Genomic DNA, 56059 nt, shown 5'->3' with positions numbered 1-56059 from the left:
GATCGGGCGAATCCGTGGTCATTTCGCTGAGCATGGTTTCGGTCTGTGGGCGCTGGAGCGCAAGGACACCGGGCAGTTCATCGGATTTACCGGGCTCGGGGTGGTGGGTTTCGATGCGCCGTTCACCCCCGCCATCGAGATCGGCTGGCGCCTGGCGCGGGAGCATTGGGGGCTGGGCTATGCCAGCGAGGCGGCGTGGACCGCTCTGCGCTGCGGGTTTGACCGTTTGGCGCTGAACGAAGTCGTGTCCTTTACCGCTGACAGCAACCTGCCGTCGCAGAAGGTCATGCAGGCGATCGGCATGCAGCATGACCCTGCCGATGACTTTGAACACCCCAGGCTTGCCGTCGATCATCCCTTGCGCCACCACGTGCTGTATCGCATCAGCCGTGAACAATGGCTGCAAACCTTGCATGGATAAGCCGGCGCGGATGTTTACAATGACCCCATCGGCTTTGGCCAGAAACTGAATCGACCGCCGCAGCCCAGACTGCGCGGCATTGCGTTGTGTGAGGAGAGTCTGAATGAGCCAAGTGTTGGATGATCTGGTCGACCTGCTGACCCTGGAGCCGATTGAAGAAAACCTGTTCCGTGGCCGTAGCCAGGACTTGGGTTTTCGGCAGTTGTTCGGCGGCCAGGTACTCGGCCAGTCGCTGTCGGCGGCCAGTCAGACCGTCGAAGAGGCGCGCCACGTGCATTCGATGCATGGCTATTTCCTGCGTCCGGGCGACGCCGGGTTGCCGGTGGTGTATCAGGTTGACCGGGTGCGCGACGGCGGCAGTTTCAGCACGCGTCGGGTGACGGCGATCCAGAAGGGCCACCCGATTTTCACCTGCAGCGCCTCGTTCCAGTACGACGAAGAAGGTTTCCAGCACCAAAGCGAAATGCCGCAAGTGGTGGGGCCGGAAAACCTGCCATCGGAGCTGGAGCTGACCCAGCAGCGCGCGCACCTGATCCCCGAGAAAATGCGCGAAAAGCTACTGTGCCCCAAGCCGATCGAGTTTCGACCCATCACCGAAAAAGACCCCTACAACCCGCTGCCTTCCGACCCGATCAAGTACGTCTGGTTTCGTGCCGATGGTGCCTTGGCGGACTCCCCTGCGTTGCACAAGTACTTGCTGGCCTATGCCTCGGATTTCGGTCTGCTGACCACCTCGATGCAGCCCCACGGCAAATCGGTCTGGCACAAGGACATGCAGGTCGCCAGCCTCGATCACGCACTGTGGTTCCACGCCGATCTGCGCGCCGATGACTGGTTGCTATACGCGATGGACAGTCCCTGGGCCGGCAACTCCCGTGGTTTTTCCCGTGGCAGCGTGTTCAACCGCGCCGGGCAACTGGTGGCCTCGGTCACGCAGGAAGGTCTGATTCGCCACCGCAAGGACTGGGCATGAGCCTGGCCGAAGTGCGTCACTGGGTGTTCGACATGGACGGCACCCTGACGGTGGCGGTGCATGATTTCGCGGCGATTCGCGTGGCACTGGCGATTCCGGCTGAAGACGACATTCTGACCCACCTCGCTGCGCTGCCGGCCGATGAAGCCGCCGCCAAACATGCGTGGCTGCTGGAGCACGAGCGTGACCTGGCGCTCGGGTCGAAACCGGCACCGGGCGCCGTAGAGCTGGTGCGTGACCTGGCCGGGCGCGGTTATCGCCTGGGCATTCTCACGCGCAATGCCCGGGAGCTGGCGCACGTTACGCTGGAGGCGATTGGCCTGGCTGACTGCTTCGCGGTGGAGGACGTGCTCGGTCGGGATGAAGCGCCGCCAAAACCGCATCCAGGTGGTTTGCTGAAACTGGCCGAGGCCTGGAAGGTGCCGGCGAGCGAGATGGTAATGGTCGGTGATTACCGCTTTGATCTCGATTGCGGACGGGCGGCGGGGGCGCGGACGGTGTTGGTGAACCTGCCGGAAAATCCATGGCCGGAATTGACCGATTGGCATGCGGCCGATTGCATTGAGTTGCGGCAGATGTTGTCGGCTTGAGCGCATGGTTGCCTGATCTGACGCCATCGTCGGAATGCCGCCCGGAGCAGGCTCGCACACAGTGGTATGCGATTAATTGTGGGAGCAAGCCTGCTCGCGATGGCGCCGGCCCGGCCAGCGTAAACCTACAGCCCGAACAACGCCTTCTGCCCCTCGGGCGAAGTAAACATCCCATCCCCGTTATGCCCGACGCCGGGCACTTCGATCAGTTGCTGATTGAGCCCTTGCGGTTGCAGCCGCTTCAGATACTCAAAGTAATTGCGTCCGCGGGCCAATCGATAGGGGCCTTGGGCCTGGGCTTCACAACCCTTGTCCAGCGCCGGGTGATTCGGGTCGATGTCCTGCTGCCCCAGCAGATAAACGATGTTGCGCTTGACGTAGGTTTCCTGCAGTTGCGCAGGCGTTTTTCCTTCGGCGTAGGCGGGTAGATCCGTCAGCCCGTACTTCCAGCGATTGAAGTCCGGGCAGCGGGCATGACTGAACGCCACGGGCCGGCGTTCGTCGAAGTAGGCGTAGGAAGATGGATTGGCGATCACATAGCGCACCTGCACGCCAGCGGCGTCGAGGGCCGGCTGATCGTGCCCGAGCATGGCGTATCGCTGAACCACTTGAGCACCACCGGAGTGGCCGGCAATGACGATTTGCTTCACATCCGGAAACTGCTCGCGATCACCCAGGCGGGCGATGATTTCGTCCAGTGCCTCATACGAGCTGAGACGGAACGGCGCTGTGGATTCGCCCCCCGCCATCCACTCATTGCCTTGCCAGCGCAGAACCGTTTCGGCGACGGGATGCATCGCAACGTCGGTTTCATTGAGAAATTGCGGGGCGATGACCAGCGTCGTCGCGCTTTGCCCGGCCAGTTCCGCCGCGTGTTCTGCGCTGTGCAGGTAGGTCTGTGCATTGCGCAGGCGACCATGGACGATGATCAGCACACGTTCGATCTTTGTCGGGGCCGGGCTGATGCCTACCGCCATCTCGCCTGATTTCAACAGCAGGCGTCCGGGGCTGATCTCCTCGACGCCATGCTCGGCAGCCCAAGTACTTGCGCAGTGACTCGCGCAAGTGATCAACAACGCCAACAGCCACTTCTTCATTTACAGATTTTTCGCCGCAAAGGTATCGCACTGGCCAACCTGGCCCTGGGCGAATCCGGTTTTGAACCAGCGCACTCGTTGCGCCGACGTACCATGGGTAAACGAGTCGGGCACCACACGCCCCTGACCCTGTTGCTGCAAACGATCATCGCCAATGGCATTGGCCGCGTTGAGCGCTTCTTCGACATCGCCCGGCTCCAGCCAGTTCAGTCGTCGTTGTGCATGGTTGGCCCAGACGCCGGCCAGGCAATCGGCTTGCAGTTCCTGACGCACCAGCAAGCCGCCATCGCCTTCCATCTGCCGGCCTTGCTGGCGCGCTGCCTGAATTTTCGCGGAAACGCCGAGCAAGGTCTGCACGTGGTGTCCGACTTCGTGAGCGATCACGTAGGCCTGGGCGAAGTCCCCCGCCGCAGAAAAGCGTTGGGACATTTCCTGGAAGAACGCCATGTCCAGATAGACCTTCTGGTCTGCCGGGCAATAGAACGGACCGGTCGCCGACGTCGCCAGGCCGCACGCCGAGTTCACGCGATTGCTGAACAACACCAGCGTCGGGTCTTTGTATTGCTTGCCGGCCTGCTGGAAAATCTGCTGCCAGGTGTCCTCGGTATCACCCAGAATCGATCGGACGAATTCGGCCCCTTCGTCATTGGCCGGTGGTGCCTTGCGCGTCTGATTAGTGGTCGGTGCCGATTGCTGGCTCATCTGCCCGGTCAGTTGGCCGAGGATCTGCAGCGGGTCCTGGCCGGTGACCCAGCCGATCCCGACGATCAGAATGATGGCCGTCAGGCTCAGCCCCTTGCCACCGCCAAAACGCATTCCGCCGCCGCCACCGCCGACATCATCGCCACGGGCATCGACCACGTTGTCACTGCGTCGGCCTTTTTTCCATAGCATGTGGGATTCCTCTTTTGTTCCGGGTAAAGAACCGTGGGATGAGTGTTGCTGCTGTGTGGGGGAGGCGCCAGTCCGGTCGTCCGGCTTTTGTCGCGCGCGCCCGTAAGCCCGGCAACCCCTGATGGATTGCCGGGCACGTTTCAGGTTTGTATTGAACGCGGGCACCCCGACGAATTCCGTCGGGCGCCGTTTTTTTATCGGGGGGAACATCAAGCGTGCAGGAGCCGGTCTACGCGGTTACTCGTCGAACGCATCCCACACCGGGGCAAAGGGCGGGCTGACCTGACGCTCGCGCTTGGAAAGGCTGGCGATCAAGGCGCGGTCCTGATCGTCCAGTTGAACGTCCAGCGCCGCCAGGTTGGCCCGTTGATTGGCCTCGCTACTGGCCTTGGGAATGGCGGCGACGTTCGCCTGATCCAGCAGCCATTTGAGCGCGACCTGGGTGGGCAACACACCCTGTTTGGCGGCGATCTGCCGGATCTGGGGGATGTCCGACACCTTGTTGCGAGCCAGGGGCGTGTAGGCCGTCAGTGCAAGGTCATGCTGACGGGCGTAGTTTAGCAGGGCGTTTTGGCCGAGCAGCACGTGGTACTCGACCTGAATGGCTGACAGCGGAGCGCCCAGTTCCTCGACGACGTTGCGCAACAGCGGCAGCGGAAAATTCGCCACGCCGATGTTGCGTGCCAGACCTTGTTCCTTGAATGACACCAGGGTTTCGATCGTGCTCGGCAGGTCCCAGTCAGTGGTGGGCCAGTGGATCATGAACAGGTCGACGTAATCGCTGCGCAAGGCCTTGAGGCTGCGGTCCATGGAGTGACGCATGGCGTCGGGTTGCAGTTGGTCCCACCAGACCTTGGTGGTGACATGGACTTGCTCGCGGGGTGTAGGGCTGTTCGCCAGCGCCTGACCGACAGCGTCTTCGTTGTTGTAGCCCGCCGCCGTATCGATGTGCCGATAACCCAGCGCCAGGGCCTGTTCCACGGCACGGGTGCATTCCTCGCCCAGCATCGGCCAGGTGCCGAGGCCCAGTTTTGGCATGTTCAACCCTTGGGCGTTAACGATGTGCTGCATGGTCGATCTCCTTTTCAAAAGCGGTGATACCTGCGATATGGCGCGCGGCGATGTAGCCGAAGGTCAGCGCCGGACCCAGATTGATGCCACCGGCGGGGTAGTGTCCGCCCATGATGCTGGCCATGTCGCCGCCCGCGGCATATAGCCCGGCGATGGCCTGACCCGCGTCGTCGAGGACCTGGGCGTGTGCGTTGACCTTGAGCCCGGCAAAGGTGCCGAAGCAGCCGGGCTGGACCTTCACCGCGTAGAACGGACCTTGTTCGATCGGTGCGACGCACGGGTTGGGTTGCTGCAGCGCATCGCCCTGCTTGCGGTTATAGGGGGTAGAACCGCGTCCAAACTGCGGGTCTTCGCCGTTGCGCGCATGGCGGTTGTAGTCCGCCACGGTGTTGCGTAGACCGTTCGGATCGATACCGCAGGCCGATGCCAATTCTTCAAGGGTAGTGCCGGTTTTCAGATAGCCGCTGCGAATAAAGGATGACAGTGGCACCGGAAACGGCCGAGAGATGCCCAGCCCGTAGCGACGCTGGAAGCCATGGCTGCAAATCAGCCACGAAGCGACCTCTTCGCCCGGCGGGGCGGCGCTGACCATGGCTTTGACGTAGTCGTAGTAACCGTTGGCTTCGTTGACGAAACGCTGGCCGTTGCTCAGGACGCCGATGATCCCCGGCTTGCCGCGTTCAATGATGTGCGGGAAATGACCGACGCTGCCGTCGCTGTGTCGCACCTGCGAGACCGGTGCCCAGGCGACTGGCGATGCCACATCGGTATTCACTCGAGCGCCGACGCTTTCGCCCAGGCGCAGCCCGTCGCCGGACACCGCCAGCGGCGGCAAGGCCAGGTGTTCACGCCCGGTTGGTGTGCGTGGAAACAATGCCTTGCGCCGTTCGATGTCATTGGCAAAACCGCCCGCCGCGAGCACAACGGCCTTGCGCGTGCGGATGCGCACCGAGCCCTTGGCGGTGCTGATCACCGCGCCACGGACCTGATGGTGCTCGTACAGTAACTCGGTCACGGGCGCCGACTCCCACAGCAATACGCCGAGGTCCTCGGCGGATTTTGCCAGGCGCGCGACCAGCGCCACACCGTTGACCAGTTGCATCGCGCGGCCATGCACGGCGAGGTCGAGCAGGTGGCGGGTGAAGCGTCGGGTGACGTGCCAGGCGGCGGGCAGCGAGCGGGTCAGGTTGAGGAACGCCGTGAGGTCAGCGCCCGCCATGATCGGCATGCCCATGAACGATGTTTCGCGCATGGTCTTGCGCAGACGCTTGAGCAGCTTGCCGACGTTTCGTGCGTCATAAGGGGCGGCGATCACCGAGCGCCCACCGGTGCCTGCGCCTGGCGTGTCGCCATGAATGTCGGCAATGGCATTGCCGTCGGCGAATTGCAGCGAGGTGTGCTGTTCGAAAAACGCGACCATCTGCGGGCCGGCTTCGAGGAAGGCATCAATCATTGCCGGGTCGAAGTGCTCGCCCAATTCGTGTTTCAAGTAGGTGCGCGGCAACGCCACGTCTTCGACGATACCGGCGCGCCGGGCCAGGGGATTGCAAGGCACCCACGCCCAGCCGCCGGACCAGGCCGTGGCCCCACCGAAGACCGCATCCTTTTCCACCACAATGACTTTCAGGCCATGCCATGCCGCTGTGACTGCGGCCGATAGCCCGGCCGCACCGGAGCCGACGATCAGCACATCGCAGTCGATGTCGGGAAGAACGTGCGGTTCGGCAGGCATTGTGAACACTCCAGCGATTTATTGTTTTGGAATTTGATTCCAGAAAATAAAAGAGGCAGACCGTGCCGGGCAAGTTACAGGCGCACAAAACGGGCGGTTATCGGACATTGAGTTCCAGATTTCGCATTCGGTCGGTTGTCTTCTAGAATCGAGCAAATTTTGCGTGGAAGCTCCCATGGCCGGCAGTCAGATCGAACGTGTTTTCAGTGTGCTTGAAAGCCTCACCAGCGACCCCCGTGGCCTGCCGATGCAGACACTGGCGGAGCAACTGGACATTCCCAAGAGCGCAACCCATCGCCTGCTCGCCGAGCTGATCCGCCTCGGGTATGTGCGACAGAATCCAGAGAACCTGCGCTACCACCTGTCGACCAAACTGGTGGCGATGGGTTTCCGTTATCTGTCGAGCAGTGGCGCCGATATTGTGCAGCCGGTGCTCGATCGTCTGGCCCAGGAAACCGGTGAACTGGTGCGCCTTGGCGTTATAGATGGCGAGCGGCAGACCTGGATCGCCAAGTCCCAGGGGGCGCGATCCGGCTTGCGCTACGACCCCGACATGGGCCGCGATGCACCGCTGTTTTATACGGCTTCGGGGCATGCCTGGCTGGCGTGCATGAGTGATGCCGAAGCCTTGTCGCTGGTCGAGCGCCAGGCGGTGGATCGGCCATTGGAACTGGGGCCGAATGCGCCGCGTTCGAACATTGAATTGCTCGAGCGCCTGCGCCTGGCGCGGGAGCAGGGCTACGCCTGTGTCGAGGAAAGTTCGGCGGTCGGCACCTCGGCGATTGCCGCGGTGGTGCGGCATCCCGGCGATGGTCGGGTGATCGGCGTACTTAGCATTGCCGGGCCGAGTGCGCGGATGCCGGGCGCACGGCTGCACGAACTGGCGCCGTTGCTGTTGAGGTTTACTGAGGAATTGTCGGCGGCGAGTCTGGCGTCGGAGTTGTTTAACTGAGGCCTGGATAAGCCCTGTGGGAGCGAGCCTGCTCGCGATTACGGTTTGTCAGTCAGCACGATGATTGGATGAACTGCCCTCATCGCGAGCACGCTCGCTCCCACAGTTTGATCGCCGTCAATCTTGAAACCGTGCGCTGTTCGAACACTTTCATTGCACGCTTGTGTAAGAATCTGGAACCAGGTTCTAAATTGTTGGAAATCTTCCTTCCAACAATAAGCACAAAAGGACCGCGCCTTGAATTCGCCCCTTCGAATTGCCCTGATCGGCGCTGGCATCATGGGTCAGCAACATTACCGGCATCTGAAAACCCTGACTGAAGCGACGCTGTGCGCGGTGGCCGATCCCGGCCCGCAAGCGGCAACGCTCGCCGCTGAATGGGGAGTGGCGTATTTCGCCGATCACCGCCAGATGCTGGAGCAGGCGAAGCCGGACGCCGTCATCGTCGCCAATCCGAATAATCTGCACGTCAGCACCGCACTCGATTGCCTTGCCGCTGGGGTCGCGGTGTTACTGGAGAAGCCGGTCGGCGTGCACCTGGATGAGGTTCGCGAGCTGGTGAAAGCTTCAAAGGCCACTGGCGTACCGGTGCTGGTGGGCCATCATCGGCGGCATAATCCCTTGATCGTGCGTGCCCATGAACTGGTCAAGGGCGGCGCCCTGGGGCGGTTGACCACGGTCACGGCGCTCTGGCAGTTGCGCAAGCCCGACAGTTATTTCGAGACGCCCTGGCGCCGCGAGGCGGGTGCGGGGATGTTGTTGACCAACCTGATCCATGACCTTGATCTGCTGCGCCACTTGTGCGGTGAAGTGCGTCAGGTGCAGGCCATCACCAGCAACGCCATTCGCGGTTTCGCCAACGAAGATTGCGCGGCTGTGTTGCTGCAGTTCGACAGCGGTGCCCTGGGCAGCCTGACCGGGTCCGACGCGGTGGCGGCGCCCTGGAGTTGGGAGCTGGATTCCGGGGAGAACCCGGTGTATCCGCGTCAGGCTGACCAGCCCTGCTACTTGCTGGCCGGGACCGGTGGGGCGCTGAGTATTCCACAACTCAAACGCTGGCATTACACCGAAGCCGATGGCGGATGGCATCAATCCCTGGTGCAGACGCAGGAAAGCTTCAGCGCCGATGAGGCGTTGCGCTTGCAGTTGCAGCATTTCGTGTGCGTCGTGCGCCGGGAAGTCGAGCCGCTGGTGAGCGCCGCCGATGCCGCCCGCACCCTGGCGCTGATCGAGGCCATCCGCGAAGCGGCCGAAACCAGTCGCTCTTGCACACCTTCTGTGATCGAGGCCTGACCATGAGTGAACGAATTTTTTCCCTGGCCAGTCTGACCGTGCTGGAGCTTTCGCCACCCGACATGGTCGAAGTCGCGGCACGGGCTGGGTACAGCCATGTCGGCTTGCGCCTGGTGCCGGCGACGCCGGAGGAACACCACTTTGCCCTGGTGGCGGATGAAGGTTTGCGTCGTCAGACCCTGACGCGTCTGCGCGATACCGGCGTGCGGGTACTGGATGTTGAAATCCTGCGGTTGAAGCCGGATACCGTCGTCGCCGAGTTCGAGAAGGTGCTGGCGGTCGGTGCCGAATTCCGTGCGACTGAATTGCTGGTGGCCGGTAATGATTTCGATGAGCAGCGCATGACCGAAAACTTTGCCCGGCTGTGTGATCTGGCCGCGCCTTATGGACTGCATCCGCACCTGGAGTTCATGCCCTGGACCGATGCGCGCAACCTTGAGCAAGCCGTGCGCATCGTCGAGGCGGCCGGGCGCGAAAATGGTGCGGTGCTGGTGGATGCGTTCCATTTCGATCGTTCCGGGTCACGGCTGGAAGATCTGGCCAGGGTGGCGCCCTCGCGGTTACGGTATGCGCAGTTGTGCGATGTGGCTGGGCCGCGTCCGGCCGACATGGCCGAGATCTTGCGTCAGGCCCGTAACGAGCGACGGTTTCCCGGCGAAGGCGATTGTGACCTGCCGGGTCTGTTGCGCGGTTTGCCGGCTAACATTCCATTGAGCCTGGAGATTCCTACCGTGCAGCTGCTGGAGCAGGGCGTGAGCGGGTTGGACCGGGCGCAGATGGCGTTGGATAAAACCCGGGAATTGTTGGCGCGGGTTTGACCTGCCGTTGTGGCGAGGTAGCTTGCTCCCGTTCGACCGCGAAGCGGTCGCGGATGTTGATTTGTGACTGCTGCGCAGTCCAGCGGGAGCAAGCTCCCTCGCCACATACCGATTTCACTCAGAGGCTTTCATGACAGTCAGCACCCCGCTTTCCGGCGTCAATCAGCCCTTCAAGGGCATCTTGCTGATCGTCGTTGCCACCTTCCTGTTTTCCAGTCATGACGCGATATCCAAATACCTCTCGGGGTTCTATCCGATTGTCATGGTGGTGTGGGCGCGTTATGTGGTGCACACCTTGTTGATGGCCGGGATTTTCCTGCCGCAATCCGGGTTGCGGGTGCTGCGCACCAAGCGCCCGTTGTTGCAGGTGGTCCGGGCGTTATGCCTGCTGGGCACCAGCCTGTTTTTCACCACGGGGTTGATGTACATCCCGCTGGCGGAGGCGACCTCGGTCAACTTCCTCGCGCCCGTGCTGGTCACGGCGTTGTCAGTGCCGTTGCTCAAGGAACGTGTGACGCGCGGGCAATGGTTGGCGGTGATTTTCGGGTTCAGCGGCGTGCTGATCATCGTTCACCCTGGCGGCGAGTTGTTCACTCCGGCGGTGTTGCTGCCGTTCTGCTCGGCACTGTTTTTCTGCTTCTATCAACTGCTGACCCGCAAGCTCAGCGAGATCGACAGCCCGACCACCAGCAACTTCTTCGCCGGGCTGTGCAACACCTTGGTGATGAGTGCGTTGGTGCCGTTCTTCTGGCAGGTGCCGAGCCTGCCGCATGGCGCGCTGATGCTGGCGCTCGGCGCCTGCGGCATGACGGCGCATCTGTTTCTGACCCAGGCCTTCCGCCATGCCGCGCCAGCCTTGCTGGCGCCCTTTAGCTACTGCCAGATTGTGTTTGCCGGCCTGCTGGGCTGGTTGCTGTTTTCCCACACGCCAACCCTGACCACGGTGCTCGGGATCGCGGTGATTTGCTGCAGTGGCCTGGCGGCAGCCTGGCAGCAAAGCCGCCGTTGAAGCCCGCTCAGAACCTGAAACGCACCACCAGGTTTTGCAGGCCCGCCGCCAGTTGCGACAGCTCCTGGCTGGTGGCGCTGGTGCGGGTCGAGGCGTCGGCGCTTTGCAGTGACAGGTCGCGGATGTTCAGCAGATTCCTGTCCACCTCGCGCGCCACCGCCGCTTGCTCTTCCGACGCGCTGGCAATCACCAGGTTGCGCTCATGGATCTGTTCCATGGCCCGGGTAATTTCTGCCAGCGCGATGCCAGCCTGTTCCGCGAGTGACAGGGTCTGCGCAACGCGCTGGCTGTTGCTGTGCATCGACTGCACCACACCTTCGGTGTCGCCCTGAACCCGGCCGATCATCTGTTCGATTTCCCGGGTCGACTGTTGGGTGCGATGGGCCAGTGCGCGGACTTCATCGGCCACTACCGCAAAGCCGCGCCCGGCTTCCCCGGCCCGGGCGGCTTCGATGGCCGCGTTGAGCGCCAGCAGGTTGGTCTGTTCGGCGATGGCGCGAATCACGTCCAGCACCTTGCCGATTTCCCGGGATTGCTCGGCCAGGGTCTGCACCTGTTGCAGGGCGGTGCCGGCGTCGGCGCTCATGGCCTGGATCGAGTCGAGTGTTTCAATCACCCGTGCCTGACCCTGGCTTGCCTGTTGTGTCGACTGGCGCGTGCTGTCTGACGTCGATACGGCATTGCGTGCGACTTCTTCCACGGCCACCGTCATCTCATTCACCGCCGTGGCGGCTTGTTCGATTTCGTTGTGCTGCTGTTGCAGGCGGCCGGAATCCTGATGGGTGCTCTGTTTCATCTGGTTGGCGGCAGCGGCCAGTTGTGTGGACGCCGCGCTGATCCGTTGCAGGGTCTCGCGCAGGCTGGTTTGCATGATCGACAACGCGGTCAGCAAACGCCCGGTTTCATCCGCGCCATGGCTGCGGATCGGCGTACTCAGATCGCCAGCGGCTACTTGCTCGGCCACGTCCACGGCCTGACGGATGGGCGCCACGATGCTGCGAATCAACAACCAGGCGAGCAGCATCGTCAGCATCGAGACTGCAATCAAGGCCCCGATCACCGTGACTTTTACCTGGTTGTAGAGGGCGTCGGCCTGTTGCGCCGATTGACTGACCTCGTTGGTGGTGAGGGCCACCAGCTCGGCGAACTGGTCACCGCTGAGGGTCGAGTAATCCTGGATCTTGCCGTTGAGCAGCGCGGTCATTTCTTCCAGGCGGTTTTCCTGCGACAGGGTTTCGTATTGCGCCAGCGCCTGACGGTAAGAGGTGACAGTCGCGACGAATTTTTCGTACGGCTCCCTGTTGTAGTCGCCTACGAGCGGGGTGAATTTGTTCAGGGCTTGTTCCAGCCAGCCCTGCACCAGATGCAGGCGGCTCACCGTGGCCTCGAGCACCTTGGGATCGCGGTTGAGCGCCATGCGCAGGCTGAGTACGCGAATGCTCAGGGCGTAGTCGCGGATTTCCCCCAGGTAACGGGTGCTGGGCAGGGAAATGTTTTCGGTGTGCTGACCGGTGGCACGCACTTGGGCGACTTGCTTGAGGGCGAACAAGCCCTGCAACAGCACCAGCAGGGCGATGAGACCGAAGCTGATCACAGCGCGTTGGGCGATGCTCAGGCGACCTGGCGACATGGATTGACCTCCTTGGCGATGAACGAAAAATCGTGGATTCATAAAACGCAGGCACAAAAAAAGCGCAGGCCCGAAATCGGGCCTGCGCCGAGGCAACATCAGTCTTCTACTTTCGGGATCTTGCGCGGTGCCATGAAGTACATCCAGATCAGTGCGATGAAGTACATCGCCGGAATCAGGGTGAACAGCACGGTGTAGTTGTTGTTGGTGGCGGTCAGGATGTGGCCGACCAACTGGGTCATGAACATCCCGCCAATGGCCGCGCACATGCCACCGAAACCGAACACCGTACTCATCATGTGCTTGGGCGTGTAGTCCATCACCAGGCTCCAGATGTTCGCGGTCCAGGCCTGGTGCGCACCGATGGCTAGGGAGATGGCGAATACAGCGACCCACAGGCTGCTGGAGCCGGCGGCCATGATCACGCCGATGATGCAGCAGGCGAACAGGAACATGGACATCAGTCGCGCCTTGATCGGGTTGATGCCGCGGCCGATCAGGAACGAGGACAGAATCCCGCCACCGACGCTACCGAAGTCGGCAGTGAGGTAGATGATGATCAGCGGGATGCCCATCTGGGTGACGTTGATGCCCAGGTTGTATTGCTGATTGAGGAACGGTGGCAGCCAGTACAGGTAAAACCAGAACACCGGCGCGGTGATCGAGTAGGCGAGGGCGAAGGCCCAGGTGCCTCGCATGCGCAGGATTTTCGAGAACGGTACGCGCGCTTGTTCGGGTTCGACTTCCTGCTGGATGTAGTCCAGTTCCGACTGTTTGACGCGCGGGTGATCTTCCGGGTTGAAGTATTTCAGGCCCCAGCACACCAGCCAGATGCCGCCCAGTGACGACATGCACAGGAACGCACCTTGCCAGCCCCAGGCGTGCAAAATCAGCGGCAGCAGCATCGGGGTGAACATCGCGCCGACGTTGGTCCCGGCGTTGAAAATGCCGGTCGCCACGGCCCGTTCACCCGCCGGGAACCAAAGGCGCGTGGTTTTCACGCAAGCCGGGTAGTTGGCGGCTTCGGTCAGCCCGAGGATGAAGCGGCAGACCATGAAGCCGGCCGCCGAAGTGGCCAGGCCGTGGGCGCCGGTCGCCAGGCTCCAGAGCAGTACGGCGCAGAAGAACACGCGCTTGACGCCGACCCGGTCGATCAAGCGGCCTTGCAGCACGAAGCCGATGGCATAACCGACCTGGAACCAGAAGTTGATGTTGGCGTAGTCCATCGCCGTCCAGCTCATTTCCTTGGCCAGGATGGGCTGCATGACGCCAAGGGCGGCACGGTCGATGTAGTTCAGGGTGGTGGCGAAAAACACCAGCGCCAGCATGCCCCAACGGGTTTTGCCAACGGCCATGGCGCCGCGGATCTTGTCGCCGATGCCAGCAGTGGCAGCGCTCATGGCCGGGGCCATGCGTGAGCTTTGTGTAGGATTCATGTGTGCCATCCGTTCAATGACTGACAAGCTAAGCTCGTCGGGACTTCAAGGGCGCGTGATCAATCGCTGGCGGCGTGCGCGTGAGGACTGATCGGCTGTTTCGTCGGCTGACGGTTATTCAGCGAGCGGCACGTGTGTGCCAGCGGTGCGCAGTGTTCGGATGGACGCCGGGCAAGGCGTAATGAAGGTGGTTCGAGGGAGCAGGGCGATGAATGAGCGCATGAGCGTATACCCGTTTTTTGAAATTTTTATGTGGTGTTCTGGGTCGTTGTTAACTGGCCCCGATGATTTGTGATCGGGACCAATGTGGTGTTGATGTTGCGCAGTGGACGAAAAATCGTCAATTCGCCAATCGCCATTGTGTTCGATAATCGCACGCAAAACTAACTGGGTAGTACACTTTAAATTGCTGTGCGGGATCGCGCAGCCAATAATTCACTCAAAGCTAAACGTGATCCTTGCAGGAGCCAGCAAGCCGGCGCCTGCAAACAGCGTGCGATGTCCCTAACAAGATTGCCTCCACCACCGGGAGTCGAAGATATGCAGCGTTCCATTGCCACCGTTTCCTTGAGCGGTACCCTGCCAGAAAAGCTCGAAGCCATTGCCGCCGCCGGTTTTGACGGCGTCGAGATTTTCGAGAACGACCTTCTCTACTACGACGGCAGTCCCCGGGAAATCAGACAGATGTGCGCCGATCTCGGGATCGCCATCACCCTGTTTCAACCGTTTCGGGATTTCGAAGGCTGCCGCCGTGACCGTCTGTCGCGCAATCTGGAGCGCGCCGAGCGCAAGTTCGATCTGATGCAGGAACTGGGCACCGACCTGGTGCTGGTGTGCAGCAACGCCTCGGCCGATTCCGTCGGTGATGAACAGATTCTGGTCGACGACTTGCGCCTGCTGGCCGAACGCGCCGGCGCGCGAGGCTTGCGGATCGGTTATGAAGCGCTGGCCTGGGGTCGTCACGTAAACACTTATCAACAGGTGTGGAATATCGTGCGTCAGGCCGATCATCCAAGCCTCGGCGTGTTGCTCGACAGCTTTCATACGCTGTCGCTCAAGGGCGACCCCAGCGCTATCGCTGATATCCCGGGCGACAAGATCTTCTTCGTGCAAATGGCCGACGCGCCCATCCTGGCCATGGATGTGCTGGAGTGGAGCCGACATTTCCGCTGCTTCCCGGGCCAGGGCGAGTTTGACTTGCCGGGCTTCCTCGCGCCGATCATCAAGAGCGGTTACACCGGGCCGCTGTCGCTGGAGATCTTCAACGACGGCTTTCGCGCCGCGCCGCCACGGGCCAATGCCGCCGACGGTTTGCGCTCGTTGCTGTACCTCGAAGAGAAAACCCGTCAGCGCCTGGAGCAGGAATCCCGACCTGCGGCCAACCTCGACATTCTGTTCGAGACGCCCAAGGCCAGCGAATACAACGGCATCGAGTTTCTTGAGTTCGCCGTGGATGAAAGCCTCGGTGCCAAACTCTCGAATTGGCTGGAGCGGCTGGGCTTCGTCAAGGCCGGCCAGCATCGTTCCAAGAGCGTCAGCCTGTTGCGCCAGGGCGATATCAACCTGATCCTCAACTCCGAGCCGTACTCGTTCGGCCACAGTTTTTTCGAGGCGCACGGTCCATCGCTGTGTGCCACCGCCGTACGGGTCAAGGACAGTGCCAGTGCACTGGCCCGCGCCGTGGCTTACAAGGGCCAGCCTTATCGCGGGCTGGTCGGCCCCAATGAACTGGAACTGGCTGCGGTGCGAGCGCCGGACGGCAGCCTGATTTACCTGGTGGATCAGGACGCCGACGTCTACGGAACCGACTTCAACTTGCAGCCCAATGTGGTGGCCAGCGGTGGCCTCAAGCGTATCGATCACATGGCGATGGCCCTGCCGGCCGACAGCCTCGACAGTTGGGTGCTGTTCTACAAGAGCCTGCTCGATTTCGAGGCCGACGACGAAGTGGTGCTGCCTGACCCTTACGGCCTGGTGAAGAGCCGCGCACTGCGCAGTCGGGACAGCTCGATTCGTCTGCCGCTGAACATTTCCGAGAACCGCAACACCGCGATCTCACACGCGCTGTCGAGTTATCGCGGCTCTGGCGTGCATCACATCGCGTTCGATTGCGACGATATCTTTGCCGAAGTCAGTCGGGCGAAAGCGGCGGGCGTTCCGCTGCTGGATATCCCGCTCAACTACTACGATGACCTGGCCGCGCGTTTCGACTTTGATGACGAGTTCCTCAGCGAACTGGCCTACTACAATGTGTTGTACGACCGCGATGCCCAGGGCGGCGAGCTGTTCCATGTGTACACCGAGCCGTTCGAAGGGCGGTTTTTCTTCGAAATCATCCAGCGCAAGAACGGCTATGCCGGTTATGGCGCGGCCAACGTGGCGGTGCGACTGGCGGCCATGGCCAAGTCTCGCAGTGGTGCCGTCCGTCAGGCGAAGTTGTAGGAAATTCGTAACCGCGGGAGTAATCCGTTGCCGCACGGCTTCCTTCAGTGTGCGGCTCAGCCCATAATCGCCCGCCTGTGCAGTGATGGCCGTGAGCCCGCAATGACAATGACTTCAGAACTCTCCTTAGCGTCCGACGAACCGGCTGCCGAGCCGCGCAAGAGTCGCAAAAACAATCCGGAAAAAACCCGCGAGAACATTCTTCAAGAAGCCATTGTCGAGTTCGTTCAGCAGGGGCTTTCCGGGGCTCGCGTCGATGCGATCGCCGAGCGCATCCACACTTCAAAGCGCATGATCTATTACTACTTCGGCAGTAAGGAGCAGCTCTACGTCGAAGTGCTGGAAAAGCTTTACGGCGATATTCGCAGCACCGAAAACCGACTGCACCTGACCGAACTGGCCCCGGTGGAGGCGATTCGGCGGCTGGTGGAATTCACCTTCGATCACCATGACCGCAACGTCGACTTCGTGCGCATCGTCAGCATTGAAAACATTCACAACGCCGAATACGTGAAGTGTTCCGATGCGATCAAGGCGATGAACAACACCATCCTCGACTCATTGGGCGAGATTCTGCGTCGTGGTGCCGAGGAAGGGCTGTTTCGCAAGGGGCTGGATCCGCTGGATGTGCATTTGCTGATCAGCTCGTTCTGCTTCTATCGCGTGTCGAACCGTCACACCTTTGGTGAGATTTTCCAGATTGATTTGCCGGATGAACGCATCAAGCAGCGTCATCGGGAGATGATTTGCGAGTCGGTTCTGCGCTATTTGCAGGCCTGAATCGTGGCGAGCGAGCTTGCTCGCGCTGGGCTGCGTAGCGGCCCCAAACAGCTGGAGTAAATCAGCTAATTTGTGAGTGCTACGCACTCAAGCGCGAGCAAGTTCGCTCGCCACAAAAGGCCTTCAGCCATTCATGCTTTGAAAGTGCGCCAGCATTCGCTGGGCATCGGGCACCACGCCGCTGAACAATTCGAACGCCTTCACCGCCTGAAACACCGCCATGTTGCCGCCATCCAGGGTCCAGCAGCCCAGGGCGCGGGCGTTGCGCAGCAGTTCGGTTTCCAGCGGGAAGTAAACAATCTCCGCGACCCACAGTTGCGCGCGCAGCAACTCGACCGGCACGGGCATGCCCGGCAGTTTTTTCATGCCCATGGGCGTGGTGTTCACCAGGCCGTCGGCCTCGGCCAGGCTCCGCGCCAGATCGAGACCCGCCACGGCGCGGCCGCTGCCGAACGTTTGATTGAGGTTGTCCGCCAGGCTTTGGGCGCGGCTGATTTCCACATCGAAAATGCTCAGTTGCTGTACGCCTTCGCTCAACAGCGCGTGGGCAACGGCGGCACCTGCGCCTCCGGCACCCATTTGTACGACGCGATCAACGGCAACGCCCGGCAAGCCACGGCGGAAGCCTTCGGCAAATCCCAGGCAATCGGTGTTGTGACCGATGCGTTTGCCATCCTTGAGCACCACGGTGTTCACCGCGCCAATGCCGCGAGCTTCCGGCGACAATTCGTCGAGCAGCGGGATGATCGCCTGTTTGCACGGGAAGGTGATGTTCAGCCCGGTGAAGTTCATGCGCTCGGCGGCACTGAGCAGGTCGGGCAGGGCATTGCTGTCGAGTTGCAGCTGATCGAGGTCGATCAGGCGATAGAGGTAACGCAGCCCCTGGGCATCGCCTTCATGCTCGTGCAGTGCCGGGGTGCGGGACGCCTGGATGCCGGCGCCGATCAGGCCGGCCAATACTGTGTGGTTCTGACTCATGATGTTCACCCCTTCAAACGTAGGCTGAAATGCTCCAGCGCCAGGCGATAGCCGTGGCTGCCGAACCCGGCCATCACCGCAGTGGCAATGGCCGAGACGAAGGAGTGATGGCGGAAAGGCTCACGGGCGTGGACATTGGACAAGTGCACTTCAATCACGGGCAATTCGCTGGCAACCAGCGCATCGCGGATTGCCACTGAAGTGTGGGTCCACGCGGCCGGGTTGATCACGATGCCGGCACAACGGTTGCGGGCGTTGTGAATCCAGTCGAGCAATTCGCCTTCGTGGTTGGTCTGGCGAAACTCCACCGCCAGGCCGAATTCTTCGGCGGTACGACCGCACAACGCAGAAATGTCAGCGAGGGTTTCGTGGCCGTAGGTCTCCGGTTCACGGGTGCCGAGCAGGTTCAGATTCGGGCCGTTGAGCACCAGAATAATGGGGGGCATCGAAGTTTCTCCACTTATTATTTTTGGCATTGGCCGAGGTTTCAGCCTGTGGAGATAAATTGTACTAACTGGTTAATTCGGTCAATTGAAGAGCGAGTCACCGGACTTTTTGTGTGCGGTGATCGGACGGTTTCGTGTTCAACGTGGCAGATGCTCAAGCAGAAAATCGATAAACGCCCGCAATCTAAGGGGGACGTGGCGACTTTGCGGATAGAGCAAGGTGAACGGTCGCGAGCGCCCGCCGTATGGCTTGAGCACTTCTAGCAGCGAGCCATCGGCCAGTTCCTTTTCGACAATGAAGCGATAGGTCTGAAACAGGCCGGCACCGTGTTTGGCCAGGGTCACGCCACCCAATACGTCGTCGGAACAGCTGAAGTTGCCCTCGGCCAGAATTTCCCGCTGCACGCCGTGGTCGTTGAACAGCCAGGCGATACGACGGCCGCTGCTGGGCAGTTCGTACTGGATGCATTCGTGGTGTTGGAGGTCGTCGAGGGTTTGCGGCGTGCCGGCATGCTGGAGGTAATCGGGGCTCGCAACCATCACCAGCTCGGCGTCCTCGAGCGGCCTGGCGATCAGGCCGGAGTCCGGAATGGCGCGCACACGAATGGCCATGTCATAGCCTTCGCCGACGAAATCGATATTGCGATTGCTGATGTGCGACTCGACCTTCACCGCCGGGAAACGCGCGCGAAAGGCCGGCAGCAACGGCAGGATTCGATGGTGGGCGTAGGTGGTCGGGATACTGATGCGCAAGGTCCCGGAGGGTACTTGCTGCTGGCCCATGACTTCGCGCTGGGCTTCAACCAGTTGCGCCAGCGCCTGGCGGCATTCCTCGTAGTAGCGCCGACCACTGTCGGTCAGTTTGACGCTGCGGGTGGTGCGGGCGAACAGCCGTACACCCAGGCGCTCTTCCATGCGTGACACCGAGCGACTCACGGCGGCCGGGGTGACGCCCGCCACCAGTGCGGCCGATGTGAAGCTGCCGGCCTCGGCGGCCAGGCAAAACAGCTCGATACTGCCTAGCTGAAGATCGTCGAATTGTCGCTGCATGATTGATTACACCGGGGATCAAATGAAGTGTGTGAATCAGTATTTATCAGATGCTTGCACACGGATACAGTGAGTTCCTTGTGCCGAGCCTTTCTTGATCAGCGAGCAGGAGATACAGCATGCCTTTTGTCAGCGTTCGTATTACCCGTGATGGCGTGACCCGGGAGCAGAAAGCCCAGGTCATCGCGGAGATCACCGAAACCTTGCAACGCGTCCTCGGCAAACCGCCTGAACTGACGCACATCGTGATCGAGGAAGTTGACACCGATAACTGGGGGTATAAGGGCATCACCACCACGGAATATCGAAAGAATTTGCCGGGGTGAATCGGGTGAAAAAAGCCGTCGTCTAGACGGCTTTTTTGTGGGTGTCGGGAAAGGTTTGTTTACGTTTTTCCAAGGCTGTGGGTCGGCCACGGATGGGACTGAACGCTAGTCTCAGAAGCGCTTTGACGATTCTGTGAGTCGTGCCGGTTGTCAGATTTCCAGGGAATGTCGAGTCTTCTGACTCATTAACCTAACAGATGGGTTAGCATGAAAGTATGCAGCTACAAAGGGCTCTCAGTGGTGATCATGCTGCGCGATGAACACTGTCCACCGCATGCGCATGTGGATGGCGGAACGTGGAGTGCGAGGTTCAAGTTTTGCTTCTGGCACAACGGCGTTGAACTCTGGGATGTCATTCCGCTGTCGAGACGACCGCCATTGGCGGTGCTTGAGGGATTGCGTCAATCGCTCATGCAGCCTGCCCATCTGCAGCGCGCTCGTGGCATTTGGTGGCGAAAAATACATACGGTCTGTCTCGACGACCAGTTGTGGGACGGGCAAATCAATGAGGTCGTATGGGTGAAAGGTATTGCCGGTGCGACTTACAAGATGGTTCTGCGTGTTATGAGCCCGAAGCGAACAAGACGCTGCTGTTTCTCAAAGGCGCACAAGAAGGTGTGGAGATCGAGTTATGAAAACCATAAAAGCCAGGACGCGGGTTGATCGACCGGTCACCGAAAGTCGCCTGGACGAAGCCATTGAAAGAGGTGAGTTACGCCGTCGCAGCGGTTTACAGGCCACGGCGGTAGCTTTTCTGGACCCGTGTCTGGCCGTCAGCTTCGAAGATGGCAGTGGTGTGTTGCTGCCGGTCAAAAATTATTCGCAATTCGACGGTTTCGAGGCCGAGGACTTCAACCGGCTGAAGGTCGGTTACGCCGGTGCTGCGCTTTGCCACGAAGGTAAGGATCTGCATGTATCCATAGCAGAGATGATATCGGCGTGCCCGCCTTTGATGGCCATGGCGACTTCGGTAGTCGCTTCACGCAATGGCCGTCAAAGCAGCTCGGCCAAGGCTGAGGCTGCACGCGCCAATGGCAAAAAAGGAGGGCGTCCGCGCAAGGTTGATGTCACCCCTTGAGGGCACAAAAAAAGCCGTCGCGGAGACGGCTTTTTCATGTCTGGCACCTGCACTCAGCGCCGGGTCAGTAACACGCCGGATTCCATGTGGTGGGTCCAGGGGAACTGGTCGAACAGCGCGCATTGGGTGATGCGGTGGGTGTCGTGCAGTTGGGCGATGTTGGCCGCCAGGGTTTCCGGGTTGCAGGAAATGTAGAGGATGTTGTCGAAGCGTCGGGTCAGTTCGCAGGTGTCCGGGTCCATGCCGGCGCGCGGCGGGTCGACGAATACGCTGCCGAACTCGTAGCTCTTGAGGTCGATACCGTGCAGGCGACGGAACGGCCGCACTTCATTCAAGGCTTCGGTCAGCTCTTCGGCGGACAGACGCACCAGCGTGACGTTATCCACAGCGTTTTCGCTGAGGTTGCTCAGCGCGGCATTGACCGAGGTCTTGCTGATTTCGGTGGCCAGAACTTTACGCACGCGAGTGGCCAGCGGCAGGGTGAAGTTGCCGTTGCCGCAATACAGTTCCAGCAAGTCGTCCGGGCGATCGCCCAGTGCCTCGTACGCCCAGTTGAGCATCTTCTGGTTCACGGTGCCGTTGGGCTGCGTGAAGGCGCCTTCTGGCTGGCGATAGCTGAAGGTACGGCCGCCGACTTCCAGCTTCTCCACCACATAATCGTGACCGATGACTTCGCGTTTGCCCTTGGAGCGGCCAATCATGCTGACGTTCAGTTGCTCCGCCAGCTTCGAGGCCGCCGCGTGCCAGTGTTCGTCCAGCGGGCGGTGGTAGCACAGGGTGATCATGGCGTCGCCAGCCAGGGTGGTCAGGAATTCCACCTGAAACAGCTTGTGGCTCAGGGCGGAACTGGCTTGCCAGGCGGCCTTGAGCTGCGGCATCAGTTGGTTGATGCGCTGGCTGGCGATCGGGAATTCTTCGATCAGGATCGGCGTGCGCTTGTCTTCCTGGGAAAACATCGCGTAGTGGCGCTCGCCGGCTTCGCGCCACAGGCGGAATTCGGCGCGCAGGCGGAAGTTCTGCAGCGGCGAGTCGAACACGGTCGGCTGCGGCGCATCGAAAGGCGCCAGCAGGTCACGCAGACGCGTGACCTTTTCTTCGAGCTGAGCGGCGTAGGCCTGGGAATCAAAAGTCATGCGTTGAACCAACCCAGCTTGATCACGAACAGAATCGACAGAATCACCAGCGCAGGGTTCAGCTCACGGCCACGACCGGACATCAGCTTGATGGCGGTCCACGAGATGAAGCCGAAAGCGATACCGTTGGCGATGGAGTAAGTGAACGGCATCGCCAGGGCGGTGATCACCACCGGTGCGGCAACAGTGATGTCGTCCCAGTCTATTTCGGCCAGGCCGGATGTCATCAGTACGGCGACGAACAGCAGCGCCGGAGCAGTGGCGAACGCCGGAACGCTGGAGGCCAGTGGCGAGAAGAACAGCGCCAGCAGGAACAGGATCGCCACCACGACGGCGGTCAGGCCTGTGCGGCCACCGGCACTCACGCCGGCGGCGGATTCGATGTAGCTGGTGGTGGTCGAGGTGCCCAGCAGTGAACCGGCCATGGCGGCGGTGCTGTCGGCGATCAGGGCGCGGCCCATTTTCGGCATGTGGCCGTCCTTGCCCATCAGGCCGGCGCGCTTGGCGACGCCGATCAGGGTGCCGGAGTTGTCGAACAGGTCAACGAACAGGAAGGCGAAGATCACGCTGACCAGACCGATGTCCAATGCACCCTTGATGTCCAGTTGCAGGAAGGTCGGAGCCAGCGAAGGCGGCATCGACATTACGCCGCCGAACGGGCTGAAACCCATCGCGATCGAAACAATGGTCACCACCAGAATGCCGATCAGCACGGCGCCACGCACAGCCAGCGCTTCGAGGGCGACGATCAGGGCAAAACCGAGGGTGGCGAGGATCGGTGCCGGTTGCTTCAGGTCACCGAGGCCGACCATGGTCGCCGGGTTGCTGACCACGATGCCGGCGTTGTGCAGGGCGATCAGCGCCAGGAACAGGCCGATACCGGCGGCAATCGCCGAGCGCAATGGCAACGGGATGCTGTTGATGATCCATTCACGGATGCGGAAGATCGACAGCAGGAAGAAGCACACCGCCGATATGAACACCGCGCCCAGCGCCACTTGCCAGGTGTGACCCATGTGCAGGACCACGGTGTAGGTGAAGAACGCGTTCAGGCCCATGCCCGGTGCGAGGGCGATCGGGTAGTTGGCGATCAGCCCCATTATCGTGGAGCCGATGGCGGCGGCCAGACAGGTCGCGACAAACACCGCACCCTTGTCCATGCCGGTCTCGCCGAGGATGCTCGGGTTGACGAACAGGATGTAGGCCATGGCCAAAAAGGTGGTGACGCCCGCCAGTATCTCGGTCCGTACGTTGGTGTTGTGTGCCTTGAGTTGAAACAGCCTTTCCAGCATGTCTGCTCCCCGTGGCGCGCCCGGCGCCGTGAATGTATCGACCTCAACAGCAAAGCACAGGCCGTTGCAGGCGCCCGAGAATTTTCGCTGGGTCGGAAAAAGCCGCGCATCATACCAGTAGCGTGGGGTTATGGCTGCTTATGGCGGTGATCGTCGTCGATGTTTTGCCTTTGGCCCAAGTCAGCCATACTGCGCGCTGTTTTTTGGGAAGGGTATTGCATGAAAAAGCGTCTGTTTATCGGCATTGGCATGTTGCTGGCCCTGGGGGCACAAAGTGCCTCGGCGGCCTCGGCGCCACCCTTGACTCAATTGAAAGTGCTCAAAGTCGAGTCACCGGCCTGCGGTTTTGAAAGCATTGCCGAAGGGCAAGTGGAGACGCGTTGCAATCACGCCGGGCCGAACATTCGGGTTTTCGTGCTGGAAGTCGGTTATGGGCGTGAGGCGCATGTCGCCCTGGACGGTTTTGAGGTGAACGGTACCCGCACCCCGGTCTGCGCTTTTGATAACGGCAACCTGACGGAATGCACCGTCGGCAGGAAAACCGTTGGCTATCTATACATCTTCGATCTGGCGGGCAAGCAGCAAGGCACGTTCACCTTCAGCGACACCTCGATCAATCCCCCGGGCAACACCCTGTCGACGCAGCTCTACATCAAGTAAGACGGGGTTCGAACATGAGGCAGGAAAGCTGACTACGCTTTAAGGATCACTCCGTGGATTGCCCTTATGACCTTTAGAGCCTTGATTACCCTCGCCGAGGGCATCGATGACCTGCAAGCCGTGACCCTGGTCGACGTGCTGCGCCGCGCCAAAGTGGAAGTGGTGGTGGCCAGCATCGAGGGGCGACGCATGCTCACCTGCGCCCGCGGCACCCGCCTGACTTGCGATGCCATGCTGGTGGACCTGCTGGCGCAGCCATTCGACCTGATCGTCCTGCCCGGCGGCGCGGTGGGGGCGCAGCACCTGGCGAACCATCAACCCTTGCAACAGTTGATCAAGGACCAGGCCGCAGCCGGTCGCTGGTTCGCGGGCATTGCCGAGGCCCCCGCGCTGGCGCTGCAGGCTTTCGGCGTGTTGCGTCAGCGGCGCATGACCTGCCTGCCTTCGGCCAGCCATCAACTGTCAGGCTGCACCTTCGTCGATCAACCGGTGGTGGTCGATGGCAACTGCATCACGGCCCAGGGTTCGGGCGCCGCGCTGCCGTTCGCCCTGGCGCTGGTGGAACAACTCTGCGGCAAGGCCACGCGAACGGTGGTGGCCGGGGAGTTGCTGGTTTAGCGTCAGACCTTCGCTTCTTCCTTCGGCACATGCATGCGATCGCGGCCGGCCAGGCTCGGGAACAGCTTGATCCAGACACCGGTCACCACCAGCGTGCCGATACCGCCCATGACCACCGCCGGCACCGTGCCAAACCAGTGGGCGGTCAGACCGGATTCGAATTCTCCCAATTGGTTCGAAGCGCCAATGAACAACCCGTTCACGGCGCTGACCCGGCCGCGCATTTCGTCCGGGGTTTCCAGTTGCACGAACGAGGCGCGGATCACCATGCTGATCATGTCGGCCGCGCCCAGGATCACCAGCACGCCCAGCGAGAACCAGAACGAGGTGGACAGGCCGAAGGCGATGGTCGCCACCCCGAATACGCCCACGGCGGTGAACATCACTCGCCCGACGTTGCGTTCCACGGCAAATCGCGCCAGGAACAATGACATCAACAGCGCACCCACCGCAGGCGCCGAACGCAGTAGACCCAGGCCCCACGGGCCGGTCAGCAGAATGTCCTTGGCAAAAACCGGCAGCAACGCCGTCGCGCCACCCAGCAGGACGGCAAACAGGTCCAGGGAGATGGCCCCGAGAATGTCCGGGCGACTGCGAATGAAGCGAATTCCGGCCAGTAACGAATCAAGGGTGGCTTTGCCCTTGTTCAGCGGCGTCTGACGGGCGGGCAGGTTGAGCATCAGCGAGCAGGCAATGAGGTAAAGGATCACCGTCGGGCCATAGACCCAGACACTGCCAAAGGCATAGAGCAAACCACCGAGGGCCGGGGCGACGATGGTTGCCGACTGCTGGGCCGATTGGGCGGCGGCGACGGCCCGGGGAAACAAGGCCCCGGGCACGATGCTCGGCAGCAAGGCCTGGGTGGTCGGCATCTCGAAGGAGCGCGCGGCACCGAGCAGGAACGCGAGGATGAAGATCATTTCCCGGGTGACATGGTCGGTCGCGCTGCCGATCGCCAGCGACAGGGCAATCAGCGCTTGCACGGACTGGCAAATCGCCGCGACCTTGCGCCGGTCGTAGCGGTCCGCCACATGCCCGGTGTGCAGCATGAACAGCACGCGCGGCGCGAACTCCACCAGCCCGACCAGACCCAGGTCAAGCACGTTGCCGGTCAGTTGGTACAGGTTCCAGCCGATGGCCACCGTGAGCATTTGAAAGCCGCTGGCGGTAAAGATCCGGGCCAGCCAGAACGCGATGAATGGGCGGTGATGACGTAACAGCAAGGGCTCTTGGCTGGGCATCTGGAGGCAGATCTGGGTGTGGGAAAGGGAGAGATTATCATCAAGCTGTAACAGGAAGTTGCCATCTCGGGAAATTTAGTTAGCTAGACACCGATTCGTCGGGCTCGCCCCGGTGAGGCAACTTGTCACGCGGCAAAAGACCACGCGGTTCATCCCCGCAAATGGGACTACTCTTTCAACGTTGCTTGATCCAGATCAACACCCTCGAAAGGAATTGATCCTGTGACCAGAACGCCAGACTCCCTGCGTTGCGATGCTGGTAAAAAAAAGAACGAATTCGAATTCGCCGCACTCCATACCCGTGGGAACCGTGGATGCAGGCTTCGCGCCGGCAGCCGTACTACCTGACAGAGGAAGACTTATGTTCGGTTTAGAGGCTCTTGATCTCGCCCGAATTCAGTTCGCGTTCACCATCTCGTTCCACATCCTGTTTCCTGCCATCACCATTGGTCTGGCGAGTTACCTGGCGGTACTCGAAGGCTTGTGGCTGAAAACCCACAACGACACCTACCGCGACCTCTACCACTTCTGGTCTAAGATCTTTGCGGTCAACTTCGGCATGGGCGTGGTTTCGGGTCTGGTCATGGCGTATCAGTTCGGCACCAACTGGAGCCGTTTCTCGGACTTCGCCGGGTCAGTGACCGGACCGTTGCTGACCTATGAAGTGCTGACGGCCTTCTTCCTTGAAGCCGGTTTCCTCGGCGTCATGCTGTTTGGCTGGAACAAGGTGGGTCGGGGTCTGCACTTCTTCGCCACGGTCATGGTTGCCATTGGCACCTTGATTTCGACCTTCTGGATTCTCGCGTCCAACAGCTGGATGCAGACCCCGCAGGGCTTCGAGATCATCAACGGCCAGGTCATTCCGACCGACTGGCTGGCGGTGATCTTCAACCCGTCATTCCCGTATCGCCTGATGCACATGGCCACGGCGGCGTTCGTGGCGACGGCCTTCTTCGTCGGCTCCTCGGCGGCCTGGCATTTGCTGCGCGGCAAAGACAACCCGGCGATCCGCACCATGCTTTCGATGGCCATGTGGATGGCGCTGATCGTGGCGCCGATTCAGGCGGTCATCGGTGACTTCCACGGCCTCAACACGCTCGAGCATCAGCCGGCCAAAATCGCCGCGATCGAGGGCCACTGGGAAAACAAAGGCAACGAGGCGACACCGCTGATCCTGTTCGGCTGGCCGGACATGAAAGAAGAGAAGACCAAATTCGCCGTCGAGATTCCCTACCTCGGCAGCTTGATCCTGACCCACTCCCTGGACAAACAGGTACCCGCGCTCAAGGAGTTCCCGCCTGAAGACCGGCCGAATTCGACCATCGTCTTCTGGTCGTTCCGGGTCATGGTTGGCCTGGGCTTCCTGATGATCTTCACCGGGTTGTGGAGCCTGTGGCTGCGCAAGCGCGACACGCTCTATACCTCGCGGCCGTTCCTGTACCTGGCGTTGTGGATGGGGCCGTCCGGCCTGATCGCGATTCTCGCCGGCTGGTTCACCACTGAAATCGGTCGTCAGCCTTGGGTGGTCTACGGCCTGATGCGTACGGCGGATGCGTCGTCCAACCATAGCTTCATGCAGATGAGCATCACCCTGATCCTGTTTGTCGTGGTGTATTTCGCCCTGTTCGGTGCCGGTCTGGGCTACATGATGCGCCTGGTGCGCAAAGGGCCGAAGATCGACGAAGGCAAGGAGACCAACGAAGGGGGGCCTGGCCAGAAACGCACACCGGCACGTCCGCTGTCCGCAGCCGACGATGAACACGCCGATGCCGACCGCACCGCGACCAAGGAGGTTTGAATCATGGGTATTGATCTTCCGCTGATCTGGGCCGTGATCATCATCTTCGGCATCATGATGTACGTGATCATGGACGGCTTCGACCTGGGGATCGGGATTCTCTTCCCGTTCATCCCCGGCAAAAGTGACCGCGACGTGATGATGAACACCGTCGCTCCGGTCTGGGATGGCAATGAAACCTGGCTGGTATTGGGGGGCGCTGCGTTGTTCGGAGCATTCCCCCTGGCTTACTCGGTAGTGCTCTCGGCGTTGTACCTGCCGCTGATGTTCATGCTGATCGGTTTGATTTTCCGCGGTGTGGCCTTCGAGTTCCGCTTCAAGGCCAGGGACGACAAGCGCCACCTGTGGGACAAGGCGTTCATCGGTGGTTCGGTGGCGGCAACCTTCTTCCAGGGCGTGGCGCTGGGGGCGTTCATCGATGGCTTGCCGGTGGTCAATCGTCAGTTCGCCGGAGGGTCACTGGACTGGCTGACGCCGTTCACCCTGTTCTGCGGGGCTGCACTGGTAGTGGCCTATGCATTGCTCGGCTGCACCTGGTTGATCATGAAGACCGAGGGCAAGTTGCAGGAACAAATGCATGACCTGGCGCGACCTCTGGCGTTCGTATTACTGGCGGTGATTGGTATCGTCAGCATCTGGACGCCACTGGCCCATGCCGAGATTGCGGCGCGCTGGTTCACGTTGCCTAACCTGTTCTGGTTCCTGCCGGTGCCGATCCTGGTATTGGTGACCTTGTACGGCCTGATCCGTGCGGTGGCCCGTAATGCGCACTACACGCCGTTCCTGCTGACGCTGGTGTTGATCTTCCTCGGTTACAGCGGCCTGGGTATCAGCCTGTGGCCGAATATCGTGCCACCGTCGATCTCGATCTGGGACGCCGCGGCACCGCCGCAGAGCCAGGGCTTCATGCTGGTGGGCACGCTGTTCATCATCCCGTTCATCCTCGGGTACACCTTCTGGAGCTATTACGTGTTCCGCGGCAAGGTCACCCATGAAGACGGTTACCACTAGGCCCTTGTTGCGCGGATTTGTGGGAGCGAGCTTGTTCGCGATGGCGCCATGACTGGCGCCACCCACCTTGATTGGAGGTTTAGGCCATGAGCAACAAACATTCCCTGCACGACATCGAGCTAGCCGAAAAAAAGCCGCTGTGGCAGCGGCTCGGCTGGTTGGCCCTGATCTGGGCGGGAAGTGTCGGCGCATTGTTTATCGTCGCCAGCCTGATGCGGATGTTCATGAACGCCGCCGGCCTGACCACACACTGAATACCTGACATCCCATCCCGCAGCCTTAAGGCGCGGATTTACAACCCTCCGATGGAGGGTTTTTTTTGCGCCTGGTTATTTGCGGGCCTTGAGAATCACGAATTTCGGCGTGGCAGCCACTTGCTCGACCCCACGGAACAACCGCGCGAGCTTGCTGTGATAGCCCAGGTGACGGTTGCCGACGATGTACAACGCACCGCCTGTCATCAGGGCTTCCCGGGCCTGCTGGAACATCCGCCAGGCCAGGAAATCGCCGACAACTTGCTGCTGGTGAAACGGTGGATTGCACAACACCACGTCCAGCGATTGAGGTTCCTGCCCGGCCAGACCATCGCCAGCGCGTACAACCACATCGCGCTCGCCCAGTGCGGCGCGCCAGTTTTCGGCGGCCGATTGCACAGCCATGAACGACTCATCGACCAGGGTGTAATGGGCCTCGGGGTTTTGCAGGGCGCTGGCGATCGCCAGAACGCCGTTACCGCAACCGAGGTCGGCGACCCGTGCGCTGCCGAGGTTCTTCGGCAGGTGTGGCAGAAACGCCCGCGTGCCGATGTCCAGGCCTTCACGGCAGAACACGTTGGCGTGGTTGAGCAGTTCGATGGCCGGTGCATCGAGTCGATAGCGAGTCGGGTAGGGCGATACCACAGAGACTTTTGCTTCAGTCGTGGCGATCAGCAGCCGTGCTTTCTTCACCGCCAGGGACGCCTGCACCGGGCCGATGTAGCGCTCCAGCAGATCGCCCGCAGCACGCGGCAGGTGTTTGATCATCGCGCCCGCGATCACCTGGGTGCCCGGAGCCAATTGGTCTTGCAGGCGGATCAGTTGTTCTTCCAGCAGGGCCAGGGTCTTAGGTACCCGGACCAGTACCCGGTCAAAGGGCCCCTTGAGCGCTTCACTGGCGGGTATGTGCGGTACGCCGTCAAATGGCAGGCCATTGCGTGCAAGGTTCTTTTCAAGACCCTGAAAAGCCAGGAATGAGTCGCCGCTGCTGGTGACGTTGACTTTGCCCGCCAGGCTGGCTGCCAATGCACCGAAACTGTCGTTGAGCACCAGAACACGCGTCTCGGCCGAGGGTTGCTGTTCGGCCAGATGATTGAGCAGGTACTCATCGGCCGCATCAAAGGCTTGCAGCGGTTCGTTCTGCTGTTCGGGTTGGCGGATCAGGTCGAGGCTGGCGAAGGGTGTTTCGAGCAAGGGCATGGGGCGGGGCTCTGGGTAATCAACGGGTATCCCGCAGCCCAGAAGCGTCTTGGCGGGCGGGGCCAACCGAGTGGACTGCGTCGTGGAATTTCACACGTCATCACTCAGGAAGGACCGCGAATGGTACGTTTTTTTGTGTCGGAATACTCGCAGGTTTTCGGATCAGGGCGCTGCATCTTTATTGAGGTAACCGGCCTTGGCCGCAGCGATGACGGCTGAAACCTTGTTATTGACCTCGAATTTGCGGATGGCTTCCTGGACATGAAAATTGATCGTCCGCGGGCTGAGATTGAGAATCCGGGCGCTCTCATAGGCCGTCTTGCCATCTGCCGCCAGTTTCAAGACGTCGATTTCCCGTAGCGACAATTGCGGCATGTACTGTGTAGCCGACGTCTTGGGCAGGGTTTGTGCAACCAGCCTATGCAGGTGATGGCAGATGAACGCGGAAGCGCCAAGATTTTCGTACAGCTCCAACGCTGTGATCGGACTGTGGCTTCGCACCAGGCTCAAAATGCTGAACAGACCGCTTTCGTCGTCGTGAATGGCTTGTGACCAGCCGTGTTGAAGTCCTTCTTGTTCAAGGGTGTCCCAGAGATGGGGGGCGTTGGCAAACAGCTCTTCGCTCCAGAGGATTGGTAATTCAGATTGATTGCAATGCGCCACTACTGGATCAATGCCTGCCAGTTTTCTTTGTTCGTAATCAGCGTTCCAGTCTGATGGATAATTGTTCAACCGCAGAGCACTCAGTCGTTCGGTGTTAGAGGTATAACTGGTTGAAAAGCCGAAGAATTTGAAACCGATATTTTTCGCGAAGTTCAGTGATATCCGGTAGGCCGTATCAAGATCGGCAGTGGTCGACAGGTAGTTGAGTTGAGACGTCTTCCATCTCTCCATAATGCGGCTCCTGTGTTCGATGGGGCTGGTGTATGGCGAATGATTGGATCCAAAGTGGCGAGCCCACGAAATTGTAGGGTAATTCCTACAGTGGTGGTGATAATATTTTGTTTTGTTTAATTCATGAGAGTTTTTGGTTTGGTTCTAACGCTGTTGGTGTAAGACGCGCATTACACTGTTTGGTTATCATATGTTTGCTGTAATTTTAAGGCGCTTTAGATCGCGCGTTATTTAAACAAGTTGTGTAAATTGTATGTTGAGAGTAGTTGCTCTAAAAAGGCACTACAAAACATGGGTGTATAGGGCGTGCACTTTGCGAGACACTGGGCCATCTGTTGAATGGAGCCCCCCCATGACCGTCAGTGACGAGAAATTCACTCGCCAGACCCTCCTCGACGTTCAGCCGTTGACGCCGAACCTGTTCACCCTGCGCGCTACGCGGGATCCGGGGTTTCGCTTCCGCGCGGGGCAATTTGCCCGGCTCGGCGTGACCAAGGCTGACGGCAGCACGGTCTGGCGCGCCTATTCGATGGTGTCCTCACCCTTTGATGAGTTCCTGGAGTTTTTCTCCATTGTTGTGCCGGGAGGCGAGTTCACCAGCGAGCTCAGCCGATTGGGTGTCGGCGATACACTGCTGGTCGATCGCCAGGCCTTTGGTTACCTGACGCTTGATCGCTTCGTTGATGGGCGTGATCTGTGGCTGTTATCCACAGGCACGGGGCTGGCGCCGTTTCTGTCGATCCTGCAGGACTTCGAGGTCTGGGAAAAATTCGAGCGGATCATCCTGGTCTACAGCGTCCGCGAGTCACGGGAGCTGGCTTATCAAGACCTTATCGCGGGGCTGGCGCAGCGCGAGTACCTGGCGGAATTCGCGCACAAGCTGCAGCTCATTAACACGGTGACTCGCGAACAGCATCCGGGTGCCTTGAACGGGCGTATTACAACCCTGATCGAAAATGGAGAGTTGGAGCGGGCGGCCGGCGTGGCCCTTTCGCCCGAACACTCGCGGGTGATGCTTTGCGGCAATCCGCAGATGATCGATGACACGCGCAAATTGCTCAAACAGCGCGATATGCACTTGAGCCTCAGCCGGCGACCTGGCCAGGTGGCAGTGGAAAATTTCTGGTAAAAAAAACGGCGCCTCAAGGGCGCCGATTTCATTCAGTGGAAGCGTTCAAGGCCGGTTGTTCTGGGCCTTGAGCAGATCGCGGATCTCGCCCAGCAACACTTCTTCCTTGGTCGGAACCGGCGGCACGGTTGGCGCGACCGCCTCTTCGCGTTTCAAGTGGTTAATGGCTTTGACACCCATGAAGATCGCGAAAGCGACAATGAGGAAGTCGATCAGGCTCTGGATGAATTTACCGTAGGCCAATACCACCGCCGGGACGTTACCCTCGGCCGCCTTGAGCGTAATGGCCAGGTCACTGAAGTCCACCCCACCGATCAACAGCCCGATTGGTGGCATGATCACATCACCGACAAATGACGTGACGATCTTGCCAAAGGCGGCACCGATGATGATACCAACGGCCATGTCGACCACATTGCCCTTGACCGCGAAGGCCTTGAACTCACTTATCACGCCCATAGGTTATTTCCTTGTTACAGATGAGGTTGGTGAACGCAGTGTAAATCAGCAAAACGCATCTTGCTCGAAACGCCTGCTTACAAGTGCTGCCTGCTGTCGACCGGATCAGCGCCAAAAAGTTTTAAAATGCCATCATCGCAGCGTGAGCGAAAAAGGGTTTCGAGGCTTTTTTGCGGTCGATCTGTTGCGCCGATTTATCGTACAGGTGTGGAAAGTTGGGAATGGGAAGCGGCGGGATTGAGCATGGAAATATGAATTAATTTTTACTTGAGGTTTGGTGGTTTTTGAAGTTTGAGCAGGCGTGTTGAAGGGAGGAAGCAAAGATTAAGTAAATGGTTGGTGCATTTTTTGTTTGGTGTGCTGCAAGAGTTTTATGTGTGTGTTGTACGTTGTTTTGGTGGTTGTAGTGGGTGTGTACAAGCTTATATACGAAGTTGACGGTTGATTTTAAAAAAGTTGTACAGGTTTTTAGTTAACTACATCGTTACATGTATTAACCCATTCTCAAAAGTTGTAGACGGTGACTCGGCGGACGCCAGCGGCGCACTGATGCGCGTCACCTGGGTTATCATCGCGATTTTTGCCGGGGGTTCCGATGGCCAAGGCCAAGCGCATGTATGGCTGCACCGAGTGCGGCTCAACGTTCCCCAAGTGGGCCGGCCAGTGTGGCGAGTGCGGCGCCTGGAACACGCTGACTGAAACCATGGTGGAAAGCGGCGGGGCGGCAGCGCCCAGTGGTCGTACCGGTTGGGCGGGGCAACAGGCACAGATCAAGACCCTGGCCGAAGTCAGCGTCGAGGAAATTCCGCGTTTTTCCACGGCGTCCAGTGAGCTGGATCGGGTGTTGGGCGGTGGTCTGGTGGACGGTTCGGTGGTGCTGATCGGCGGTGATCCCGGCATCGGCAAATCGACGATCCTGCTGCAAACCTTGTGCAACCTGGCCAAAAGCATGCCGGCACTTTACGTCACCGGCGAAGAGTCCCAGCAGCAAGTGGCCATGCGCGCCCGACGCCTTGGGTTGCCTCAGGATCGGTTACGGGTCATGACCGAGACCTGTATCGAAACGATTATCGCCACGGCTCGCCAGGAAAAGCCCAAGGTGATGGTGATCGACTCGATCCAGACGATTTTCACCGAGCAGTTGCAATCGGCTCCGGGGGGCGTGTCCCAGGTTCGTGAAAGCGCCGCATTGCTGGTGCGTTATGCCAAGCAGAGCGGCACGGCGATTTTCCTGGTCGGCCACGTCACCAAGGAGGGTGCATTGGCGGGGCCTCGCGTTTTGGAACACATGGTCGACACCGTGCTGTATTTCGAAGGCGAATCCGATGGGCGTTTGCGCTTGCTGCGGGCGGTTAAAAACCGTTTCGGTGCGGTGAACGAACTGGGCGTGTTCGGCATGACTGACAAAGGCCTGAAAGAAGTCTCCAACCCTTCGGCGATTTTTCTGACCCGTGCTCAGGAAGAAGTCCCGGGCAGTGTGGTCATGGCGACGTGGGAGGGCACCCGACCGATGCTGGTCGAAGTCCAGGCGCTAGTGGATGACAGCCATCTGGCCAACCCGCGCCGGGTAACCCTTGGACTGGATCAGAATCGTCTGGCGATGTTGTTGGCGGTGTTGCATCGTCATGGCGGAATTCCCACCCACGACCAGGATGTATTCCTTAACGTTGTCGGTGGTGTGAAAGTGTTGGAAACGGCTTCCGATCTGGCGTTGATGGCCGCGGTCATGTCCAGCTTGCGCAACCGGCCGTTACCTCATGATCTGCTGGTATTCGGTGAGGTGGGGCTGTCCGGTGAAGTGCGTCCGGTACCGAGCGGCCAGGAGCGTCTGAAAGAAGCCGCCAAGCACGGCTTCAAGCGCGCCATCGTGCCCAAGGGCAACGCGCCGAAAGAGGCGCCGGCGGGTCTGCAGATTATTGCTGTGACCCGTCTGGAGCAGGCGCTGGACGCACTCTTCGAATAAGTTTCCGGGCTGGACTTGATCCCTGTGGAGCAAGCTTCGGGATGGTGCCGGTTCGTCAGATTTCGATCAGGGCACCCAGCTCTCGTTCAAGTTCGGCTTCGTCAGCCAGGTTGAGCTCGATCACCCGCCGCAGGCGCTCAATGGATTCCAGGCTGATATGCCGGCAGACAAAGCCGAGCTGGCCTTTGTCTTCGTGGGTCAACTCGACATCCATGGCAATGTCAGTGTCTTCGGACAGATGAATATCAACGAAAAAGTCCTGCTGCGGATTGCCCAGCCACGGGGTGGGCCGTTCGATCAGCAAGCCCTTGAGTGACAGGTCGATCAGCTTTACCGGCCAGGTGCATTCACCCTGACGGAGCTCGGTTCGGGCATCGAACGCAATACGTTTGAAGCGGCGGCGGTCGGCAGGGTGGTTGCTCATTGCGCAATCCTCGTTAGGTTCGCTGACTATAGACCCGCCGTACGCAAGGCTGCCAGCGAGAGGGGCGGCTAGACCAATGTCGGGGTATGACCTTTGCCGTCAGGAGGTCTAAACTCGGGGTGGCTGTCTTTCTTGTCCACTCTGGCCGGAATAATAAAATGAAAAATAATAATAGCCCGCTACGCCATCTACCCTGGCTGGTGCTGGCAATCATAGGTGCGTGCGCCCTGGGTGTCGTGGCATTGCGCCGAGGGGAGGCGATCAACGCCTTGTGGATTGTGGTCGCTGCCGTGGCCATTTATCTGGTTGCGTATCGCTACTACAGTCTGTTTATCGCTAACAACGTCATGCAACTCGATGCGCGACGGGCCACTCCCGCCGTGCTCAACAACGACGGTCTGGATTACGTCCCCACCAATAAACACATCCTTTTCGGTCACCACTTCGCGGCCATTGCCGGCGCAGGTCCGCTGGTCGGTCCGGTGCTGGCGGCGCAGATGGGCTACCTGCCCGGAACGCTGTGGCTGATCGCCGGCGTGGTGCTGGCTGGCGCCGTGCAGGACTTCATGGTCCTGTTCATGTCCACCCGCCGCAACGGCCGTTCCCTGGGCGACATGGTCCGTGAAGAAATGGGCCGCATTCCCGGGACCATCGCACTGTTCGGCTGCTTCCTGATCATGATCATCATCCTCGCGGTGCTGGCGCTGATCGTGGTCAAGGCCCTGGCCGAAAGTCCATGGGGTATTTTCACGGTGATGGCGACCATCCCGATCGCGATGTTCATGGGCATCTACATGCGTTACATCCGCCCGGGCCGCATCGGTGAAATCTCGGTGATTGGCGTGGTCCTGCTGCTGGGTTCGATCTGGCTGGGCGGGCAGATTGCCGCCGATCCGGTGTGGGCCAAGGCGTTTTCCTTCACCGGTATCCAGATCACCTGGATGCTGATCGGTTACGGTTTCGTCGCAGCGGTGCTGCCGGTGTGGCTGATTCTGGCGCCACGGGATTACCTGTCGACCTTCCTCAAGATCGGCACCATCGTCGCCCTGGCGATTGGCATCCTGATCACCATGCCCGAGCTGAAAATGCCGGCAGTGACCCAGTTCATCGACGGCACCGGGCCGGTGTGGAAGGGCGGTCTGTTCCCGTTCCTGTTCATCACCATCGCCTGTGGCGCGGTGTCCGGTTTCCACGCGTTGATCGCTTCGGGCACCACGCCGAAGTTGCTGGATAACGAAACCAATGCCCGCTACATCGGTTACGGCGGCATGCTGATGGAGTCTTTCGTCGCCATCATGGCCATGGTCGCCGCCTCGGTGATCGAGCCAGGCGTGTATTTCGCCATGAACAGCCCGACCGCCGTGGTCGGTGGTGAGGTCGTGGCCGTTGCGCAAACCGTCAGCAGCTGGGGCTTTGCCATCACGCCGGACGCCCTGCAAGCAGTGGCCAAGGACATCGGTGAGACCACCATCCTGGCCCGTGCCGGTGGTGCGCCGACCCTGGCGGTCGGCATCGCGCAAATCCTGCACAGCGTGCTGCCGGGTGAAAACACCATGGCGTTCTGGTACCACTTCGCGATCCTGTTCGAAGCCTTGTTCATCCTGACAGCCGTCGACGCCGGTACCCGTGCCGGGCGGTTCATGCTGCAGGATCTGCTGGGTTCCTTCGTGCCGGCGCTGCGCCGCACGGACTCCTGGACCGCCAACCTGATCGCGACCGCCGGTTGCGTGGCGATGTGGGGCTGGCTGTTGTACCAGGGCGTGATTGATCCATTGGGTGGTATCAACACCTTGTGGCCGCTGTTCGGCATCTCCAACCAGATGCTGGCCGGTATCGCGCTGATGCTTGGCACCGTCGTGCTGATCAAGATGAAACGCCAGCGCTACATTTGGGTGACCTTGTTGCCGGCGGCATGGCTGCTGATCTGCACCACCACGGCTGGTTTCATCAAGCTGTTCGACGCCAACCCGGCGATCGGCTTCCTGTCGCTGGCGAAAAAATACAGCGATGCGCTGGCCAATGGTCAGATTCTCGCCCCGGCCAAGGACATCACGCAGATGCAGCATGTGGTTTTCAACGCCTATACCAACGCCACACTGACCGCGCTGTTCCTTTTTGTGGTGTTCAGTATCCTGTTCTACGCGCTCAAGGTCGGCATCGCTGCCTGGGGTAAAAAAGAACGCACGGATAAAGAATCGCCATTCCAGGCGCTGCCGGATGCTTGATCGAGGATTGCAGCATGTTCAATGACCTGAGTCGCCTCGGTAAATACCTCGGTCAGGCCGCGCGCCTGATGGTCGGCATGCCCGACTACGACAACTACGTCGAGCATATGCAAACCAAACACCCGGACAAACCGGTGATGAGCTACGAGGCGTTCTTCCGCGAACGCCAGGAAGCCCGTTACGGTGGTAAGGGTGGGCCGAAGTGCTGTTGATCCGGATGGCGGGTTAACGGCAAATCCTGTGGGAGCGAGCTTGCTCGCGATGGCGGACTGTCAATCAACAGTGATGTTGAATGTTAAGCCGCTATCGCGGGCAAGCTCGCTCCCACTTTTGTTTTGTGTTGTTTATCAGTTTTGTGAAACAGGAGATCAATTTTGTCCTCTCCCATCCCCGTCACGATCCTTAGTGGCTTCCTCGGCGCCGGCAAGACCACATTGCTGCGCCATCTGCTCAAAGCCGAACACGGCCTGAAAATCGCCGTGATCGAAAATGAATTCAGCGATGCCGGTATCGATACCCAACTGTTGGGCGACGAGCCGGTGCAAGTCATGACGCTGTCCAACGGCTGCGTCTGCTGCACGATCCATACTGACCTGACCAAAGCGTTGTATCTGCTGCTTGAACGCCTGGACAGCGGTGATATCGCTTTCGATCGTCTGGTGATCGAATGCACCGGACTGGCCGATCCGGCTCCGGTGGCGCAAACCTTCTTCATCGACGAAGAACTGCGCGAGCGTTACATCCTTGACGGCATCATCACCCTGGTCGACGCGGCGCATGCCGAGCTGCACCTGACCCAGACCATTGCCCAGGCGCAGATCGGTTTCGCCGATCGACTGCTGGTGAGCAAGCGTGACCTGGTGGACGAGCCGACATTCAACGCGTTGAGCGAGCGCCTGACCCGGATCAATCGTCGCGCTCCGATTCGTGTGGTTGATCACGGCAAGATCGACCTTGCCGAGCTGCTTGATGTGCGCGGTTTCAATCTCAATGCCGACCTCGGGGGTGGCGTGAGTTTGCGGCCCGTGACCAAGGCGCCGTCCATCGACCGCATTTCCAGCCTGGTGCTGCGCACCGACAAACCGCTGGATATCGACAAGCTCAGCGAGTTCATGAACGAACTGCTGGAAGACCACGGCAAGCAATTGCTGCGCTACAAAGGCGTGTTGAACATCCTTGGCGAACCGCGACGCATGGTGTTTCAGGGCGTGCTCAAGCTTTACGGCTTCGACTGGGACACTGAATGGGCCGAGGACGAATTGCGCGAGAGCGTGATCGTATTCATTGCCGATGATTTGCCGGAAGAGAAAATCCGTGAGGGGTTTGCGCGGGTGGCGGTGCAGTAAGGGCTGCCATGTTCGGTGAGGCTGATGTCGCTATCGCGAGCCGGCCTCGCTCCCGCCATTTCAAATGTGGGAGCGCGCGTGCTCGCGATGGCGATCTAACCGGCAACCCGATTCTGGCGGGAGATCGGTTGTGCATTGAGCAACACCGCCTCCAGATGATCCAGGTGCTGGCTCAGCAAACGCTCGGCTTTCCGGGTGTCCCCCAGTTCGACCGCTTGCAGAATCCCTTGATGGACCTGCCAGACGCAATAACCCTCCAACGGCGTATCAAACTGCGCAATCGCCAGTGAAGTGAGCGGCACCAGACTGCCGAGAAAATGCGCCAGTGGCGCATTGCCCGCCATTTCAGCCAACTGCAAATGAAACTCCCCGGACAAGCGAATCGCCGGGCCGCGCGCGGTGCATTGGCGCTCGCTATCGACCAGCGCGTGCAGACGTTTCAGCTGTTCTGGCAGCGGTCGCTGACAGGCCAGTCTGACCAGCGTCAGCTCGGTCAGGCGCCGTGCGTGCAGGGTTTGCCGAGTCTGCTCGGCATCGGGCGCGGCGACACGGGGGCGATGGTTGGCGCGCAGGATGATGATTTGCTGATGAGACAGCCGCGTCAGCACGTTACGAACTTCACTGCGTCGAACGTCGAACATCTGGCCCAGGCTGTCCTCGGTAAAGCGACTGCCAGGCAGGAGGCGCTGTTCGAGAATGGCGTCGAAGATCCGTGAATAAAGATCCTGTGCTGAGGGCTTCCCGACATTTGTTCCAGGGAAGGGCAGGGCGACGAGTGTTTGCGGTGAAGCGAAGCTGTTCATGGCCTGTCTCCAGTTCGAAGCGGTTTCAACTGCCGAAGTTGTCTTCCGGGATGTTCAATTCGATGCCCATCCGCTGGCCTTCACGAATAATGTGCCGACGCATCTCGGCGCTGGCCTGGGCGCTGTTCTTGCTGCGGATCGCGCGCACCACGGCTTCGTTCTCTTCGAGGCGTTCAGCCAGATGTTCCGGGGAGTTGCGCAGCACTTCGGCGCTTTGCTTGAGGGCGTTGCTGGTCTGCTGCACCACGCTCTGGAAGATCGGGTTGGATGTCAGCGTGAAGAGCTCTTCGTGGAACGCGATGTAGGCGTTGACCCCGGCCTCGCTATCGTTGGCTTCCAGGGCTTCGCGCATGTCCATCAGGGTCAGGCGCAATTGCCCGACTTCCTTGCTGCTGATCGATTGCGCCACCAGGCCGACGATGAACGGCTCAAGGGTGTAGCGCAGTTGCAGCACGTCTTCCAGGCTTGCCGTAGCGACGGCGCTGTCGTGGCTTTGGCTGTCGCTGAGATTGGTCTCCAGCACCACCACGCCTTTGCCCGGCATGGAACGCACCAGACCGAGGGTTTCCAGGACGATGACCGCCTCACGCAGGCTCGGGCGACTGATGCCCAGTTGTTCGGCCAGTTCACGTTGTCCCGGCAGCATTTCGCCGCAACGCCACTGACCCCGGGCCAGCGCGGCCCGAAGTTTTTCCACGACTGAATTTACAACGGTCGACGAGGTAATCACTGTTCGCTCCATGAGCATCGAAAGTAGTAGGGGCGTACCGGCCCGGTGGACCGGCACAGCGTTGATTCAGAATTCCTGCTGATGCGCCGAAGCGGCCGGTTTTCGCGGCTGGAAGGTATAACCCACCTGGCCGGAAAGTACCTTGTTCGCCCGTTGCACATCGATGTCTTTTTCCCAGCGGGCAATGGCCACGGTTGCCACGCAGTTGCCGATCAGGTTGGTCAGCGCCCGGCCGATGCCCATGAACCAGTCCACGGCCAGCACCAGCACCAGGCCCACTACCGGTATGGCCGGGATTGCCGTCAGGGTGGCCGCCAGAATGACCAGTGCCGAACCTGGGATGCCATGCGCGCCTTTGGACGTGATCAGCGACACCAGCAGAATGGTCAGCAGGTCGGTCATGGCCAGCGGTGTGCCGGTGGCGTTGGCGATGAACACGATGGCCAGGGTCAGGTAGATCGAGAAACCGTCGAGGTTGAATGAATAGCCGGTAGGTATCACCAGCCCGACCGTCGAACTGCCAATCCCCAGGTGCTCAAGCTTGCGCATGATTTGCGGGAGCACGGCGTCGGACGAAGCAGTGCCCATGACGATCAGCAGTTCCTCGCGCAGATATTTGAGCAGCGGCCACATTCTCAGGCCGGACAAGCGCATCACCAGGCCCAGGATCAACGCCACGAAGGCCGTGCAGGTCAGGTAAAACAAGCCGACCAGGCTGCCCAGGTGCTGCAGCGAATCGAGGCCATATTTGCTGGTGGTAAAGGCGATGGCGCCGAACACGCCAATCGGCGCCAGGCGCACGATCATGCCCATGATGCGAAAGATCACATGGCTGAGTTCATTGATCAGCCGCGAAATGCCCGACGCCGCCTCGCCCACCAGATTCAACGCGCTGCCGAACAGTACCGAAAACAGCAGGACTTGCAGAATGTTGTTGTCCGCAAAGGCGCCGATCACCGAGGTCGGAATCAGGTCCATCAAAAACTGCGTGGTGGTGTGCATGTGCTGGCCGCGCTGGGCGATGTCACCCATGTCGGCAGCGGAAAGCTGATCCAGATGAATGTTCGCACCGCTGCCGATCCCGGTGCTGAAAGCGAACACCAGGCCAATCACCAGGGCGATGGTGGTCAGCACTTCAAAGTAGATCACCGATTTGAGGCCGATGCGCCCGACCTTCTTCAGGTCGCCGGCACCGCTGATGCCGCTGACCACCACGCAAAACACGATCAGGCCGATGAGCATTTTGATCAGCTTGATAAACCCGTCACCGAGGGGCTTGAGCTGAGCGGAGTATTCAGGGAGGGCCAGCCCGCAGACGATGCCGAGCACCAGTCCGAGAACCACTTGGAGGAAGATTGAACGCGAGCACCATCTGAGCATGGGAGGAATCCTGGTCGGTGTCCTGGCCGTCGTCCGCAAAAGCCGATCGACGTCAGCACTTAATTATTGTGGTCTTACCGGTATGTCCAGTGCAGGGCCAGTCTAGGCACCAAATGCGGATGGTCGCAAGTAAAAATTGAGTAATTGGCTTTACCGGTCTTACCAGTTGGGTGCAATGCTCTGGTTTTGAGCGGTTGGCAGAAAAAATCGGCAATGGCTGCCGATTTTTCAGGGGGCGGTCGAGGTGGCATCGCGTGTCAGCCTCCGAATCCCATCAGTCGATGGTGCTCCAGAGGCGCTCTTTTCAAACATTGAAGGGTGTTTCAGGGCGAGGTGTGAGCTACGTTTCTTTGAATAATGCTTAGGATGAAAGTTATCTTTGAACGCTCTTCGGTTTTGCCAAGATAAACATAGGGCGAGCCATTTAGTTTGAGTCCACCCCAGTAGTGTTTGTTTTTTATCTTGAGTGAAACGGCTGAGTGAGTGTGTCGCAAATTGTCCAATGTAACAGGGTTGCCTTGTTGGTTGAGGAGGGTAAAGACTGTCGGCTCATCAGCGTCAGGGTCAATGGCTCCAAAAGTATCCAGCGACTTTTCACAGATGATGTGATTGTAATATTCGCCTGTATTTTTTATTGAGAGTATGTAGCCATCGGCCGTATGCCGGAAGTGCAGCGTCAATGGCTTCACCTCACCGATCTTCTCGTTGGGGCATATGCCAAGCCGGCTGGAGTGATTCTGGGTCTGCGGCTTGCCGGTAAAGAAGCCGCCGCTGAAGTGTCTGATGGTGGCCATGGCCGGTTTGCCATGGAGTTCTTCGAGTAGGTTTACTTTATGGTCAAACATTCTCAATGTGGCGATGAAAGATTTTTCGGTATTGCTATTCATGATGTAACCCGTTCATTAAGTTTGTTGGATGAGGCGGGTTTCAGGTTAAGTAGTTTTTATTGGTTTTTGGAATTGCGTGTGTTGCAAGGATTTAAATGGGGGGATATTGAAACAGGCGGTCTGAGTTGCTTGGGGGTGTTTCATTAAATGCGTTGCTTGTATTTATTCTGGCAATAAAAAACCGGCCATCTCTGGCCGGTTCTTTTACTGCGGTCTAGCGGGGCTTATCAAGCACCGTATACCGGCAGCTTCTTGCAGATGGCTTTGACTTTCTCACGAACGGCGTCGATCACCGCTTCGTTGTTCAGATCAGCCAGGATGTCGCAGATCCAGCCAGCCAGTTCCTTGCACTCTGCTTCCTTGAAGCCGCGAGTGGTCACGGCCGGAGTACCGAAGCGCAGGCCGGAGGTCACGAACGGGGAGCGTGGGTCGTTCGGCACGGAGTTTTTGTTCACGGTGATGAATGCCTTGCCCAGAGCGGCGTCGGCGTCTTTACCGGAGATTTCCTGCTTGATCAGCGACAGCAGGAACAGGTGGTTTTCAGTACCGCCGGATACGACGTCAAAACCGCGCTCGATGAACACGCCGGCCATGGCCTTGGCGTTTTTCACCACTTGTTGCTGGTAAGCCTTGAACTCAGGCTGCAGCGCTTCCTTGAAGCAGATCGCCTTGGCAGCGATCACGTGCTCCAGCGGACCACCCTGGGCGCCAGGGAACACGGCGGAGTTCAGCTTTTTCTCGATGTCGGCGTTGGCGCGAGCCAGGATCAGGCCGCCACGTGGACCGCGCAGGGTCTTGTGGGTGGTGGTGGTCACGACGTCAGCGAATGGAACCGGGTTCGGGTAGACGCCAGCGGCGACCAGACCGGCCACGTGGGCCATGTCGACGAACAGGTAGGCGCCCACCTTGTCGGCGATGGCACGGAAACGCGGGAAGTCCAGAACCTGCGAGTAGGCAGAGAAACCGGCCACGATCATTTTCGGCTTGTGCTCAACCGCCAGGCGCTCGACTTCGTCGTAGTCGATCAGGCCGTTGGCGTCGATGCCGTACTGGATGGCGTTGTACAGCTTGCCGGAGGACGAAACGCTGGCACCGTGGGTCAGGTGACCACCGTGGGCCAGGCTCATGCCCAGGATGGTGTCGCCAGCCGACAGCAGGGCCAGGTAAACAGCGGCGTTGGCCTGGGAGCCAGCGTGTGGCTGGACGTTGGCGTAATCGGCGCCGAACAGCTCTTTTGCACGGTCGATGGCCAGTTGCTCGACCACGTCGACGTACTCGCAACCACCGTAGTAGCGCTTGCCCGGGTAGCCTTCGGCGTACTTGTTGGTCAGTACCGAGCCTTGAGCTTCCATCACCGCAGGGCTGGTGTAGTTTTCCGAAGCGATCAGCTCAATGTGCTCTTCCTGGCGCTGAGCTTCTTGCTCCATGGCGGCAAAGAGATCGGCGTCGTACTTGGCAATAGTCAAATCACGGCTGAACATGGCGGTCCTCAAGGATCGGGGGCGGAAAAGGGGGGCATTCTAACCCAACGGGTTTTAGATGGCATATGAAACGACATCATGTCGCAGACAAGTGGGCTTCATGACGGGATCAGCGGTGAATCTGCCGGCCTCTTCGCGAGCAGGCTCGCTCCCACAAGGTCTTCAGTTGTGCGCGAACACCGAAAATCCATGGTGAGAGCGAGCCTGCTCGCGACAGGGCATCAGCAGCACCGAAAGACTTCAGTCAAACATGTACAGCGCATCATTGCTGAACTGCAGTTCAAACTTGTTGGCCGGCATCGGGTGGCCGAACAGGTAGCCCTGGACCTCATCGCAACCGTGCTCCCTCAGGAAATCCAGCTGCTCGTGGGTTTCCACGCCTTCGGCGATCACCGCCAGGTTGAGGCTGTGAGCCATGGCGATGATTGCCCGGGCGATCTGTGCATCTTGTTCACCCGACGGCAGGCCGTCGACGAAGGTGCGGTCGATTTTCAGCACATCAATCGGGAATTGCTTGAGGTAGTTGAGCGATGAGTAACCTGTGCCGAAGTCGTCGACCGCAATGCTCAGCCCGAGGTTTTTCAGGCCGTCGAGGATCTGCATGGCCTCGCTGACTTCGCGCATCAGGATACTCTCGGTCAGCTCCAGCTCCAGGCACGCCGGCGGCAGGCCGGTTTCCTTGAGAATGGTGGCGATCCGCGTGCCGAGCTGACCATCGGAGAACTGCCGGGCGGAAATGTTCACCGAGACCTTCGGCACACGCACCTTGGCCAGGTGCCAGTTCTTCAACTGACGGCAAGCCTCGCTGATTACCCAGTCGCCGACATCCACCACCAGGCCGAGCTCTTCGAGCACCGGAATGAAGTCCCCCGGCGGTACCAGGCCGCGTCGCGGGTGACGCCAGCGCAGCAGCGCTTCGGCTCCGGTCAGGCGCTTGCCGTCGCCGCTGAATTGCGGCTGGTAATACAGCACGAATTCGTTCTGCTCCAGGGCGTGGCGCAAATCGCTTTCCAGCTCCAGACGCTCCAGGGCACTGGCGTTCATGTCCGCCTGGTAGAACTGGAAGTTGTTCTTGCCACGTTCCTTGGCGTGGTACATCGCGGTATCGGCGTTCTTCATCAACTGGCTGAGTTCATTACCGTCCTGCGGGCTGAGGGCGATGCCGATACTGGCGGTGACGAAGAACTCGCGACCTTCGAGCACGAAGGGTTTCACCAGGCTGGCGAGAATCTGTTCGGCCACATGAATCGCCCGGTTCAAGGCGATCTGACGATTGGCCCGCGGTTGCAGGAGCAAGGTGAACTCGTCGCCGCCCATCCGCGCCACGGTGTCGTCATCGTCGACGCAACCCAGCAGGCGCGTGGCCATTTCCTTGAGCATGCGATCGCCGGCGGCGTGGCCCAAGGAGTCATTGATCGGCTTGAAGCGGTCAAGGTCGAGGAACATCAGCACCACCCAGGACTTTTGCCGTTCCGCCGCTTGCAACGCGGTGTGCAGGCGATCCTGGAATAGTGTGCGGTTGGGCAGGTGTGTCAGGGCGTCGTAATAGGCGAGGCGGTGAATCCGCTGTTCGCTGGCCTTGCGCTCGCTGATGTCGGTGAAGAAGCATACGTAACTGGCCAGGTCGCCTTCATCATCAAGCACCGCCGTGATGCCGACCCAGGCCGGATAGTGCTCACCATTGCGGCGCTTGAGCCAGACTTCACCTTCCCAGGTGCTGTGCTGGCTCAGTTGTTTGAGGACGTAACGCAGATGGGCTTCCTGTTGTTCGTCGACGGTCAGCATGTTGGGCAACTGGTCGAGTACTTGCTCCACGGCATAACCGCTGACGCGGCTGAATGCCTCGTTGGCCTGGACGATGTAGCCGGCCGGGTCGGTGATCAGGATCGCCGAGGTCGAGTGTTCGAAAACCGTGGCCGCCATGCGCAGGTCTTTCTCGGCGCGGCGTTGCTGGCTGATGTCGCGCCCCACCCCGAGCACGCCTTCGAAAGCGCCATGCTCGTCCCAGACCAGCACTAACCGCAACTCGATGGGAATCTTGCGCCCGTCGGCCCGCAGGCAGTCGAAGAGGAATAATTGGGTTTGTACCTGGCTGCGCAACAGTGCCAGTTGATCGGGTTTATCCAGTGCTTTGCTGACCCGGTCCATGAGATTGAAGATGCCGGCCAGTTGCTGCGGGTTGGCGATGGTCGATTGCCAGCCGTTCTGGAAAATCCACTCGACGTCATAGCCCAGCACGGCGTGCACCGACGGGCTGACATAGTTGAGTACCAGGCGGCTGTCGGTGGAGAAAATCACGTCGCTGATGCTTTCGGCGAGCATCCGGTAACGCTGTTCGCTGTCGCGAAGGGACTCGCTGGCTTCGAGCTGGTCGGTGATGTCCTTGGCGACGCCGATGATCCGCGTGACCTGGTCGTGCTTGTCCCGCGCCAGAGCCTGCTCGCGTATCTCAAAGCGCCGCCATTGGCCGTTGCGGTGACGGAAGCGCAACTGACACTGCATCAGCTGGCGGTAGCCGGCCTGCCTTTGGGTCTGACGCGAGCGGCGGTAGAAGTCGGCGTCGTCGGGGTGCAGGAGGACTTCCCAGAAGTACTCGCCCATCTGTTGCAGCTCGGCGCGGTTATAGCCCAGCGTCTGCCCCAGGTGGTGGTTGCTGAAGATCATCCGCTGGCTGATCACTTCCTGCACGTACAGGTGATCGGGCACGGTACGCACCACGTCGGACCAGAACCCTTCGCGCTCCAGCAGCGACAGCTCGACGAGCTTGCGGCTGGTGATATCGGTGATGCTCAGGATCACCGCGTTATGGTCCTCGGGATTTTCCGGCAGGCGCAGCACCAGCCACAGGTGCTGGTCACGACCACCGGCGTCCTGGAGTTTGATTTCCAGTTCCAGCTGTTTCTGCTGGTTCAGGACCGCCTGGAGCACCTGATTGCCGATGGCACTGCCCTCAAGTGGATTATCGTCGACCAGCAATTTCCAGGCTTGATCGGGCGTGGTGACGTTGAGCAGTTGCAGGGCGACCTGGTTGACCTCGGTAATGCGCAGCTCCTGCAGCAATTGCTGGCGTTGCTCCGGGACTGCCAGCCAGGCTTGCAGCTGCTCGTTGCTCTGCAATTGGGCCCTGTCGAACAGGGAATTGAGGCCGGACATGTCGAGCACACACAACGCCACGCCGGTGCCTTCGAAAATCTCCTGATAACGTCGCCGGCCTTCATGCAACAGGCGCTGACGACGGCGCATGTTGAGCAGGGCGATAAAAGGCAACATGGAGAAGGCCAGGCCGAGCAGGCATTTGCCGATGAACGCCGGCAGCAGTTCTTCGAGCACACGCTGCCGATCGAACAGGCCGCGCATTTGCCAGTCGCTGCTGCTCAGCGGCACGGTCAGCACGCTGTTGGCCAGATCGTCCTGGGTCAGCATTCCCGGATTGATCAAAGGCAGCGCTTCATCGCGGCTGATGATCTGGTGATTGAAGCGGTTTTCCACCAGCCACTGCGGACGGCCATATGCTTCGTTCAGTTTGGTCAGGGATGAAAAAAACGTCGGTTTGAAGCGCAAGGCCCAGTAGCCACGAGTACTACCGCTGGCCTGGTGCAACAGCAGATGCACCACCGAGCCGTCGATGGCATTACTGAAGTAGTGGGGCTGGGCACTGCTGCGGCGTACCAGTTCGCTCAGGTAATCGGCGTCTTCGCTATTGGGCGCGCTGTCAGTGAGGATGGTTCCGGACGGGCTGAGCAAGGTCAGGCTGATCAGGTCGGGCAAGGATTTCTGCAGCTTGCGCAGCAGCTCCTGCTGTTCGTCGGTGCTTTGCGGTTGTTCGACGATCGGTAGCAGATTCAGAGCGATCTGCGCGTTGAGCGCCATATTCAGACTGACCTGTGCGGCCAGGTCAGCGGTGTAATCGATGGTGTATTGACGCTGGGTTTTCTGGGTTTCGCGCAGTTGATCCAGCAGCTGCCAGAACAGCAGGGCGAGCAGCAACAGCACGAGCATCGCCAGCGCGCCTTTGAGTGTTCCGGGCAGGGTCGCGCCGGGCGCCGTTGTCGGTGCGCTGGTGGTCAGGGACGGAGGAACGTTGGACAAACTTAAATCCTGCGGTTTGGCTGGACTGGCGCGACGTGCACTATAAGCCGGACGCCCGAAGGGCGGCTAGCATGCCTTGAGTTGTGGCAAAGTGCCAGCCCCGCTCGGCTGGACGGCCATCTGTCATTGAGGTAGCTTTGCGGGTTACGCGGGAGCGTTCCAGCTCCTAAAATCAGACTTTTTTCAGCGCGCACGCCTTGGTCTCCATCAAGCGGACGACGCGCACGGTCTGGCCAGGCATCGTCTGCGCTTTAATCATTCATCTGTCACTGACCCTAGGTTCTCCATGGCTCAATACGTATTCACCATGCATCGGCTGGGCAAAGTTGTGCCACCGAAGCGGGAAATCCTGAAAAACATCTCCCTGTCCTTCTTTCCTGGCGCCAAGATCGGCGTGCTCGGCCTCAACGGTTCGGGTAAGTCCACGCTGCTGAAAATCATGGCGGGCGTCGACACCGAGTTCGACGGTGAAGCCCGTCCGATGCCGGACCTGAACATCGGCTACCTGCCGCAGGAACCGCAGCTTGATCCGACCAAGACGGTGCGCGAAGTGGTCGAGGAAGCCGTCAGCGTGATCAAGGACGCGCAAGCGCGTCTGGATGAGGTCTACGCCGCCTACGCCGATCCGGATGCCGACTTCGACAAACTGGCTGCCGAACAGGCCAAGCTCGAAGCGATCCTGCAGGCCAGCGACGGTCACAACCTGGAGCGCCAACTGGAAGTCGCCGCCGATGCGCTGCGTCTGCCGGCCTGGGATGCCAAAGTCGAACACCTGTCCGGTGGTGAAAAGCGCCGTGTGGCGCTGTGCCGCCTGCTGCTGTCCGCCCCGGACATGTTGCTGCTCGACGAACCAACCAACCACCTGGACGCCGATTCCGTCGCCTGGCTGGAGCATTTCCTGCACGACTTCCCGGGCACCGTGGTCGCGATCACGCACGACCGTTACTTCCTGGATAACGTGGCTGGCTGGATCCTCGAACTCGACCGTGGCGCGGGCATTCCTTACGAGGGCAACTATTCGGGCTGGCTGGAAGCCAAGTCCGATCGTCTGGCCCAGGAGTCCAAGCAGCAGTCGGCTCACGAAAAGGCCATGAAGGAAGAACTGGAGTGGGTGCGCAAAGGCGCCAAGGCCCGCCAGTCGAAGTCCAAGGCTCGTCTGCAACGCTTCGAAGAAATGCAATCGCAGGAATTCCAGAAGCGCAGCGAAACCAACGAGATCTACATCCCGGCCGGTCCGCGCCTGGGCGACAAGGTCATCGAGTTCAAGAACGTCACCAAGGGCTACGGCGATCGCGTGTTGATCGACAACCTGTCGTTCTCCATGCCTAAAGGCGCCATCGTTGGTGTGATCGGTGGTAACGGTGCCGGTAAATCGACGCTGTTCCGCATGCTGATGGGCAAGGAAACGCCGGATTCGGGCACCATCGAAGTCGGTGAGACCGTGCAACTGGCGTGCGTCGACCAGAGCCGCGAAGACCTGGACGGCAGCAAGACCGTGTTCCAGCAAATCTCCGATGGTTCCGACCAGATCCGCATCGGCAACTACGAGATCCCGTCGCGCACCTACGTCGGTCGCTTCAACTTCAAGGGCGGCGATCAGCAGAAGTTCGTCAAGGACCTGTCCGGTGGTGAGCGCGGTCGCTTGCACCTGGCCCTGACCCTGAAAGAGGGCGGCAACGTCCTGCTGCTCGACGAACCGTCCAACGACCTCGACGTTGAAACCCTGCGCTCCCTGGAAGAAGCCCTGTTGGACTTCCCGGGCGCTGCCATTGTGATCTCTCACGATCGGTGGTTCCTGGACCGCGTCGCCACTCACATCCTAGCGTACGAAGACGACTCGCAAGCGGTGTTCTTCGAAGGCAACTACACCGAGTACGAAGCCGATCGCAAAAAACGTCTCGGCGAAGCCGCTGCCCAGCCGCATCGGGTACGGCACAAGAAGCTGGCCTGATTCGGGTCGGTGGCATGAAAAAGCGGAGCCTTCGGGCTCCGTTTTTTTTTGCCCGGTTTTTTTCAGCGGGACCGAGTTGGATTCATCGCTGGCTTGCCAGCGATGGCGGTATAACTGTTGGTGCAAAACTTGAATTTGATCTCACCATTCAGGTGCAAAAAAGGCCGAAAATTTCTCCTGATTTATATCCTGTGCACCATTTGATTTCATAAACGCGACATTTTGCACTGTTCTTGTGCTCGAATCGTTTGTTACAGTCCGGCCCAATCTCTTCCAACGACAAAAAATTTGCCGAGACTTTTCCATGATCGAATCCGTCGAATCCTTCCTTGCCCGCCTGAAAAAACGCGACCCGGATCAGCCTGAATTCCACCAGGCCGTGGAGGAGGTTTTGCGTAGTCTGTGGCCGTTCCTTGAAGCCAATCCACGTTATTTGACCTCGGGCATCCTGGAGCGGATTTGCGAACCGGAACGGGCGATCGTCTTTCGGGTTTCCTGGGTCGATGATCAGGGCAAGGTCCAGGTCAATCGCGGTTTCCGTATCCAGATGAACAGCGCCATTGGCCCCTACAAAGGCGGCCTGCGTTTCCATCCGTCGGTGAATCTCGGGGTATTGAAGTTCCTGGCCTTCGAACAGACCTTCAAGAACTCGCTGACGTCATTGCCCATGGGCGGTGGCAAGGGTGGCTCGGACTTCGACCCGAAAGGTAAAAGCGATGCGGAGGTCATGCGCTTCTGCCAGGCCTTCATGAGCGAGCTGTATCGCCACATCGGTGCTGACGTCGATGTGCCGGCCGGGGACATCGGCGTCGGCGCTCGAGAAATCGGTTTCCTGTTCGGCCAGTACAAACGCCTGAGCAACCAGTTCACCAGCGTGCTGACCGGCAAAGGCCCGAGTTACGGCGGCAGCCTGATTCGCCCGGAAGCCACGGGTTTCGGTTGTGTGTACTTCGCCGAGGAAATGCTCAAGCGTCGCGGTGAAACCGTCGAAGGCAAGCGCGTGGCGATTTCCGGGTCGGGCAACGTGGCGCAGTACGCCGCGCGCAAGGTCATGGACCTGGGCGGCAAGGTGATTTCACTGTCCGATTCCGAAGGCACGCTGTACTGCGAAAGCGGTTTGACCGAAGCGCAATGGCAAGCGGTGCTGGAACTGAAAAACGTCCAGCGTGGGCGCATCAGCGAATTGGCAGGCCGTTTTGGCCTGGAATTTCTCGCCGGGCAGCGCCCTTGGGGGCTGAGTTGCGACATCGCCTTGCCGTGCGCCACGCAAAATGAACTGGATGCCGAGGCGGCCCGTGCGCTGCTGCGCAATGGCTGCACCTGTGTGGCGGAAGGGGCGAACATGCCGACCACCCTGGAGGCGGTGGATCTGTTTATCGAAGCGGGCATTTTGTTCGCGCCGGGCAAGGCGTCGAACGCCGGTGGTGTCGCGGTGAGCGGGCTGGAGATGTCGCAGAACGCCATGCGCCTGCTGTGGACCGGTGGTGAAGTGGACAGCAAGCTGCACGCGATCATGCAATCGATCCACCATGCCTGCGTGCATTACGGGGAAGAGAACGGCCAGGTCAACTATGTCAAAGGCGCGAACATCGCCGGCTTCGTCAAAGTCGCCGATGCTATGCTCGCCCAGGGCGTGGTTTAAGCCGGTTCGATGCGGATGATTTCAATCAGTTGATCGCCAGCCGGGCGTTGCCACAGCACCTCGTCGCCGAGTTGCGCCCCGAGCAACGCCCGGCCCAGCGGCGACGCCCAGTTGATCAGGCCGACCGTCGCATCGGCCTGATCCTCGCCCACTATTTGCACCGTTTGCTCGTAGTTGTGCTCGTCCGCAAACGTCACCCGGCTGCCGATCTGCACTGTCTTCTTTGAGCTGGCGGGTGGCACCACTTGAGCGCTTTGCAGGCGCTGGCTGAAATACCTCAAGTCGCGCTGAAGATCAGCTTCGCGCTGCTTGTCGGCCAGGTCACCCTGGGCGTTCAGCTCTCCCAGCAGGGTTTGCAGTTCGGCGACTTTTTCCTGCAACTGGGTCAGGCCGGAGGGGGTGACGTAGTTGGGCTGCGCGCTGACCTGTCGTTCGACCGGCTGATCGGCTTGTGCAGCGGCATTATCTTCATTGACGAAGGCGCGACTCATGGTTTTTCTCCCGGTATAGGATTTGGGCCATGGTTGCAGGCTTTTAGTTTCGAGGGATGTCTGTCAGCGACCTGTGGCGAATGACATCACCGGGCGGCACGTTCATTCCGACAGGGTGACGCCTTGTGTTTGACCTAGTAGTGATACCACTTCACCTCCAGCATCACTTCGTTCTCGGGCGTGGCCAATTGGCTGAATTCGCGCTGGGCACTCAGGCGTAATCCCAGGTTTCGCGACAATTCCCATTGCTGGTTCAGGCTCAGGCCACGGCGCACTTCGCCGTTGGTGAAGTAATCACCCTTGGCCTCCAGGCTGAAGTGACCGAGCGGGTTTTTCCACAGTACGCCGGTGTTGAAACCTGCTGCGGGGGCAATAAAGCCGGCGAAGTCATTGTTGTGCTCCAGGCGCACGGTACCCAGGGCAAAACCCAGCGTATCGTCGCCCAAGTGCCAGGTACCACCGCCGCCGCCATTAACGTGGCTCACCAGGGTTTGGTCGCCATGTTTGCCCGGCACCCGCTCCAGTCCACCGGTGACCTGCCACGACAGGGGCTGCAGCAACTCGTTGCGCGGGGTCAGGGAGCGGATGGTCGCCAGATCCAGTTGCTGCAACTGCCAGTCATTGCCTTCGTACTGGCGCAATTTGAGCTGGAGGATTTCGATCTGCGCGCCGAGAGGGAAGCTTTCGGCGTTGTCATTGAGGTCGTGATAGGCCATGCGCAAGCCGTATTCACCAAACGCCTTGTCGCCCCGGGTGCCGAGGCCGGCTTGCCAGGTGCGCGATTCGTGACCGTCTTCCGGCAGGCCGGGTTGCGGGATGTCCAGTTCCGGTGCCGGGTTCTGGTTGATCGCCCGCAGCAGTTCGAAGCTGCGCTGGGCCCGTGTGGGGTCGCGCTCCTGGCCATTGGCCCGGTAACGCTCGAGTCGGTAGGCGGCATCGATGACCAGCGCCTGTCGGTCGCGGGGCTGTGCCTTGAACGCCGGATCCTGTAACTGTTTCTGGTCGGCGCTGATCTTCAGCACCCATTGTTGTTCTTCGGCTGTCAGCGGCTCGGCGCGACTCAGCAGTTCCCGTTCACGGGATGGCCGATATTGAATGGACTCCACCAGCCCGGCCTCTTTCACCGCCTTGACGGTGTCGGTCGGAATGGCCGTCAGGGGGAATTGCTCGGTCAGGCGCAGGCTCGGGCGAGCCACTTGCAGCAGCTCCAGCAGGCGATAGGAACAGTTTTCGTCGAAGAAAAAATAGTCGAACTTGATCTGTTTCAGTTCCCAGACGTGCTCGACCATGCGCGCGGTTTCTGCCTGGTTCAGGTTCAGGCGGTATTCCCACAGGTCGCGGTTTTCCAGGCTGCGGTATTCCGAGAGTTTTTCCTGGTACGGCACCAGCGCAAACAGGCCCGGATACCCGCCCATCAAGCCTTTCCACGCATAGAGGATGCTGTTGTCCGAGCCTTCGATGTAAGCACCGAAGTTGATCGCGTAGCTGAGCAGCGAAGTCTTGTCGGTCTGAACGTCAGCCTGATCGATACGCAGCAGGGTGTGGCCGAACATCGACGAAGGACTGTTCAGGTACGCAGCTGGAAAAATCATCACCGTGCTGTGGGGCGAAACGTCCTTGAACCACTGTTTGAATTCAGCGCAGTCCAGGGTCGGCAGGTCCGTCAGGTTGAGCTGTGCTTTCAGCCAGCGGGTGCGGGCCGGGTAAACGCATTGGGCATGCTGTTCGCCAGCACTGGCCGGGGCATACAGCGCTTGTACGGTGGCCGCCAGTTCGTGATCCGGATGTTCGTTGCCATCGGTGGCGAGGAAGAATTTTTTGTCACTGACGTAGCTGCGCCAGCCGCCGAGCTTGGCGGTTTCGTAATGACCCAGGGAAATCCAGAAAGGATCGTTGGCCAGTTGCTGCAAACGTTGTGGATCGACATTAGGCGCGGCGGACAGCGGGGCGCACACACAGAGCGCCAGCCAGGCAAGGCGTTTGAGCATAAGTGGCAACTTAATTCGAAAAAAAACAAAGACCCAAAGTGGTGGATGCCAATTGACCGTAGGAGCTGGCAGACCCAAGAGGGGTAGGTCCAAAAAACAAAACCCGCTTCCCAAAGGAAGCGGGGTCCCTTCGAGCTTAAGCTTGAGTCGCGTACTTGGCCAGACGAGGGTCGTTTTTCAGAACGGCCAGGGTGTTGGTATGCACATCTTCAGCGGTCACGTCGGCCTTGCTGAAGATCTGCTGGAAGTGCTCGTGAGTGACAGCGGCGAAATGCGCACGGTCTTCCGGCGCCACGCCCAGTACCACAGCGTATGTGGTCAGCGCTTCGCCCTGACCTTTAGCCATGTCTTCGGACAGCTCGTTCATCATGCCATTCATGGCAAACCAGGATTTGCCGCCATAGGTCAGCGCCGCGTTGGTCGCGCAACCGTTGGTACCGGAAGTCATGCCGAAGGTTGCGTTACCGGAGGTTCCGTTGGTGGTGGATGCCAGGAAGTGAGCCGGAGTGCCACGCTGACCTTCGAACAGCATGTTGCCCCAACCGCAATCCGGACCGCCTGGCGCCTGAGCCATGGCGTTGAGGGATGCAACGGTGAAGAGAGTACCGAGAAGAATCCGTTTCATAGCTTTGTTCTCTTTTAGATGCGTACCAATGGAAAAGGGGGGGTGGCCCGTTCCGGCGCCAGTTGGGCCGGTTATTAGTCCAGCCGCGCAGTTTGGAGTTTAGGCAGGATCACGGGGTTCCGTGATTTTTTGCAAAACAATCGACGGATTCGGTGATTTCGCGTGGCTCTGCGTCGCGGTTTCGACTTGTCTATGCTTTGGCCTGAGGCGCTCCTTGCCAGTCGGGCATGGGCAGCGCCAGAATGCCGCTATCTGCCCCGCCTGATGTAAGGAAGCCCGATGCCTGATCCTGTTGCTGCCAGCTTGCGTCTAGCGCCTGAAGCGCTGACCCGTCCGTTTTCCGCTGAACAGTTCAGCTTCTCTACCACTAATGATCTGGAGCCCTTCCGCGGTGTGCTTGGCCAGGAACGTGCGGTCGAAGCCTTGCAGTTCGGTGTGGCCATGCCACGCCCCGGTTACAACGTGTTCGTCATGGGTGAACCCGGCACCGGCCGGTTTTCGTTCGTCAAACGCTATCTGAAGGCCGAAGCCAAACGCCAGCAGACCCCGGCGGACTGGGTCTACGTCAATAATTTCGATGAGCCACGCGAGCCCCGTGCACTGGAATTGCCGTCGGGCACTGCCGGTGCCTTCATCGGCGACATCAACGGTTTGATCGACAACCTGCTGGCAACCTTTCCAGCGGTGTTCGAGCACCCGTCCTATCAACAAAAGAAAAGCGCCATCGACCGCGCATTCAACCAGCGCTACGACAAGGCGCTGGATGTCATCGAGCGCCTGGCGCTAGAGAAGGACGTCGCGCTCTATCGCGACAGCAGCAACATCGCCTTCACGCCGATGGCCGAGGGCAAGGCGCTGGACGAGGCGGAATTTGCCCAGTTGCCGGAAGCCGAGCGTGATCGCTTCCACGATGATATTTCAGCGCTGGAAGAGCGTTTGAACGAGGAACTGGCCAGTCTGCCGCAATGGAAGCGCGAGTCGAGCAATCAGCTGCGTCACCTCAATGAAGAAACCATCACCCTGGCCCTGCAGCCGTTGCTCTCTCCATTGTCGGAGAAATACGCAGAGAACGCGGCCGTGTGCGGTTACCTGCAAGCCATGCAGGTGTACCTGCTCAAAACCGTGGTCGAGCAACTGGTGGACGACAGCAAGACGGATGCCGTCGCCCGCAAACTGCTGGAAGAACAATACGCGCCGAGCCTGGTGGTCGGTCATGCCTCCAGCGGCGGTGCGCCAGTGGTGTTTGAACCGCACCCGACTTACGAAAACCTGTTTGGTCGCATCGAATACAGCACTGACCAGGGCGCGCTGTACACGACTTACCGGCAG

The 56059-nt window shown here is 59.9% G+C and carries 48 protein-coding genes and 4 pseudogenes (2 of these 52 only partly in view); 26 read left to right on the top strand and 26 right to left on the bottom strand.

The features are described 5' to 3' along the window. The 3 genes from ACGJAX_RS02445 to ACGJAX_RS02435 form a co-directional block, all read left to right on the top strand. A protein-coding gene (locus ACGJAX_RS02445; protein ID WP_390957334.1) for a GNAT family N-acetyltransferase crosses the window boundary here: on the top strand, positions 1-421 show its 3' portion. It extends 149 nt beyond the left edge of the window; 421 of the gene's 570 nt are visible here — the last part of the coding sequence; its start codon lies off the left edge, out of view; its stop codon occupies positions 419-421. Between the two features lie 103 nt (positions 422-524). Beyond that, positions 525-1394, top strand: a complete 870-nt coding sequence (gene tesB, locus ACGJAX_RS02440) for an acyl-CoA thioesterase II (RefSeq protein ID WP_090325399.1) — start codon at positions 525-527, stop codon at positions 1392-1394. Continuing rightward, complete coding sequence (locus ACGJAX_RS02435; protein ID WP_090325397.1) at positions 1391-1984, top strand: HAD family hydrolase; 594 nt, start codon at positions 1391-1393, stop codon at positions 1982-1984. The genes tesB and ACGJAX_RS02435 overlap by 4 nt, the downstream gene beginning before the upstream one ends. Before the next feature lie 125 nt (positions 1985-2109). On the opposite strand, the gene ACGJAX_RS02430 is transcribed toward ACGJAX_RS02435, so the two are convergent. The 4 genes from ACGJAX_RS02430 to ACGJAX_RS02415 all read right to left on the bottom strand — a co-directional run bounded on the left by ACGJAX_RS02430 (position 2110) and on the right by ACGJAX_RS02415 (position 6778). Then, positions 2110-3081 (bottom strand): alpha/beta fold hydrolase, encoded by a 972-nt coding sequence (locus ACGJAX_RS02430; protein WP_390957333.1) that lies wholly within the window; start codon positions 3079-3081, stop codon positions 2110-2112. After that, positions 3082-3975, bottom strand: a complete 894-nt coding sequence (locus ACGJAX_RS02425) for a neutral zinc metallopeptidase (protein ID WP_390957332.1) — start codon at positions 3973-3975, stop codon at positions 3082-3084. A gap of 237 nt (positions 3976-4212) precedes the next feature. Further along, positions 4213-5046 (bottom strand): aldo/keto reductase, encoded by an 834-nt coding sequence (locus ACGJAX_RS02420; RefSeq protein ID WP_090325389.1) that lies wholly within the window; start codon positions 5044-5046, stop codon positions 4213-4215. Beyond that, positions 5030-6778: an FAD-dependent oxidoreductase gene (locus tag ACGJAX_RS02415; protein WP_390957331.1), complete on the bottom strand. Its 1749-nt coding sequence runs from the start codon at positions 6776-6778 to the stop codon at positions 5030-5032. Before ACGJAX_RS02415 ends, ACGJAX_RS02420 begins: the two co-directional genes overlap by 17 nt. Positions 6779-6953: 175 nt before the next feature. Between ACGJAX_RS02415 and ACGJAX_RS02410 the strand changes: the two genes are divergently transcribed. From ACGJAX_RS02410 to ACGJAX_RS02395, 4 genes are all read left to right on the top strand, one after another. Next, positions 6954-7730 (top strand): IclR family transcriptional regulator C-terminal domain-containing protein, encoded by a 777-nt coding sequence (locus ACGJAX_RS02410; protein ID WP_390957330.1) that lies wholly within the window; start codon positions 6954-6956, stop codon positions 7728-7730. A 237-nt stretch (positions 7731-7967) separates the two neighbouring features. Next, positions 7968-9023, top strand: a complete 1056-nt coding sequence (locus tag ACGJAX_RS02405) for a Gfo/Idh/MocA family oxidoreductase (RefSeq protein WP_390957329.1) — start codon at positions 7968-7970, stop codon at positions 9021-9023. Positions 9024-9025: 2 nt separating this feature from the next. Continuing rightward, positions 9026-9841 (top strand): TIM barrel protein, encoded by an 816-nt coding sequence (locus ACGJAX_RS02400; protein ID WP_390957328.1) that lies wholly within the window; start codon positions 9026-9028, stop codon positions 9839-9841. A 130-nt stretch (positions 9842-9971) separates the two neighbouring features. Beyond that, positions 9972-10850, top strand: coding sequence for a DMT family transporter (locus ACGJAX_RS02395; RefSeq protein ID WP_090325378.1), 879 nt, complete (start codon positions 9972-9974; stop codon positions 10848-10850). A gap of 7 nt (positions 10851-10857) precedes the next feature. Here ACGJAX_RS02395 and ACGJAX_RS02390 read toward each other — a convergent pair. From ACGJAX_RS02390 to ACGJAX_RS02380, 3 genes and pseudogenes are all read right to left on the bottom strand, one after another. Beyond that, positions 10858-11457: pseudogene (locus ACGJAX_RS02390) on the bottom strand (methyl-accepting chemotaxis protein); the annotation flags it as partial. 303 nt (positions 11458-11760) lie between these two features. Beyond that, positions 11761-12480: pseudogene (locus ACGJAX_RS02385) on the bottom strand (MCP four helix bundle domain-containing protein); the annotation flags it as partial. A 98-nt stretch (positions 12481-12578) separates the two neighbouring features. Continuing rightward, positions 12579-13916, bottom strand: a complete 1338-nt coding sequence (locus ACGJAX_RS02380; protein ID WP_390957327.1) for an MFS transporter — start codon at positions 13914-13916, stop codon at positions 12579-12581. A 540-nt stretch (positions 13917-14456) separates the two neighbouring features. Between ACGJAX_RS02380 and quiC the strand changes: the two genes are divergently transcribed. Further along, positions 14457-16358, top strand: coding sequence for a 3-dehydroshikimate dehydratase QuiC (gene quiC / locus ACGJAX_RS02375; RefSeq protein ID WP_390957326.1), 1902 nt, complete (start codon positions 14457-14459; stop codon positions 16356-16358). A gap of 102 nt (positions 16359-16460) precedes the next feature. Then, positions 16461-17138 carry a TetR family transcriptional regulator gene (locus ACGJAX_RS02370; protein WP_390957325.1) on the top strand — a complete coding sequence of 226 codons (678 nt, stop codon included), beginning with the start codon at positions 16461-16463 and terminating at the stop codon, positions 17136-17138. A 123-nt stretch (positions 17139-17261) separates the two neighbouring features. Here the strand turns inward: ACGJAX_RS02370 and ACGJAX_RS02365 are convergent, their stop codons facing one another. The 3 genes from ACGJAX_RS02365 to ACGJAX_RS02355 form a co-directional block, all read right to left on the bottom strand. Then, positions 17262-18116, bottom strand: a complete 855-nt coding sequence (locus ACGJAX_RS02365; protein ID WP_390957324.1) for a shikimate dehydrogenase — start codon at positions 18114-18116, stop codon at positions 17262-17264. Positions 18117-18121: 5 nt separating this feature from the next. Continuing rightward, a complete protein-coding gene (aroQ, locus tag ACGJAX_RS02360) occupies positions 18122-18562 on the bottom strand; it encodes a type II 3-dehydroquinate dehydratase (RefSeq protein WP_090325369.1) in 441 nt (146 codons plus the stop codon). Positions 18563-18700: 138 nt separating this feature from the next. Continuing rightward, entirely contained in the window at positions 18701-19612 is a 912-nt protein-coding gene (locus tag ACGJAX_RS02355; protein ID WP_090325367.1) for a LysR family transcriptional regulator, read from the bottom strand. A 119-nt stretch (positions 19613-19731) separates the two neighbouring features. Here ACGJAX_RS02355 and ACGJAX_RS02350 point away from each other — a divergent pair, with 119 nt between their 5' ends. The 3 genes and pseudogenes from ACGJAX_RS02350 (at position 19732) to ACGJAX_RS02340 (ending at position 21016) form a co-directional block, all read left to right on the top strand. Beyond that, positions 19732-19938, top strand: coding sequence for a 4-oxalocrotonate tautomerase family protein (locus tag ACGJAX_RS02350; RefSeq protein WP_008066080.1), 207 nt, complete (start codon positions 19732-19734; stop codon positions 19936-19938). Between the two features lie 207 nt (positions 19939-20145). Next, positions 20146-20573, top strand: a pseudogene (locus ACGJAX_RS02345) (DUF4160 domain-containing protein). Then, complete coding sequence (locus ACGJAX_RS02340; RefSeq protein WP_390957323.1) at positions 20570-21016, top strand: DUF2442 domain-containing protein; 447 nt, start codon at positions 20570-20572, stop codon at positions 21014-21016. The pseudogene ACGJAX_RS02345 and the gene ACGJAX_RS02340 overlap by 4 nt, the downstream one beginning before the upstream one ends. A gap of 53 nt (positions 21017-21069) precedes the next feature. Here ACGJAX_RS02340 and trmA read toward each other — a convergent pair whose 3' ends face one another. Beyond that, complete coding sequence (trmA, locus tag ACGJAX_RS02335; protein ID WP_390957322.1) at positions 21070-22149, bottom strand: tRNA (uridine(54)-C5)-methyltransferase TrmA; 1080 nt, start codon at positions 22147-22149, stop codon at positions 21070-21072. Then, positions 22146-23441 carry an NCS2 family permease gene (locus ACGJAX_RS02330; protein ID WP_090325358.1) on the bottom strand — a complete coding sequence of 432 codons (1296 nt, stop codon included), beginning with the start codon at positions 23439-23441 and terminating at the stop codon, positions 22146-22148. The genes trmA and ACGJAX_RS02330 overlap by 4 nt, the downstream gene beginning before the upstream one ends. A gap of 219 nt (positions 23442-23660) precedes the next feature. Between ACGJAX_RS02330 and ACGJAX_RS02325 the strand changes: the two genes are divergently transcribed. Then, on the top strand, positions 23661-24101 hold the full coding sequence (locus ACGJAX_RS02325) for a DUF4879 domain-containing protein (protein WP_390957321.1): 441 nt from the start codon (positions 23661-23663) through the stop codon (positions 24099-24101). A gap of 66 nt (positions 24102-24167) precedes the next feature. Beyond that, on the top strand, positions 24168-24719 hold the full coding sequence (locus ACGJAX_RS02320; RefSeq protein WP_390957320.1) for a DJ-1 family glyoxalase III: 552 nt from the start codon (positions 24168-24170) through the stop codon (positions 24717-24719). 2 nt (positions 24720-24721) lie between these two features. On the opposite strand, the gene ACGJAX_RS02315 is transcribed toward ACGJAX_RS02320, so the two are convergent. Beyond that, complete coding sequence (locus ACGJAX_RS02315; protein ID WP_247254659.1) at positions 24722-25960, bottom strand: MFS transporter; 1239 nt, start codon at positions 25958-25960, stop codon at positions 24722-24724. Positions 25961-26321: 361 nt separating this feature from the next. Between ACGJAX_RS02315 and ACGJAX_RS02310 the strand changes: the two genes are divergently transcribed. The 3 genes from ACGJAX_RS02310 (at position 26322) to ACGJAX_RS02300 (ending at position 29023) form a co-directional block, all read left to right on the top strand. Continuing rightward, positions 26322-27758 carry a cytochrome ubiquinol oxidase subunit I gene (locus ACGJAX_RS02310; protein WP_090325350.1) on the top strand — a complete coding sequence of 479 codons (1437 nt, stop codon included), beginning with the start codon at positions 26322-26324 and terminating at the stop codon, positions 27756-27758. Between the two features lie 3 nt (positions 27759-27761). After that, the gene (gene cydB, locus ACGJAX_RS02305) at positions 27762-28769 is read left to right on the top strand and encodes a cytochrome d ubiquinol oxidase subunit II (protein WP_247254661.1); all 1008 of its coding nucleotides are present in this window, start codon (positions 27762-27764) and stop codon (positions 28767-28769) included. Positions 28770-28855: 86 nt separating this feature from the next. Beyond that, entirely contained in the window at positions 28856-29023 is a 168-nt protein-coding gene (locus ACGJAX_RS02300; protein ID WP_390957319.1) for a DUF2474 family protein, read from the top strand. Positions 29024-29098: 75 nt separating this feature from the next. On the opposite strand, the gene ACGJAX_RS02295 is transcribed toward ACGJAX_RS02300, so the two are convergent. Both ACGJAX_RS02295 and ACGJAX_RS02290 read right to left on the bottom strand, forming a co-directional pair. Beyond that, complete coding sequence (locus ACGJAX_RS02295) at positions 29099-30223, bottom strand: methyltransferase (protein WP_390957318.1); 1125 nt, start codon at positions 30221-30223, stop codon at positions 29099-29101. Positions 30224-30385: 162 nt separating this feature from the next. Further along, a complete protein-coding gene (locus tag ACGJAX_RS02290; RefSeq protein WP_390957317.1) occupies positions 30386-31117 on the bottom strand; it encodes an autoinducer binding domain-containing protein in 732 nt (243 codons plus the stop codon). Between the two features lie 352 nt (positions 31118-31469). Between ACGJAX_RS02290 and ACGJAX_RS02285 the strand changes: the two genes are divergently transcribed. Continuing rightward, the gene (locus tag ACGJAX_RS02285) at positions 31470-32246 is read left to right on the top strand and encodes an FAD-binding oxidoreductase (protein ID WP_390957316.1); all 777 of its coding nucleotides are present in this window, start codon (positions 31470-31472) and stop codon (positions 32244-32246) included. 45 nt (positions 32247-32291) lie between these two features. Here the strand turns inward: ACGJAX_RS02285 and mscL are convergent, their stop codons facing one another. After that, a complete protein-coding gene (mscL, locus tag ACGJAX_RS02280; RefSeq protein ID WP_090325334.1) occupies positions 32292-32705 on the bottom strand; it encodes a large-conductance mechanosensitive channel protein MscL in 414 nt (137 codons plus the stop codon). Between the two features lie 595 nt (positions 32706-33300). Between mscL and radA the strand changes: the two genes are divergently transcribed. Then, positions 33301-34668, top strand: coding sequence for a DNA repair protein RadA (radA, locus tag ACGJAX_RS02275; RefSeq protein WP_247254665.1), 1368 nt, complete (start codon positions 33301-33303; stop codon positions 34666-34668). Positions 34669-34723: 55 nt separating this feature from the next. Here the strand turns inward: radA and ACGJAX_RS02270 are convergent, their stop codons facing one another. Next, a complete protein-coding gene (locus tag ACGJAX_RS02270; protein WP_090325330.1) occupies positions 34724-35092 on the bottom strand; it encodes a PilZ domain-containing protein in 369 nt (122 codons plus the stop codon). 158 nt (positions 35093-35250) lie between these two features. Here ACGJAX_RS02270 and ACGJAX_RS02265 point away from each other — a divergent pair, with 158 nt between their 5' ends. The 3 genes from ACGJAX_RS02265 to yjiA all read left to right on the top strand — a co-directional run bounded on the left by ACGJAX_RS02265 (position 35251) and on the right by yjiA (position 38663). Beyond that, the gene (locus tag ACGJAX_RS02265; RefSeq protein ID WP_390957315.1) at positions 35251-37317 is read left to right on the top strand and encodes a carbon starvation CstA family protein; all 2067 of its coding nucleotides are present in this window, start codon (positions 35251-35253) and stop codon (positions 37315-37317) included. Positions 37318-37331: 14 nt separating this feature from the next. Continuing rightward, on the top strand, positions 37332-37529 hold the full coding sequence (locus ACGJAX_RS02260; RefSeq protein ID WP_007937254.1) for a YbdD/YjiX family protein: 198 nt from the start codon (positions 37332-37334) through the stop codon (positions 37527-37529). A 162-nt stretch (positions 37530-37691) separates the two neighbouring features. Next, positions 37692-38663: a GTPase gene (yjiA, locus tag ACGJAX_RS02255; protein WP_248915579.1), complete on the top strand. Its 972-nt coding sequence runs from the start codon at positions 37692-37694 to the stop codon at positions 38661-38663. A 95-nt stretch (positions 38664-38758) separates the two neighbouring features. Here yjiA and ACGJAX_RS02250 read toward each other — a convergent pair whose 3' ends face one another. From ACGJAX_RS02250 to ACGJAX_RS02225, 6 genes and pseudogenes are all read right to left on the bottom strand, one after another. After that, positions 38759-39466: an FCD domain-containing protein gene (locus ACGJAX_RS02250; protein ID WP_390957314.1), complete on the bottom strand. Its 708-nt coding sequence runs from the start codon at positions 39464-39466 to the stop codon at positions 38759-38761. Positions 39467-39491: 25 nt separating this feature from the next. Next, the gene (locus ACGJAX_RS02245; RefSeq protein ID WP_390957313.1) at positions 39492-40196 is read right to left on the bottom strand and encodes an FCD domain-containing protein; all 705 of its coding nucleotides are present in this window, start codon (positions 40194-40196) and stop codon (positions 39492-39494) included. Positions 40197-40315: 119 nt separating this feature from the next. Next, a pseudogene (locus ACGJAX_RS02240) lies at positions 40316-41576 on the bottom strand (C4-dicarboxylate transporter DctA); the annotation flags it as partial. A 323-nt stretch (positions 41577-41899) separates the two neighbouring features. After that, complete coding sequence (locus ACGJAX_RS02235) at positions 41900-42463, bottom strand: hypothetical protein (protein WP_390957312.1); 564 nt, start codon at positions 42461-42463, stop codon at positions 41900-41902. A 227-nt stretch (positions 42464-42690) separates the two neighbouring features. Continuing rightward, entirely contained in the window at positions 42691-43944 is a 1254-nt protein-coding gene (gene glyA / locus ACGJAX_RS02230; RefSeq protein ID WP_090325318.1) for a serine hydroxymethyltransferase, read from the bottom strand. Between the two features lie 240 nt (positions 43945-44184). Further along, positions 44185-47943 (bottom strand): EAL domain-containing protein, encoded by a 3759-nt coding sequence (locus tag ACGJAX_RS02225; RefSeq protein ID WP_390959792.1) that lies wholly within the window; start codon positions 47941-47943, stop codon positions 44185-44187. A gap of 376 nt (positions 47944-48319) precedes the next feature. On the opposite strand from ACGJAX_RS02225, the gene ettA reads away from it, so the two are divergent. The 3 genes from ettA to gdhA all read left to right on the top strand — a co-directional run bounded on the left by ettA (position 48320) and on the right by gdhA (position 51626). Further along, positions 48320-49984, top strand: coding sequence for an energy-dependent translational throttle protein EttA (gene ettA, locus ACGJAX_RS02220; protein ID WP_047533499.1), 1665 nt, complete (start codon positions 48320-48322; stop codon positions 49982-49984). Positions 49985-49998: 14 nt separating this feature from the next. Next, on the top strand, positions 49999-50196 hold the full coding sequence (locus ACGJAX_RS02215) for a hypothetical protein (protein WP_390957311.1): 198 nt from the start codon (positions 49999-50001) through the stop codon (positions 50194-50196). Positions 50197-50288: 92 nt separating this feature from the next. After that, entirely contained in the window at positions 50289-51626 is a 1338-nt protein-coding gene (gdhA, locus tag ACGJAX_RS02210; protein ID WP_090325311.1) for an NADP-specific glutamate dehydrogenase, read from the top strand. On the opposite strand, the gene ACGJAX_RS02205 is transcribed toward gdhA, so the two are convergent. The 3 genes from ACGJAX_RS02205 to ACGJAX_RS02195 all read right to left on the bottom strand — a co-directional run bounded on the left by ACGJAX_RS02205 (position 51623) and on the right by ACGJAX_RS02195 (position 54730). Beyond that, positions 51623-52117 carry a GreA/GreB family elongation factor gene (locus ACGJAX_RS02205; RefSeq protein ID WP_090325309.1) on the bottom strand — a complete coding sequence of 165 codons (495 nt, stop codon included), beginning with the start codon at positions 52115-52117 and terminating at the stop codon, positions 51623-51625. The two genes, gdhA and ACGJAX_RS02205, sit on opposite strands and share 4 nt — an antisense overlap. Positions 52118-52251: 134 nt before the next feature. Beyond that, a complete protein-coding gene (locus tag ACGJAX_RS02200) occupies positions 52252-54105 on the bottom strand; it encodes a DUF4105 domain-containing protein (RefSeq protein WP_390957310.1) in 1854 nt (617 codons plus the stop codon). A gap of 136 nt (positions 54106-54241) precedes the next feature. Further along, complete coding sequence (locus ACGJAX_RS02195) at positions 54242-54730, bottom strand: DUF3015 domain-containing protein (protein ID WP_090325302.1); 489 nt, start codon at positions 54728-54730, stop codon at positions 54242-54244. A gap of 279 nt (positions 54731-55009) precedes the next feature. On the opposite strand from ACGJAX_RS02195, the gene ACGJAX_RS02190 reads away from it, so the two are divergent. After that, a protein-coding gene (locus ACGJAX_RS02190; protein ID WP_247254675.1) for a Lon protease family protein crosses the window boundary here: on the top strand, positions 55010-56059 show its start. Its footprint extends 1389 nt past the window's final position; 1050 of the gene's 2439 nt are visible here — the first part of the coding sequence; it begins with the start codon at positions 55010-55012; the stop codon falls past the right edge of the window.

Source organism: Pseudomonas moorei (assembly GCF_042846945.1).
Taxonomy (GTDB): domain Bacteria; phylum Pseudomonadota; class Gammaproteobacteria; order Pseudomonadales; family Pseudomonadaceae; genus Aquipseudomonas; species Aquipseudomonas moorei.
This window is presented reverse-complemented; position numbering and strand designations above follow the sequence as displayed.

What these genes read in the sequence shown, in the direction of transcription:
- ACGJAX_RS02200 (WP_390957310.1), bottom strand. Translation starts at nt 54,105, where the DNA reads ATGCTCAAACGCCTTGCCTGGCTGGCGCTCTGTGTGTGCGCCCCGCTG.
- ACGJAX_RS02340 (WP_390957323.1), top strand. Translation starts at nt 20,570, where the DNA reads ATGAAAACCATAAAAGCCAGGACGCGGGTTGATCGACCGGTCACCGAA.
- ACGJAX_RS02225 (WP_390959792.1), bottom strand. Translation starts at nt 47,943, where the DNA reads ATGCTCGTGCTGTTGCTGCTCGCCCTGCTGTTCTGGCAGCTGCTGGAT.
- ACGJAX_RS02315 (WP_247254659.1), bottom strand. Translation starts at nt 25,960, where the DNA reads ATGCCCAGCCAAGAGCCCTTGCTGTTACGTCATCACCGCCCATTCATC.
- ACGJAX_RS02430 (WP_390957333.1), bottom strand. Translation starts at nt 3,081, where the DNA reads ATGAAGAAGTGGCTGTTGGCGTTGTTGATCACTTGCGCGAGTCACTGC.
- ACGJAX_RS02355 (WP_090325367.1), bottom strand. Translation starts at nt 19,612, where the DNA reads ATGCAGCGACAATTCGACGATCTTCAGCTAGGCAGTATCGAGCTGTTT.
- ACGJAX_RS02420 (WP_090325389.1), bottom strand. Translation starts at nt 5,046, where the DNA reads ATGCAGCACATCGTTAACGCCCAAGGGTTGAACATGCCAAAACTGGGC.
- ACGJAX_RS02290 (WP_390957317.1), bottom strand. Translation starts at nt 31,117, where the DNA reads ATGGAGAGATGGAAGACGTCTCAACTCAACTACCTGTCGACCACTGCC.
- radA (WP_247254665.1), top strand. Translation starts at nt 33,301, where the DNA reads ATGGCCAAGGCCAAGCGCATGTATGGCTGCACCGAGTGCGGCTCAACG.
- cydB (WP_247254661.1), top strand. Translation starts at nt 27,762, where the DNA reads ATGGGTATTGATCTTCCGCTGATCTGGGCCGTGATCATCATCTTCGGC.
- ACGJAX_RS02310 (WP_090325350.1), top strand. Translation starts at nt 26,322, where the DNA reads ATGTTCGGTTTAGAGGCTCTTGATCTCGCCCGAATTCAGTTCGCGTTC.
- ACGJAX_RS02250 (WP_390957314.1), bottom strand. Translation starts at nt 39,466, where the DNA reads ATGAACAGCTTCGCTTCACCGCAAACACTCGTCGCCCTGCCCTTCCCT.
- ettA (WP_047533499.1), top strand. Translation starts at nt 48,320, where the DNA reads ATGGCTCAATACGTATTCACCATGCATCGGCTGGGCAAAGTTGTGCCA.
- ACGJAX_RS02400 (WP_390957328.1), top strand. Translation starts at nt 9,026, where the DNA reads ATGAGTGAACGAATTTTTTCCCTGGCCAGTCTGACCGTGCTGGAGCTT.
- ACGJAX_RS02350 (WP_008066080.1), top strand. Translation starts at nt 19,732, where the DNA reads ATGCCTTTTGTCAGCGTTCGTATTACCCGTGATGGCGTGACCCGGGAG.
- ACGJAX_RS02300 (WP_390957319.1), top strand. Translation starts at nt 28,856, where the DNA reads ATGAGCAACAAACATTCCCTGCACGACATCGAGCTAGCCGAAAAAAAG.
- mscL (WP_090325334.1), bottom strand. Translation starts at nt 32,705, where the DNA reads ATGGGCGTGATAAGTGAGTTCAAGGCCTTCGCGGTCAAGGGCAATGTG.
- ACGJAX_RS02410 (WP_390957330.1), top strand. Translation starts at nt 6,954, where the DNA reads ATGGCCGGCAGTCAGATCGAACGTGTTTTCAGTGTGCTTGAAAGCCTC.
- ACGJAX_RS02270 (WP_090325330.1), bottom strand. Translation starts at nt 35,092, where the DNA reads ATGAGCAACCACCCTGCCGACCGCCGCCGCTTCAAACGTATTGCGTTC.
- ACGJAX_RS02260 (WP_007937254.1), top strand. Translation starts at nt 37,332, where the DNA reads ATGTTCAATGACCTGAGTCGCCTCGGTAAATACCTCGGTCAGGCCGCG.
- quiC (WP_390957326.1), top strand. Translation starts at nt 14,457, where the DNA reads ATGCAGCGTTCCATTGCCACCGTTTCCTTGAGCGGTACCCTGCCAGAA.
- ACGJAX_RS02395 (WP_090325378.1), top strand. Translation starts at nt 9,972, where the DNA reads ATGACAGTCAGCACCCCGCTTTCCGGCGTCAATCAGCCCTTCAAGGGC.
- ACGJAX_RS02195 (WP_090325302.1), bottom strand. Translation starts at nt 54,730, where the DNA reads ATGAAACGGATTCTTCTCGGTACTCTCTTCACCGTTGCATCCCTCAAC.
- ACGJAX_RS02330 (WP_090325358.1), bottom strand. Translation starts at nt 23,441, where the DNA reads ATGCTGGAAAGGCTGTTTCAACTCAAGGCACACAACACCAACGTACGG.
- ACGJAX_RS02325 (WP_390957321.1), top strand. Translation starts at nt 23,661, where the DNA reads ATGAAAAAGCGTCTGTTTATCGGCATTGGCATGTTGCTGGCCCTGGGG.
- ACGJAX_RS02435 (WP_090325397.1), top strand. Translation starts at nt 1,391, where the DNA reads ATGAGCCTGGCCGAAGTGCGTCACTGGGTGTTCGACATGGACGGCACC.
- ACGJAX_RS02285 (WP_390957316.1), top strand. Translation starts at nt 31,470, where the DNA reads ATGACCGTCAGTGACGAGAAATTCACTCGCCAGACCCTCCTCGACGTT.
- ACGJAX_RS02380 (WP_390957327.1), bottom strand. Translation starts at nt 13,916, where the DNA reads ATGAATCCTACACAAAGCTCACGCATGGCCCCGGCCATGAGCGCTGCC.
- ACGJAX_RS02215 (WP_390957311.1), top strand. Translation starts at nt 49,999, where the DNA reads ATGAAAAAGCGGAGCCTTCGGGCTCCGTTTTTTTTTGCCCGGTTTTTT.
- gdhA (WP_090325311.1), top strand. Translation starts at nt 50,289, where the DNA reads ATGATCGAATCCGTCGAATCCTTCCTTGCCCGCCTGAAAAAACGCGAC.
- glyA (WP_090325318.1), bottom strand. Translation starts at nt 43,944, where the DNA reads ATGTTCAGCCGTGATTTGACTATTGCCAAGTACGACGCCGATCTCTTT.
- ACGJAX_RS02320 (WP_390957320.1), top strand. Translation starts at nt 24,168, where the DNA reads ATGACCTTTAGAGCCTTGATTACCCTCGCCGAGGGCATCGATGACCTG.
- aroQ (WP_090325369.1), bottom strand. Translation starts at nt 18,562, where the DNA reads ATGCCCCCCATTATTCTGGTGCTCAACGGCCCGAATCTGAACCTGCTC.
- ACGJAX_RS02365 (WP_390957324.1), bottom strand. Translation starts at nt 18,116, where the DNA reads ATGAGTCAGAACCACACAGTATTGGCCGGCCTGATCGGCGCCGGCATC.
- trmA (WP_390957322.1), bottom strand. Translation starts at nt 22,149, where the DNA reads ATGACTTTTGATTCCCAGGCCTACGCCGCTCAGCTCGAAGAAAAGGTC.
- tesB (WP_090325399.1), top strand. Translation starts at nt 525, where the DNA reads ATGAGCCAAGTGTTGGATGATCTGGTCGACCTGCTGACCCTGGAGCCG.
- ACGJAX_RS02295 (WP_390957318.1), bottom strand. Translation starts at nt 30,223, where the DNA reads ATGCCCTTGCTCGAAACACCCTTCGCCAGCCTCGACCTGATCCGCCAA.
- ACGJAX_RS02235 (WP_390957312.1), bottom strand. Translation starts at nt 42,463, where the DNA reads ATGAATAGCAATACCGAAAAATCTTTCATCGCCACATTGAGAATGTTT.
- ACGJAX_RS02415 (WP_390957331.1), bottom strand. Translation starts at nt 6,778, where the DNA reads ATGCCTGCCGAACCGCACGTTCTTCCCGACATCGACTGCGATGTGCTG.
- ACGJAX_RS02265 (WP_390957315.1), top strand. Translation starts at nt 35,251, where the DNA reads ATGAAAAATAATAATAGCCCGCTACGCCATCTACCCTGGCTGGTGCTG.
- ACGJAX_RS02370 (WP_390957325.1), top strand. Translation starts at nt 16,461, where the DNA reads ATGACAATGACTTCAGAACTCTCCTTAGCGTCCGACGAACCGGCTGCC.
- ACGJAX_RS02425 (WP_390957332.1), bottom strand. Translation starts at nt 3,975, where the DNA reads ATGCTATGGAAAAAAGGCCGACGCAGTGACAACGTGGTCGATGCCCGT.
- ACGJAX_RS02205 (WP_090325309.1), bottom strand. Translation starts at nt 52,117, where the DNA reads ATGAGTCGCGCCTTCGTCAATGAAGATAATGCCGCTGCACAAGCCGAT.